49 protein-coding genes, 2 tRNA genes and 1 pseudogene (1 of these 52 only partly in view) are annotated in these 57,671 nt (G+C 70.7%); 29 read left to right on the forward strand and 23 right to left on the reverse strand.

What is annotated here, in order from left to right; translation table 11 throughout:
• Positions 1-105 precede the first annotated feature (105 nt).
• The 9 genes from AB0A95_RS08740 to rpmH form a co-directional block, all read right to left on the reverse strand.
• Positions 106-951 (reverse strand): hypothetical protein, encoded by an 846-nt coding sequence (locus AB0A95_RS08740; RefSeq protein ID WP_357555180.1) that lies wholly within the window; start codon positions 949-951, stop codon positions 106-108.
• A gap of 1,363 nt (positions 952-2,314) precedes the next feature.
• The gene (locus tag AB0A95_RS08745; protein WP_357555014.1) at positions 2,315-3,328 is read right to left on the reverse strand and encodes a ParB/RepB/Spo0J family partition protein; all 1,014 of its coding nucleotides are present in this window, start codon (positions 3,326-3,328) and stop codon (positions 2,315-2,317) included.
• A 27-nt stretch (positions 3,329-3,355) separates the two neighbouring features.
• Complete coding sequence (locus AB0A95_RS08750; protein ID WP_357555015.1) at positions 3,356-4,663, reverse strand: ParA family protein; 1,308 nt, start codon at positions 4,661-4,663, stop codon at positions 3,356-3,358.
• Positions 4,664-4,920: 257 nt separating this feature from the next.
• Positions 4,921-5,769 (reverse strand): 16S rRNA (guanine(527)-N(7))-methyltransferase RsmG, encoded by an 849-nt coding sequence (rsmG, locus tag AB0A95_RS08755; RefSeq protein WP_357555016.1) that lies wholly within the window; start codon positions 5,767-5,769, stop codon positions 4,921-4,923.
• A 4-nt stretch (positions 5,770-5,773) separates the two neighbouring features.
• The gene (locus AB0A95_RS08760) at positions 5,774-6,397 is read right to left on the reverse strand and encodes a R3H domain-containing nucleic acid-binding protein (RefSeq protein ID WP_357555017.1); all 624 of its coding nucleotides are present in this window, start codon (positions 6,395-6,397) and stop codon (positions 5,774-5,776) included.
• Positions 6,398-6,608: 211 nt separating this feature from the next.
• Complete coding sequence (yidC, locus tag AB0A95_RS08765) at positions 6,609-7,604, reverse strand: membrane protein insertase YidC (RefSeq protein WP_357555018.1); 996 nt, start codon at positions 7,602-7,604, stop codon at positions 6,609-6,611.
• A gap of 2 nt (positions 7,605-7,606) precedes the next feature.
• Positions 7,607-7,897: a membrane protein insertion efficiency factor YidD gene (gene yidD / locus AB0A95_RS08770; protein WP_357242993.1), complete on the reverse strand. Its 291-nt coding sequence runs from the start codon at positions 7,895-7,897 to the stop codon at positions 7,607-7,609.
• Positions 7,894-8,310, reverse strand: a complete 417-nt coding sequence (gene rnpA, locus AB0A95_RS08775) for a ribonuclease P protein component (protein WP_357555019.1) — start codon at positions 8,308-8,310, stop codon at positions 7,894-7,896. Before rnpA ends, yidD begins: the two co-directional genes overlap by 4 nt.
• A gap of 33 nt (positions 8,311-8,343) precedes the next feature.
• Entirely contained in the window at positions 8,344-8,481 is a 138-nt protein-coding gene (gene rpmH / locus AB0A95_RS08780) for a 50S ribosomal protein L34 (RefSeq protein WP_007453904.1), read from the reverse strand.
• A 626-nt stretch (positions 8,482-9,107) separates the two neighbouring features.
• Between rpmH and dnaA the strand changes: the two genes are divergently transcribed.
• The 5 genes from dnaA to AB0A95_RS08805 all read left to right on the forward strand — a co-directional run bounded on the left by dnaA (position 9,108) and on the right by AB0A95_RS08805 (position 15,507).
• A complete protein-coding gene (gene dnaA, locus AB0A95_RS08785) occupies positions 9,108-10,934 on the forward strand; it encodes a chromosomal replication initiator protein DnaA (RefSeq protein ID WP_357555020.1) in 1,827 nt (608 codons plus the stop codon).
• Positions 10,935-11,706: 772 nt separating this feature from the next.
• Entirely contained in the window at positions 11,707-12,840 is a 1,134-nt protein-coding gene (gene dnaN, locus AB0A95_RS08790) for a DNA polymerase III subunit beta (RefSeq protein ID WP_110564842.1), read from the forward strand.
• Positions 12,841-12,880: 40 nt separating this feature from the next.
• Entirely contained in the window at positions 12,881-13,756 is an 876-nt protein-coding gene (gnd, locus tag AB0A95_RS08795) for a phosphogluconate dehydrogenase (NAD(+)-dependent, decarboxylating) (protein WP_357555021.1), read from the forward strand.
• A gap of 16 nt (positions 13,757-13,772) precedes the next feature.
• Positions 13,773-14,906 (forward strand): DNA replication/repair protein RecF, encoded by a 1,134-nt coding sequence (recF, locus tag AB0A95_RS08800; RefSeq protein WP_357555022.1) that lies wholly within the window; start codon positions 13,773-13,775, stop codon positions 14,904-14,906.
• A complete protein-coding gene (locus AB0A95_RS08805) occupies positions 14,896-15,507 on the forward strand; it encodes a DciA family protein (RefSeq protein ID WP_357555023.1) in 612 nt (203 codons plus the stop codon). Before recF ends, AB0A95_RS08805 begins: the two co-directional genes overlap by 11 nt.
• Positions 15,508-15,516: 9 nt before the next feature.
• Here AB0A95_RS08805 and AB0A95_RS08810 read toward each other — a convergent pair whose 3' ends face one another.
• Positions 15,517-15,744: a hypothetical protein gene (locus tag AB0A95_RS08810; protein ID WP_357555024.1), complete on the reverse strand. Its 228-nt coding sequence runs from the start codon at positions 15,742-15,744 to the stop codon at positions 15,517-15,519.
• A 117-nt stretch (positions 15,745-15,861) separates the two neighbouring features.
• Here AB0A95_RS08810 and AB0A95_RS08815 point away from each other — a divergent pair, with 117 nt between their 5' ends.
• Complete coding sequence (locus tag AB0A95_RS08815) at positions 15,862-16,350, forward strand: MarR family transcriptional regulator (RefSeq protein WP_357555025.1); 489 nt, start codon at positions 15,862-15,864, stop codon at positions 16,348-16,350.
• A gap of 11 nt (positions 16,351-16,361) precedes the next feature.
• Here AB0A95_RS08815 and AB0A95_RS08820 read toward each other — a convergent pair whose 3' ends face one another.
• The gene (locus AB0A95_RS08820) at positions 16,362-16,916 is read right to left on the reverse strand and encodes a hypothetical protein (RefSeq protein ID WP_357066163.1); all 555 of its coding nucleotides are present in this window, start codon (positions 16,914-16,916) and stop codon (positions 16,362-16,364) included.
• A 521-nt stretch (positions 16,917-17,437) separates the two neighbouring features.
• On the opposite strand from AB0A95_RS08820, the gene gyrB reads away from it, so the two are divergent.
• From gyrB to AB0A95_RS08865, 9 genes are all read left to right on the forward strand, one after another.
• Entirely contained in the window at positions 17,438-19,384 is a 1,947-nt protein-coding gene (gene gyrB / locus AB0A95_RS08825; protein ID WP_357555026.1) for a DNA topoisomerase (ATP-hydrolyzing) subunit B, read from the forward strand.
• Positions 19,385-19,577: 193 nt separating this feature from the next.
• Complete coding sequence (gyrA, locus tag AB0A95_RS08830) at positions 19,578-23,294, forward strand: intein-containing DNA gyrase subunit A (protein ID WP_357555182.1); 3,717 nt, start codon at positions 19,578-19,580, stop codon at positions 23,292-23,294.
• A gap of 4 nt (positions 23,295-23,298) precedes the next feature.
• Positions 23,299-24,210 carry a DUF3566 domain-containing protein gene (locus AB0A95_RS08835; protein WP_357555027.1) on the forward strand — a complete coding sequence of 304 codons (912 nt, stop codon included), beginning with the start codon at positions 23,299-23,301 and terminating at the stop codon, positions 24,208-24,210.
• 150 nt (positions 24,211-24,360) lie between these two features.
• Positions 24,361-24,434 (forward strand) — tRNA-Ile (locus AB0A95_RS08840).
• Between the two features lie 44 nt (positions 24,435-24,478).
• Complete coding sequence (locus tag AB0A95_RS08845; RefSeq protein ID WP_209444550.1) at positions 24,479-24,607, forward strand: DLW-39 family protein; 129 nt, start codon at positions 24,479-24,481, stop codon at positions 24,605-24,607.
• A 42-nt stretch (positions 24,608-24,649) separates the two neighbouring features.
• Positions 24,650-24,725: transfer RNA gene (locus AB0A95_RS08850), tRNA-Ala, on the forward strand.
• Positions 24,726-25,347: 622 nt separating this feature from the next.
• Positions 25,348-26,043, forward strand: a complete 696-nt coding sequence (locus AB0A95_RS08855) for a hypothetical protein (RefSeq protein WP_357555028.1) — start codon at positions 25,348-25,350, stop codon at positions 26,041-26,043.
• A 220-nt stretch (positions 26,044-26,263) separates the two neighbouring features.
• Positions 26,264-28,549 (forward strand): hypothetical protein, encoded by a 2,286-nt coding sequence (locus AB0A95_RS08860; RefSeq protein ID WP_357555029.1) that lies wholly within the window; start codon positions 26,264-26,266, stop codon positions 28,547-28,549.
• A 103-nt stretch (positions 28,550-28,652) separates the two neighbouring features.
• Positions 28,653-29,252 (forward strand): hypothetical protein, encoded by a 600-nt coding sequence (locus AB0A95_RS08865; protein WP_357555030.1) that lies wholly within the window; start codon positions 28,653-28,655, stop codon positions 29,250-29,252.
• Positions 29,253-29,296: 44 nt separating this feature from the next.
• Here the strand turns inward: AB0A95_RS08865 and AB0A95_RS08870 are convergent, their stop codons facing one another.
• Positions 29,297-29,746, reverse strand: a complete 450-nt coding sequence (locus AB0A95_RS08870) for a DUF4259 domain-containing protein (protein WP_357555031.1) — start codon at positions 29,744-29,746, stop codon at positions 29,297-29,299.
• 114 nt (positions 29,747-29,860) lie between these two features.
• Here AB0A95_RS08870 and AB0A95_RS08875 point away from each other — a divergent pair, with 114 nt between their 5' ends.
• Positions 29,861-30,835 carry a DUF6461 domain-containing protein gene (locus AB0A95_RS08875; RefSeq protein ID WP_357555032.1) on the forward strand — a complete coding sequence of 325 codons (975 nt, stop codon included), beginning with the start codon at positions 29,861-29,863 and terminating at the stop codon, positions 30,833-30,835.
• 434 nt (positions 30,836-31,269) lie between these two features.
• Here AB0A95_RS08875 and AB0A95_RS08880 read toward each other — a convergent pair whose 3' ends face one another.
• Positions 31,270-35,712 carry an HAD-IC family P-type ATPase gene (locus AB0A95_RS08880; protein ID WP_357555033.1) on the reverse strand — a complete coding sequence of 1,481 codons (4,443 nt, stop codon included), beginning with the start codon at positions 35,710-35,712 and terminating at the stop codon, positions 31,270-31,272.
• A gap of 162 nt (positions 35,713-35,874) precedes the next feature.
• Here AB0A95_RS08880 and AB0A95_RS08885 point away from each other — a divergent pair.
• The 5 genes and pseudogenes from AB0A95_RS08885 to AB0A95_RS08905 all read left to right on the forward strand — a co-directional run bounded on the left by AB0A95_RS08885 (position 35,875) and on the right by AB0A95_RS08905 (position 39,256).
• Positions 35,875-36,191, forward strand: a pseudogene (locus AB0A95_RS08885) (hypothetical protein).
• A gap of 58 nt (positions 36,192-36,249) precedes the next feature.
• Positions 36,250-37,638: an MFS transporter gene (locus AB0A95_RS08890; protein WP_357555034.1), complete on the forward strand. Its 1,389-nt coding sequence runs from the start codon at positions 36,250-36,252 to the stop codon at positions 37,636-37,638.
• Positions 37,639-37,689: 51 nt separating this feature from the next.
• Positions 37,690-38,442, forward strand: coding sequence for a GAP family protein (locus AB0A95_RS08895; RefSeq protein WP_357555035.1), 753 nt, complete (start codon positions 37,690-37,692; stop codon positions 38,440-38,442).
• The gene (locus AB0A95_RS08900; protein ID WP_282263502.1) at positions 38,418-38,612 is read left to right on the forward strand and encodes a hypothetical protein; all 195 of its coding nucleotides are present in this window, start codon (positions 38,418-38,420) and stop codon (positions 38,610-38,612) included. The genes AB0A95_RS08895 and AB0A95_RS08900 overlap by 25 nt, the downstream gene beginning before the upstream one ends.
• Before the next feature lie 95 nt (positions 38,613-38,707).
• On the forward strand, positions 38,708-39,256 hold the full coding sequence (locus AB0A95_RS08905) for a YbaK/EbsC family protein (protein ID WP_357555183.1): 549 nt from the start codon (positions 38,708-38,710) through the stop codon (positions 39,254-39,256).
• A gap of 68 nt (positions 39,257-39,324) precedes the next feature.
• Here AB0A95_RS08905 and AB0A95_RS08910 read toward each other — a convergent pair whose 3' ends face one another.
• From AB0A95_RS08910 to AB0A95_RS08925, 4 genes are all read right to left on the reverse strand, one after another.
• On the reverse strand, positions 39,325-39,960 hold the full coding sequence (locus tag AB0A95_RS08910) for a DsbA family oxidoreductase (RefSeq protein ID WP_357555036.1): 636 nt from the start codon (positions 39,958-39,960) through the stop codon (positions 39,325-39,327).
• 20 nt (positions 39,961-39,980) lie between these two features.
• Entirely contained in the window at positions 39,981-40,409 is a 429-nt protein-coding gene (locus AB0A95_RS08915; RefSeq protein WP_357555037.1) for a SufE family protein, read from the reverse strand.
• A 72-nt stretch (positions 40,410-40,481) separates the two neighbouring features.
• Positions 40,482-40,907 (reverse strand): CBS domain-containing protein, encoded by a 426-nt coding sequence (locus AB0A95_RS08920; protein ID WP_357555038.1) that lies wholly within the window; start codon positions 40,905-40,907, stop codon positions 40,482-40,484.
• A gap of 57 nt (positions 40,908-40,964) precedes the next feature.
• Complete coding sequence (locus AB0A95_RS08925) at positions 40,965-42,734, reverse strand: proline--tRNA ligase (protein ID WP_357555039.1); 1,770 nt, start codon at positions 42,732-42,734, stop codon at positions 40,965-40,967.
• Between the two features lie 165 nt (positions 42,735-42,899).
• Between AB0A95_RS08925 and AB0A95_RS08930 the strand changes: the two genes are divergently transcribed.
• Both AB0A95_RS08930 and AB0A95_RS08935 read left to right on the forward strand, forming a co-directional pair.
• Positions 42,900-43,430 (forward strand): SigE family RNA polymerase sigma factor, encoded by a 531-nt coding sequence (locus AB0A95_RS08930; RefSeq protein WP_357555040.1) that lies wholly within the window; start codon positions 42,900-42,902, stop codon positions 43,428-43,430.
• Positions 43,427-44,599: a hypothetical protein gene (locus AB0A95_RS08935; protein ID WP_357555041.1), complete on the forward strand. Its 1,173-nt coding sequence runs from the start codon at positions 43,427-43,429 to the stop codon at positions 44,597-44,599. The genes AB0A95_RS08930 and AB0A95_RS08935 overlap by 4 nt, the downstream gene beginning before the upstream one ends.
• 55 nt (positions 44,600-44,654) lie before the next feature.
• Here the strand turns inward: AB0A95_RS08935 and AB0A95_RS08940 are convergent, their stop codons facing one another.
• Positions 44,655-45,824, reverse strand: coding sequence for a hypothetical protein (locus tag AB0A95_RS08940; RefSeq protein ID WP_357555186.1), 1,170 nt, complete (start codon positions 45,822-45,824; stop codon positions 44,655-44,657).
• Positions 45,710-46,849, reverse strand: a complete 1,140-nt coding sequence (locus AB0A95_RS08945; RefSeq protein ID WP_357555042.1) for a transporter substrate-binding domain-containing protein — start codon at positions 46,847-46,849, stop codon at positions 45,710-45,712. The genes AB0A95_RS08940 and AB0A95_RS08945 overlap by 115 nt, the downstream gene beginning before the upstream one ends.
• A gap of 235 nt (positions 46,850-47,084) precedes the next feature.
• On the opposite strand from AB0A95_RS08945, the gene AB0A95_RS08950 reads away from it, so the two are divergent.
• From AB0A95_RS08950 to AB0A95_RS08960, 3 genes are all read left to right on the forward strand, one after another.
• On the forward strand, positions 47,085-47,852 hold the full coding sequence (locus AB0A95_RS08950) for an SGNH/GDSL hydrolase family protein (protein ID WP_357555187.1): 768 nt from the start codon (positions 47,085-47,087) through the stop codon (positions 47,850-47,852).
• Between the two features lie 176 nt (positions 47,853-48,028).
• On the forward strand, positions 48,029-49,573 hold the full coding sequence (locus AB0A95_RS08955) for a hypothetical protein (protein WP_357555043.1): 1,545 nt from the start codon (positions 48,029-48,031) through the stop codon (positions 49,571-49,573).
• A 125-nt stretch (positions 49,574-49,698) separates the two neighbouring features.
• A complete protein-coding gene (locus AB0A95_RS08960; RefSeq protein ID WP_357555044.1) occupies positions 49,699-50,601 on the forward strand; it encodes a sulfurtransferase in 903 nt (300 codons plus the stop codon).
• Positions 50,602-50,712: 111 nt separating this feature from the next.
• Here the strand turns inward: AB0A95_RS08960 and AB0A95_RS08965 are convergent, their stop codons facing one another.
• The 3 genes from AB0A95_RS08965 to AB0A95_RS08975 all read right to left on the reverse strand — a co-directional run bounded on the left by AB0A95_RS08965 (position 50,713) and on the right by AB0A95_RS08975 (position 53,095).
• A complete protein-coding gene (locus AB0A95_RS08965) occupies positions 50,713-51,900 on the reverse strand; it encodes a hypothetical protein (protein ID WP_357555045.1) in 1,188 nt (395 codons plus the stop codon).
• Complete coding sequence (locus AB0A95_RS08970) at positions 51,897-52,445, reverse strand: SigE family RNA polymerase sigma factor (protein ID WP_357555046.1); 549 nt, start codon at positions 52,443-52,445, stop codon at positions 51,897-51,899. The genes AB0A95_RS08965 and AB0A95_RS08970 overlap by 4 nt, the downstream gene beginning before the upstream one ends.
• 68 nt (positions 52,446-52,513) lie before the next feature.
• The gene (locus tag AB0A95_RS08975) at positions 52,514-53,095 is read right to left on the reverse strand and encodes a TetR family transcriptional regulator (RefSeq protein WP_357555047.1); all 582 of its coding nucleotides are present in this window, start codon (positions 53,093-53,095) and stop codon (positions 52,514-52,516) included.
• 107 nt (positions 53,096-53,202) lie between these two features.
• Between AB0A95_RS08975 and AB0A95_RS08980 the strand changes: the two genes are divergently transcribed.
• Positions 53,203-54,360, forward strand: a complete 1,158-nt coding sequence (locus AB0A95_RS08980) for an FAD-dependent oxidoreductase (RefSeq protein WP_357555188.1) — start codon at positions 53,203-53,205, stop codon at positions 54,358-54,360.
• Here the strand turns inward: AB0A95_RS08980 and AB0A95_RS08985 are convergent.
• Positions 54,357-55,595 (reverse strand): MFS transporter, encoded by a 1,239-nt coding sequence (locus AB0A95_RS08985; protein WP_357555048.1) that lies wholly within the window; start codon positions 55,593-55,595, stop codon positions 54,357-54,359. The two genes, AB0A95_RS08980 and AB0A95_RS08985, sit on opposite strands and share 4 nt — an antisense overlap.
• Positions 55,596-55,713: 118 nt before the next feature.
• Between AB0A95_RS08985 and AB0A95_RS08990 the strand changes: the two genes are divergently transcribed.
• Positions 55,714-57,501, forward strand: a complete 1,788-nt coding sequence (locus tag AB0A95_RS08990) for an HSP90 family protein (RefSeq protein ID WP_357555049.1) — start codon at positions 55,714-55,716, stop codon at positions 57,499-57,501.
• 2 nt (positions 57,502-57,503) lie between these two features.
• Positions 57,504-57,671: the start of a hypothetical protein gene (locus tag AB0A95_RS08995; protein WP_357555050.1), read on the forward strand. 2,676 nt of this gene lie beyond the right edge of the window; the window shows 168 of its 2,844 coding nt (coding positions 1-168); it begins with the start codon at positions 57,504-57,506; its stop codon lies off the right edge, out of view.

The following is a 57,671-nucleotide window of genomic DNA, read 5'->3' on the forward strand; positions in this document are numbered from 1 at the left end:
GTACGCGGTGCCGGTCTACGCGGTGCCGGTCTACGCGGTGCCGGTCTACGCGGTGCCGGTCTACGCGGTGCCGGTCTACGCGGTGCCGGTCTACGCGGTGCCGGTCTACGCGGTGTTGTTGTCCGGGACGGCCTGCTTGGCGATAGACAAGGCCGTGTCGGGCGTGGCCTCGTCATCGGTGTCGGCTGCCGGGCCGGGCAACTCTGCGGCACCACCGAGAACCGCGGGTCCGCCGTGGAGGGGCTCCGCAGCGCCAGTGGCGGCGGTTGCTGGGGCGGCGGTTGTCGGCGCACCGGACGCCGATGCGATGGACGGTGCGGCGGCGGCCGCGTCAGTTGCCTCGTTGGTGGCGGTTACCGATCGGGTGGTCCCGCCGGTCGGCTCGGCGACATCGGCCGGAGAGCCGGCGTCCACGACGGGGGGATCCGCCGCGGGTGCTCCGTCGCCGTCGGACCGACCGGCGGTAACGACGGGGCCTGGCGCTGGTTCCACGGTCTCCTCTGCGGCCTCAATGACCGAGGCTGCCGCCGTTGAGGCTGCCTCGGCAGCGGCAGCGGCATCCGCGGCAGCCGACTGGGCCAGCAGGCTGGACGGCGCCTGCCACTGGATTCGGGGTGGCTCAGCGAGCGGACGACCGCCGAACTCGGCAAGCCAGGCGGCGACGAGGGCCAGATTTTCCCGCCACTGTGCCTCGGAGATCGGCGGCAGGATCGAATCCCACAGCGACAGGAAGGTGCCCCGCAACTGGAGGCGGCCGTACGGCCGGGCGAGGAACCACATGTGCAGGTGAGCCGAGCCGTCTCCCCACCGGTTGACATGCACCCGCGCCACACCGTCGAGTGACCGGATGGCCCGTTCCAGCCGTACGGTCATCACGCCCAACTCGGCGGCCAGCAGGTTCGGCAGGTCACCGAGGTCGAGGTGGGTCCGTGATTCCAGGATGAGCACCATGGGCAGGCCGGTGGGCCGGTCCATGGCGCGGACTCGCCACCGTTCGCCTACCCAGATGTAAGCCTCGTCGGGTGCGTTGCAGGCAGTGCATTCCCGGAGGCCCTCGCCCTTCCGGGGTGGCTCGACCGGGACCGGATCATCGAGTTGCTTCACGTGGAGGTCCCCCTCGAAGGGGAACGAGGGCCACTGCGTGAAGTCCGGGACTGAGGGAGGGGTGTCGTGCACGACGCTGACCCTAACCGAGTCTGGCACCGCTGTCCCTACCCGTTTGACCCCTCCCGACCGACCGGATCAGTGCTCTTCGTCGATCAGGTGTGCCACGTCACCACAGCGCGGCGAAGCGATATCCACAGGCTGCCGAGATCGCCAATACAGGCCGTCATCCACAGGCTCACACCCGCTCCCACGCGCTGTTTCACGTGAAACAGGGGGTGCCTGTGGACAACGGGTGTGGATAACTTTTCCACCGGTGGGTCGTTGTCGGAAGATCGCCGAACCGCGTGGTGTGACGGGCCGACGCCACCGGCCGGGCGGGGCCGACCTGTCCGGCTCGGTCGCGCAGGCCGCTGACCGGGAGGAGCAGCCGCGCGCCGACCGGCGGGCGAACAACGACGATGGAAACGCCCTTCAGGGACGCCTACGCGAGCCGCTGCCATCGAGGTGTGGCCCCGCGCCGACGCGATCGCTGAGACGAGACGAGGACGCCTCCGTGGCTCCGACGAGCGCTGGGGTTGCTGAGGGCCAGGGCTGGCTCGGCTGGCGGGATGTGGGCAGTGCCGATCGCTTGTCGGCGGTTCCGCGTCGGGTCCACCCCCGAACAGCGGGTGGGGATGACGAGAGCCGGCTGTCGAGCGTCAGGTGGCGACGGCGGCGGCGAGGAGGCTCCGGGCTGTGTACGTGTCGACAAGGTCGAAGAACCTCCGGATCGACCCGGAGGGTGCCCCCGTGGCACACGAAGCGGCAGCGGGCCACTCAGCGGCCGGGCTGATGCCTCATGGTCATCGCCGGGGGCGATCGAACGGTCCGACCCGATGCAGGATCCCCGTTTCACGTGAAACGGGGCCCGGGGCGTCGTGATCGACTCGGTTTTCTGAAAAGCGGTGCATCGCACCGGGCCGGACACCGCGACTTCATGAAAAGTGAGTCGATCATTGCGGGTGCCCCGTCGCGGCCACCGCAGCGCCCCGTCGCCAGGGCACGACGCGTTGCGGCGCCGGCCGGCTGAGCCGCTGCGGCTCGCGAGCGCGACAGTCCCCGGCACCGGTTACGGCGATCGACAGCTGTTTCACGTGAAACGGGGATTCCGGAAGCAGAACGGCCGCGCTACCCGGATGGGTGGCGCGGCCGTGGGCGGAGGGCGGGCTCAGTCCCCGCTCCCCTCCTGCTGCACTCCGATGATCCCGACGATCCGCTCAAGGTCGTCCACCGTGGCGAACTCGATGGTGATCTTCCCCTTGCTCCGGCCGATGTCGACCTTCACCCGAGTGTCGAACCGGTCGGACAGCCGGTCGGCGAGATCGGTCAGGGCCGGCGCGTGCGCCTTGGGCCGTCGCTTCGCGGCCTGCCCCTTCGCCGGCCCATCGTTCAGCGTCAGGGCGACGATTTCCTCGGTCGCCCGGACCGAGAGGCCCTCGGCCACGATCCGCAGCGCCAACTGCTCCTGCGCCTCGGTTTCGTCGAGACTCAGCAGGGCTCGGGCGTGGCCCGCGGACAGGACCCCCGCAGCCACTCGGCGCTGCACCTGGGCCGGCAGGTTCAGCAGCCGAATGGTGTTGGAGATCTGCGGGCGACTCCGGCCGATCCTGCGGGCCAACTCCTCGTGGGTGGCACCGAACTCCTCCAGCAGTTGCTGGTAGGCGGCGGCCTCTTCGAGAGGGTTCAGATTGGCTCGGTGGATGTTCTCCAGGAGGGCGTCGCGGAGCATCGCGTCGTCCCGGGTGTCCCGGATGATGGCGGGAATGCTGTCCCGCCCCACCGCTTGGGCGGCCCGCCACCGCCGCTCGCCCATCACCAGCTCGTACTTCTCGTCGTCGAGCTGCCGGACGACGATGGGCTGGAGGAAGCCGACCTCCTGGATCGAGGTCTTGAGCTCTTCCAGCGCCTCCTCGTCGAAGACCTGGCGGGGCTGCTTCGGGTTGGGCATGATCGCGTCGACCGGGATCTCGGCGAATCGTGCTCCGGGTACGGGGCTGAGCGCGGGCTCCGGCTCGTGGACCTGTGTCCTGGCGGTGACCGCCGGAGCGGCTGCGGTGTCGGCCTCGGCTGAGTGCTCGTTCTCCGGCTCCACAGTTGCGGTGTCGGCGGCACCCGGTGCCGGTCCGGTCGGGATCAGCGCCCCCAGGCCCCTACCCAGACCGCCCCGAGGACGGTTCTTCATGCCTCGCCTCCCAGCGACTCGTCCGCACTACGCATTCCGACCCACCGGCTCCTTGACGCCTCGCTCGGCGATCTCCTGGGCGGCCTCGAAGTAACTCGTGGCTCCCCGCGATCCGGGATCGTAGGTCATCACCGACTGGCCGTAGCTGGGAGCCTCGGAGACCCGGACGTTGCGGGGGATGACCGCCTGGAGAACCTTGTCGCCGAAGTGATTCCGGACGTCCTGCTCGACGGCGTCAGCCAACCGGGTACGCCTGTCGTACATCGTCAGGAGGATGGTGGAGACATCAAGCTTCGGGTTGAGGTGTTGGCGCACCAGGTTGATGTTGTTGATCAGCTGGTTGAGCCCTTCCAGGGCGTAGTACTCGCACTGGATCGGGATCAGCACCTCCTGCGCGGCAACGAGGGCGTTGACAGTGAGCAGACCGAGCGACGGCGGGCAGTCGATGAAGACGTAGTCGAACTCGCCCGGGTAGGCGGCGATGGCCCGGTCCAGGCGGGACTCCCGGGCCACGACCGACACGAGTTCGATCTCGGCGCCGGCCAGGTCGATGGTCGCGGGTACGCACCAGAGGTTGGGGATGCCCTCGACCGCCTGCGCCACCTCGGCCAGGGGCACGCTGTTGATCAGACAGTCGTAGACGTCCGGGATGCCGGTGTGGTGCGGGACGTTGAGCCCGGTCGAGGCATTGCCCTGCGGATCGAGGTCCACCACGAGCACCCGGTTGCCGTGCAGGGCGAGCGCCACTGCAAGGTTGACGGTAGTCGTGGTCTTGCCCACGCCGCCCTTCTGGTTGGCGACGCACATGACCCGGGTCCGGTCCGGCCGAGGCATTGTCACCTCGCCACTGGGATTCAGGATCTGCACGGCGCGCATCGCCTCCATAGCCAACGGTGGGTCATCCTCTTCGCGCGTCGGGGTTTCACGTGAAACGTACGTGGGGTCGGTTGCCACGGCAGCCAACGAGTCGGTCGAAGCGACCGGCGCGTCGGCGATCACCGGCGCGGCGTCCCGTACCGCCGCCGCGGCGGGTTGGTGCGGGACCGCCGGCTCGTAGCGAACCGCACGAGCGGTGTTGCGCCGGCCGGACGTCTGCCGCACCTCGACGACATTCGCCGGTCGGCTCAGCCCTTCGGGTGCTCGGCGAACACCCGCCGGGTCGCCCACTTCGGGCTCGGTCGGTGGGTCCGCTGGTTCTCCGCCGAACAACGACGGATCGCCGTCCGCAGGCCCGGTCGTTCCGGGCGACCAGCTCGGGTAGTCGGTTTCACGTGAAACGGGATCGCCTGTCGACCCGGTCACGCGTGGATCGTCGTACCTGCCGTCGTCATGCACCTGTCATCCCTGCCCGCTTCGGATGGTCGGTCCGCGCCCCGGTCAACTTGGCCACACCACGCTCGCAACCCGGAGCGTACGGCCCTCGGGAGCGGTCGGAGACCCCGCGACGTCCGTCGCCCGCTTCACACTATCGACGCGCGGTCAGCCTACGGCGGACGGGCGCGGCCGGTCCACGTCGGGTTCTCAATCCCCTCGTCCATCCGTACCGGTTCAACGAGGCAACCCACCGGCCGGAAGCCCGATGACACGAAGTGTCAGTGTCGGCGGGTCCGGCCATTGCGGGAGCGTTTGTTGGCCGCCGCGCGGGCCGGGCCGACCATCCGCTCACGCACGATCTCCACGACTGTGGTGGGTGGGTCGATCACCCCGGTCCCACAGAGGTGCAGGGTGGGCTCCCCGCCACCGAGTCGTGCCACCACCTCGGCGTGCTCCTCGATCTCCGTGGCCGCGGACGAACCCTTCAGCGCCAGCAGCCGGCCGCCACGGACCGCCAGGGGGAAACTCCAGCCGGCCAGGCGATCCAGTGGCGCGACGGCGCGGGCAGTGACCACGTCTCCGCTGATCGGGTCCCGAGCATTCGAACCGGTGGCCGCCTCGTCGGCCCGCCCACGAAACACCCGCACCGACTTGGCCAGGCCGAGCCGCTCGACGACCTCGATCAGGAACGACGTGCGTCGTGCCAGAGGCTCGATCAGGGTGACAGTGAGATCGGGGCGCGCGATGGCCAGGACGAGACCTGGCAGACCGGCTCCGGAGCCGACGTCGAGGACTGTCGCGCCGGACGGGATCCGCTCGGCGACCGCCGCGCAGTTGAGGAGGTGCCGATCCCAGATGCGAGGTGCCTCGCGGGGGCCGATCAGGCCGCGAACCACCCCGTCGGTGATCAACAACTCGGCGTACGCGGCGGCCAGGTCGAGACGGTCGCCGAAGAGGGTCAGCGCGGCCGGGGCCAGCTCGGGCGGCAGCGCCGCGTCCTCTGGTGACGGGGCGGTGCCGCGCTCGGCCGGTTCGGCGCCAGCCCCGGCGGGCTGGACAGCGGACGGCCCGAGCGGTGTGCCGCCCGGGCCGGTCACGGCGTCGGCCGTGCTGTCGTGGTGGGTCACCCGGTCAGTCCGCCGGCCGTACGACGATGCGCCGGGCCGGCTCCACGCCCTCGGACTCGCTCACCACACCGGACATGGCGTTGACCACGTCGTGCACACACTTACGCTCGAACGCGGACATCGCCTCCAGGCGGACCGGCTCGCCGTACTCCTTGACCTTCTCGACGGCGTTCTTGGCGACCGCGGCGAGTTCCTTGCGGCGGTTCGCCCGGTAGCCGCCGACGTCGAGCAGCAGGCGGCTCGGCGTGCCGGTCTGCCGGAACACGGCGAGGCGGGTCAGCTCCTGGAGCGCTTCCAGGGTGGCTCCGCGCTGACCGACCAGGTTTTGCAAGCGATCGCCGACCACCTCGACCATGGGTCGTCCGGCGGCGACCAACTCCTCGATGTCACCGTCGTAGTCGAGGATGTCGAGCAGCCCTTCGACGTAGTCGGCGGCGATCTCGCTCTGCTGGAAGAGGTCGCCCTCGCTCACGGCCTTCTTCGCTCGGCCGCCAGCTGCGACGGTATCGGTGCCCTCGTCGGTCGCGCTGTCCTCGTCGGTCTCGGCGTCGTCGCCGTCCACCGCGAGCGTCGCGGTCTCCTCCTCGTCCAGGGGCTGCTCGGTGCGGGGGATGCTGGTCTCGGTCACGGTCTCATCTCCGTACTCGCTCGGCCGGACCGTCGGGTCCGACTGGTTTCCCGGGGCCGGCGGGAGGTCGCCGGTGCCCGCGGGCACGTCTGTACGGGCAGTGTCGCCCGTGGCCGCCTGGTGCGCGGTCAGTTCCGCTCGGCGCCACCGGACGGCGGCTGCACGGTGCGGGACGGGCCGCCACCGGTCACCCGGCGACGGCCCGTGCGGGTCAGCCCTGCCGCTTGGCGGGACGGCTCTTCTTCGGGTTGTTCGCCGGCTTGGCCCCGGGCTTCGGCCCGGCCACCTTGGGCGCGGTCGCCTTGACCGGCGCCGGGGGGGCCGCCTTGCCGCGACCGAACAGGCCACCGGACTTGGCGGGCTGCACCGGGTTGCGGTTGGCGGCGGGGGCGACGGCCTTCTTGGCGGTCACCGGCGGCGGGAACTTCCGCAGCACCCACTGCTGCTGGCCGAGGGTGAAGAGGTTGTTGGTGACCCAGTAGATGATGACGCCGATCGGGAAGATCGCGCCGGAGATCAGCAGCGACGCCGGGATGCCGTAGAGCATCAGCCGCTGGATCATCCGCTGCTGCGGGTCCTCCGCCCAACCGGTCTTGAGGATCATCTGACGGCTGGTCAGGTAGGTGGTCGCGATCATGACCAGAACCAGGATGCCAGCAATGATCTTGACGGTGCTGCCGGTGGCGCCGAGGCGGGCCAGCTCGTCGGCCGTCGAGCCGAACTTGCCGGCGATCGGGGCGGTGAAGAGCTTCGCCTGCGAGGCGCTCTCGAACTGGTCGACGCTCCACCCGTACAGGGTCTTGCCCTGGTTTGCCGGGTCCAGCCGCTTCAACGTGTGGAAGAGCCCCAGGAAGACCGGGATCTGAAGGAACATCGGAAGGCAACCCATCAGCGGGTTGGCCTTCTCCTTCTTGTAGAGCTCCATCATTTCTTTCTGGAGCGTCTCCCGGTCACCCTTGTGCTTCTCCTGAAGCTCCTTGACCTTGGGCTGGAGCGCCTGCATCGCCCGCTGGGACTTGATCTGCTTGACGAAGACCGGGAACAGGATCACGCGGACGGTGACCACCAGGAAGATGATGGACAGGATCCAGGCGAAGTTGGTGCCGATCACCGCACCAACCGGCACCCCGATGGCGTCCCAGGCGGAGTGCCAGGTCAGCAGGATCCACGAGATCGCGTAGTAGATCCAGTCGAGGCTAAAGTCCACTCTCAGGCTCCAGTCACATCAGCACGACGGCGGCCGCCCGGCTCCGGCACCGGGTCATACCCACCAGGGTGGAAGGGGTGGCAGCGCAACAGCCGCCGGACCGCCAGCGCGGCTCCCCGGAGCGCGCCGTGCCGAGCGACCGCCTCCTGGGCGTACGCACTGCACGACGGGTAGAACCGACAGCGGGCCGGCAGCGCCGGACTTATCCACCGACGGTACGCGATGATGGGCGCGATCAGCACCTTGGCACCGGTTGTCGACGCACGTGGACTGGTCTTCTCGGCACCGGTCATCGGGACCGCCGCTCGCGGGGCGACCGGGCGACCGCGATGGCGGCATCCAGGTCGGTGGCGAGGCGCGGATATGACGCCTCCGCCGCTGCGGGCAGCGCCCGGACGACAAGCGTGCTGCCGGCGGGCAGGCCGGGCAACCGGTCCTGGACCAGTGCCCGCAGCCGACGCTTGACCCGGTTACGGATCACCGCGTTGCCGACAGCCTTGGAGACGACGAAGCCGGCGCGGGACGGCACGGGTGACTGCTCCGCACTGTCGTCCCGCACCGGCTCCGACGAGGTCGAAAGGTTGGGGTCGGCGCTCACCGGCACTGTCAGGTGGACCACGACGGCGCCACGTCCGACGCGTCGGCCACCGCGAACCGCCGCGGCGAAGTCAGTGCTGCGCCGCAGTCGTTGCGCGGCGGCCAGCACGACTGCCCACGTCCCCTGACCGGCCCGGTCGGCTCAGGCCGACAGGGTGGTGCGACCCTTGGCGCGACGGCTCGACAGGATGGCACGGCCGGCACGGGTGCGCATGCGCAGCCGGAAGCCGTGGGTCTTCGCGCGCCGGCGGTTGTTCGGCTGGTAGGTGCGCTTGCTCACGTCAGGCTCTCCGTTTTCGTACGCGCCCCGCGCGACGGGATCGCCGGGGTCGTGTGGTGGTCCAGGCCACCTCGACGGTGGCCCCCGATCGGTGCTGTCCGGTGGTGCGGGACCTCGACGACGCGGGGATGCGACCGCGGACAGCAAGCACCCATCACCCTAGCAGAGGGCGAGAAAGCAGCCGTTCCAGCCTACGCAGGGGGGCAATGGCCGTCAAACACCCCGAGGTGCGCGCAACAGGACGCGCCCGGGGCCGAAGGGTGGTTTTCGCTGATGCCGACAAGGCCGTCACCGCGTCGCCGGTTGATGGCGCAGGGACAACGCTGTTACCGTGCCCGATTGCGGTGAGCGTCGGAAGCTCCGGTCGTCGCGCAGGCAAGACCGGACAAGGTAGTGAATCGTTCGGCACGGTGAACCCGCTTCAACGCCCGGTCAGGCAGGGGCAGGTCCCACCCGCGTCCGGTGGCGGCCACAATCGGTCGGTACACAGGCTGTGGATAACTTGTGGATGACCACCGGTCGACCGTCCGGGTGGGGTGTTGTTCCACCCGCGAACGCGGCGGGCCCGGGATGGCCGGCTGGCAGACAGCGGCGGCCGGGAGCAGAGGCGAGGGGGTGGCACGACGGTGGCCGGTACGACCGACCTTGCCGCAGTGTGGTTAGCGGCGACCGACGAGCTAGCCGACGAGATCATCTCTGCCCAGCAGCGTGCCTATCTCCGACTGACCCGGCTGCGGGCGATCGTCGAGGACACCGCGCTGCTCTCCGTGCCGGACGCGTTCACCCGCGACGTCATCGAGTCACGGCTGCGCCCGGCGATCACCGAGGCGCTCACCCGCCGGCTCGGTCGTCCGATCCAGGTCGCGGTCACCGTGCGCGTGGCCGAGGACGCCACGGGCCGACCGGCCGGCACCGTCTACCGCAGCGCCCCGGAGATCGGGCCGCTCGACATCGAGGGTCCGGCCGCCGCACCCTTCGACGACCACGGCGCACGAGCGCACGGCGACACGATGATCCCCGAGCAGACCCACGCGCCGCGGACGTCCGAGCCGGTCGCGCCACCCGCACCGGCGGGTCCGCCGCTCGCGCCGAGCGTCGACACGCATCGCCCCGGGATGATCCCCGCCAGCCGAGACGGGCAGGAGGCGCTGTTCAGCGCCGCGTTCGCCGAACCGATGCGGCCGTCGCGCCCCGGGCCGGACCGTCGCGGCTACGACGAGCAGGCCGCCCGCCTCGACCCGCAGGGCCCGGACACCCGGCCCTACGAGCCGCGCTACCGGGAAGATTCGGGATCGCCGCGCGACCAACACGTGATCCGCGCGATGCCCCGCGACAGCGGAACGGACAGCGGCCCGGGTCGCAGCGGGGTCGACCACCGCGCTGGTGGCCGCGACGATCGCCGACTGCCCGGCGCCGACACCGGCGGCAACCGCCTCAACCCGAAGTACATGTTCGAGACGTTCGTCATCGGCTCGTCCAACCGGTTCGCCCACGCGGCGAGCGTGGCGGTGGCGGAGTCACCGGCGAAGGCGTACAACCCGCTGTTCATCTACGGGCACTCCGGGTTGGGCAAGACGCACCTGCTGCACGCCATCGGGCACTACGCCACGACACTCGGCAACGCCCGCTCGGTCCGGTACGTCTCGACCGAGGAGTTCACCAACGACTTCATCAACTCGCTCCGGGACGACAAGACAAGCGCGTTCCAGCGGCGCTACCGCGACGTCGACATCCTGCTGATCGACGACATCCAGTTCCTGGAGAACCGCGAGCGTACGCAGGAGGAGTTCTTCCACACCTTCAACACCCTGCACAACGCCAACAAGCAGATCGTGATCACCTCGGACCGGTCGCCGCGTCAGCTCGCCACCCTGGAGGACCGGATGCGTACCCGGTTCGAGTGGGGGCTGCTGGCCGACATCCAGCCACCGGATCTGGAGACCCGGATCGCGATCCTCCAGAAGAAGGCGGCGCAGGAGCGGATGTACGCCCCGCCGGACGTGTTGGAGTTCATCGCGTCCCGGGTGTCGAACTCGATCCGCGAGTTGGAGGGTGCGCTGATCCGGGTGACGGCGTTCGCCAGCCTGACCCGGTCGACAGTCGAGCTGTCGCTGGCCGAGGAGGTGCTTCGGGACTTCATGCCCGACGGCGCCGGGCCGGAGATCAACGCCGACCAGATCATGGCCTCGACCGCCGACTACTTCGGTGTGAGCCTGGAGGATCTGCGCGGTCAGTCCAGGTCCCGGGTGCTCGTCAACGCCCGGCAGGTGGCCATGTACCTGTGTCGGGAGCTGACCGAGCTGTCGCTGCCCCGGATCGGGCAGGCCTTCGGTGGCCGGGACCACACCACTGTGATGCACGCCGACCGGAAGATCCGGCAGCAGATGGCGGAACGCCGCTCGCTCTACAACCAGATCGCCGAGCTGACCAACCGGATCAAGCAGAACAGCTGAGGCGTACGCCGCCGTCGCGGCGGCACGCCGCCCAGGAAACGCCCGTCCGGATCTCCGGTCGGGCGTTTTTCGGCTCTCCGACTGGACTCTCGACATGGTGTAGGCCACAGCATGAAGGCCGTGACCGCCTCGACTCCCACTCGTTGTCCACAGCTCGTTGTCCACCGTCGGTGGATAACTACGGTCCGTCCTTCGCCGGTTACCCACAGGCTGTGGAGAAACCCTGTGTACGGAGCTGTGGACGCCTGGGGACAACCGTCACGTTATCCACCGACGACCGTCGCCCTGTGTACGAGCTGTTGAAGGTTCTGGGGATGACGGCAATGGTGATCTTCATCGTCGTCCACAGGCTTGGGGAGAAAGTCGGTGGATTACCGGTGGACAACCGGTGGACAACGGTGGACAACCGAGCGCCGAGACCGGGCTGTGGACAGGCGAGCCGGTTGTACCCCTGGTTCTCCACAGCTAAATCACCTGTAGATAACCTGTCTGACCAGGGAAAACTCGGGTTATCCACAGTTTGCACAGGTGCGATGAAGACGATGAGTTATCTCTTCTAAGAGAACAAAAACCAATCATCACCGTTGGGCTTTCTGTGGATCGTGCTGAACGCTGCCGGATCACCCGGTCAGCACCGACACAAACCATGGGGCCGGGCGCACAGCCGATACCCACGCGCCCTAAGGTGCGATGGGTACCCGCACGGTCGGGCGGGACGGTAGGCAGCGGTCGGCATGAGAGAGTTGTCGCTGACGTCGACGCGGAGGCATTGATGAAGTTCCGAGTGGAGCGCGACGCGCTCGCCGAGGCCGTGGCGTGGACCGCGAAGAGCCTGCCCAACCGGCCATCCGTCCCGGTGCTCGCCGGGGTGATGCTCCGGGTCACCGACGGCAACCTGCGGGTTTCCGGGTTCGACTACGAGGTCTCCAGCCAGGTGACAGTCGAGGTGCAGGGCGACGCCGACGGCGCCGCGCTCGTCTCCGGCCGCCTGCTCGCCGAGATCACCAAGGCGTTGCCGGCCAAGCCTGTCGACATCGCCGCGGTCGGCGCCCACCTCGAGTTGGTCTGCGGCAGCGCCCGGTTCACCCTGCCCACCATGCCGGTGGAGGACTATCCCGCGCTGCCCGAGATGCCGCAGAGCGCCGGCACTGTCGACGCCGCCGCGTTCGCCACAGCGGTCTCCCAGGTGGCCATCGCCGCCGGCCGGGACGAGACGCTGCCGATGATGACCGGCGTCCGCGTCGAGCTGTCCGGCAACACGCTGTCGATGCTCGCCACCGACCGATACCGGCTGGCGCTGCGCGAGATCCAGTGGCAGCCGGACGACCCCGAGGTCAGCATCAACGCCCTGGTGCCCGCCCGCACCCTGAACGACACCGCCAAGGCCCTCGGGCCGCTGGGCGGCGAGGTCACGCTCGCCCTCGCCCAGGGCGCTGCCGGTGAGGGCATGGTCGGCCTGGCCGGCGGCACCCGGCGCACCACCAGCCGCCTGCTCGACGGCGCCAACTACCCGCCGGTGCGTTCGCTCTTCCCGGCCACCCACAACGCCGCCGCCCGGGTGCCGGTCAGCACCCTGATCGAGGTGGTCAAGCGGGTCGCGTTGGTCGCCGAGCGGGCCACTCCGGTGCTGTTGAGCTTCAGCGCCGACGGCCTGGTGGTCGAGGCCGGCGGTTCCGAGGAGGCGCGGGCCAGCGAGGCCATGGAGGCCACCTTCACCGGCGACGCGCTGACCATCGGCTTCAACCCGCAGTACCTCATCGACGGCCTGGCCAACCTGGGGTCCCAGACCGCTGTGCTCTCGTTCGTCGACGCCTTCAAGCCCGCGGTGATCTCACCCGCCGGCGAGGATGGAGAGGTAATTCCGGGGTACCGGTACCTCATCATGCCGATCCGCGTCTCGCGCTGATCGCGCCCAGCAACACCCAGATCCACGGAGGTAGAAACACATGCAGCTCGGCCTTGTAGGACTCGGCCGGATGGGCGGCAACATGCGGGAGCGGTTGCGCGCCGCCGGTCACGACGTTGTCGGTTTCGACCACAACGCGCAGCTGAGCGACGTCCCGACCATCGCGGGCCTGGCAGAGAAGCTCGACTCGCCACGCGTGGTCTGGGTCATGGTGCCCGCCGGTGTCACCGACGCCACCATCGACTCCCTCGCCGAGGTGCTCGGCGAGGGCGACATCATCATCGACGGCGGCAACTCCCGCTTCAGCGACGACGCGCCCCGGGCCGAGCGGCTCAACGAGTTGGGCATCGGCTACCTCGACGTCGGCGTCTCCGGTGGCGTCTGGGGCCGGCAGAACGGCTACGGGCTGATGGTCGGCGGCTCCCAGGAGCACGTCGACCGGCTGATGCCGATCTTCAACGCGCTCAAGCCGGAGGGCGAGTTCGGCTTCGTGCACGCCGGGCCGGTAGGTGCCGGGCACTACTCGAAGATGGTGCACAACGGCATCGAGTACGGCCTCATGCACGCCTACGCCGAGGGCTACGAGCTGATGACGGCCTCCGAGTTGGTGACGAACGTGCCCGGGGTCATCAAGTCCTGGCGCGAGGGCACCGTCGTCCGTTCCTGGCTGCTCGACCTGCTCGACCGGGCGCTCGACGAGGACCCGGAGCTGGCTGACCTCAGCGCCTACACCGAGGACACCGGCGAGGGCCGCTGGACCGTCGACGAGGCGGTCCGGCTGGCGGTGCCGCTCAACGTCATCACCGCCTCGCTGTTCGCCCGGTTCAATTCGCGGCAGGACGACGACTCACCCGCCATGAAGGCCGTCTCCGCGCTGCGCCAGCAGTTCGGTGGCCACGCCGTCCACAAGCGCTGAGCGGTATCCCCACCCTGTGTACGTCCACCGACTGGAACTTGTCGACTTCCGCTCGTACGAGCGGGTGGCCGTCGACCTCCAGCCGGGGGCGAACGTCCTGACCGGCGCCAACGGCGTCGGCAAGACCAACCTCGTCGAGGCGTTGGGCTATGTGGCGACCCTGGACTCACACCGGGTCGCCACCGACGCGCCACTGGTGCGGATGGGCGCCACCGCAGCGGTGATCCGCTGCGCCGTGGTGCACGACGGCCGGGAACTCCTTGTCGAGCTGGAGATCGTGCCCGGCAAGGCCAACCGTGCCCGGCTGGGCCGCTCACCGGCGCGGCGGGCCCGGGACGTCCTCGGCGCCCTGCGACTCGTGCTCTTCGCCCCGGAGGACCTCGAACTGGTCCGGGGCGACCCGTCCGAACGCCGCCGCTACCTGGACGACCTGCTGGTCAACCGGCAGCCCCGGTTCGCGGGTGTGCGGGCCGACTACGAGCGGGTGGTCAAGCAACGCAACGCCCTGCTGCGCACCGCGTACCTGGCACGCAAGACCGGCGGATCGCGCGGCGGCGACCTCGGCACCCTCGCCGTCTGGGACACCCACCTGGCCCAGCACGGCGCGGAGCTGCTCGCCGGCCGCCTGGAACTGGTGGCCGCGCTCACCCCGCACGTCGCCAAGGCCTACGACGCGGTGGCCGCCGGTCGGGGCGCGGCGAGCATCGCCTACCGACCCTCGATCGAGCTGGCCGAGCCGACCACCGACCGGGCCACACTTGCCGAGGCACTGACGGCGGCCCTGGCGGCGTCCCGCTCCGCCGAGATCGAACGGGGCACCACCCTGGTCGGCCCGCACCGCGACGAACTGGCGCTGACCCTCGGGCCACTGCCCGCCAAGGGGTACGCCAGCCACGGCGAGTCGTGGTCGTTCGCGCTCGCGTTGCGGCTGGCCGGTTACGATCTGCTGCGCGCCGACGGCATCGAGCCGGTGCTGGTGCTCGACGACGTCTTCGCCGAGTTGGACACCGGCCGCCGGGAGCGCCTGGCGGAGCTGGTCGGCGGAGCGAGTCAACTGCTTGTCACCTGCGCGGTGGACGACGACGTGCCGGCGGCGCTGCGCGGCACCCGCTACCAGGTCGGCGAAGGGACGGTACGCCGTGTCGGATGAGCCACGCCCCAAACGACCCGAGACCGGCGGAGGTGACGCCGCTGCCGCGCGTACCCCCGGGTCGGAAGCGACCGGCGCTGAGTCGGCGCCCGCCGGACCGGAACTGGCGCGGGCGGTGCTCGACGCGGCGTTGTCCCGGCGGCAGGCGGCGGCCCGCGCCCGACGTGCCCCGGGTGGCGCCGGTGGCGACGCGGCCGGCGGATCGGGGCGGCGGCTGCGTGGCTACTCCGGTCCGGGCCCCGACCCGCGCGACCCGCAGCCGCTCAGTGCCGTGCTCAACCGGCTGGTGAAGGCGCGTGGCTGGCAGCAGCCGGCGGCCGAGGCGACAGTGTTCGGCGCCTGGGAGCGCGTCGTCGGCGTGGAGGTCGCGCAGAACAGCCGCCCGGTCAAGCTGGAGAACGGCGAGTTGACCGTGGAGGCACGTTCGACGGCCTGGGCGACCCAACTGCGCCTGCTCGCCGGCTCGCTGCTCAAGCAGATCGCCAGCGAGGTCGGCCACAACGTGGTGCGCAAGCTGCACATCCACGGCCCGGCCGCGCCGTCCTGGGGGAAGGGGCCACGCCGGGTACGCGGCCGGGGCCCGCGCGACACGTACGGCTGAGTCGGCCCCTCAGCGCCGCCGGTCGGCCTCGCGGGCCGCTCGCTTGCGTTCCCGCTGCTCCCGGGTGAAGCGCTTGCGCTCGGCCAGGTCGCGTTTCCACGCCTCGCGGGCCTCGGCCGAACCGCCCTGCACCGCACCCCTGACACCCTCAGCCGGGCCGGCGAGGTGCCGGAACGCCCAGCTCAGGAGTCGGCCGCCCTCGCCCGGGGCCCTGGTGGTCGCGCCGTCCGCACTCATCTGCCGCCCTCTTTCGCCGCGTGTCGTCCGCCCGCCGAACGAGCGAGCGATTGGGGCACCAATGGTTGGTGTACCAATGATCGGTAGAGTAGTCACCGTGCTTGGTAAGGGCAACCGATGACCGAACGACCGGATCGCGTCGACCCGTTGGCGTTGGAGCAGCAGGTCTGCTTCGCTCTCTCGGTGGCCGCGCGCAGCGTGGTGGCCGTCTACCGGCCACTCCTCGAACCCATGGGGCTGACCCATCCGCAGTACCTGGTGATGTTGGCGCTCTGGCAGCACGCGCCGCTGTCCGGCCGTGACCTCAGCCGCCTGTTGCAGCTCGACCCGGGGACGCTCTCACCCCTGCTCAAGCGACTCGAAGCCGCCGGCTACCTGCGCCGGGAACGCGACCCCGGCGACGAGCGCAGCCTCGCCGTCACCCTCACCGCCAGCGGCGCCGCGCTGCGTAGCCAGGCGGAGCTGATCCCGGCCGCGATCGTGCGGCGACTCGGGCTGCCCCTCGCCGACCTGCAACACCTGCACGCCGTGCTCACCCAGGTGATCGCCGCAGCCAACCGACCGGGCAGCGACCAGACCGCGGCGGAGACCGGCGCGGCGGGTTGAGCGTCGGCGGGTCAGGCGTCGGCGTAGACGGCGAAGCCGCGCTCGGCGCAGCGCCGGTAGAACGCCGCCAGCACGCCCAGCTCGGCGCAGGTGAAGTTCCACTGCGGCGGATCGCCACGCTCGTCGCGCAGCGCGTCGAGCCGGCTCTCCAGCCACCGCAGTTGCTGCTCGGCCAACCTGCCGTCGCCGAGCAACGAGCGCAGCACAGTGCTCACCGACTCGAAGGTCACCGCCTCGCCGTAGGCGCGGTGCCCGGCCACGAACCGCTCGATCCCACTGGCGATCCAGGAGCAGCCGTCCGGGTCGATCACCGGGTCCTCGTCCTCGGCCGCGGCATCTGTGGCGTACAACACACCTTCGAGGCCGAGGAGGAGATCCACCAACTCGGTGTACGCGGTCGCCCGGATGGTGCCGGTCTTCGCGATCAACTCGGCCAGCGCCGCCGTCGGCGCGGAGATGCGCGGCACGTCGACGATCTCGCCGAAGTCGACGAACTCGGCCGGCGCGACCGGATCGTAGAAGCGGCCGGTCCGCGGCCAGTGCACCGCGACGTTGTCCAGCCCCATCTGTCACCTCTTCAAGAGCACGTGTCGGGTCGATCGAGTCGATCGTCCCGGTTCCGGCCGGTAAAGATCAAGCCTGGTTCCGGAGCGCCGCAAACGTACGGCACAGAGGCTTCGGCCGCGACCCCCGACCCGCCCGAGCGCGGGTCAACCCGTCCGGGGGCGGCGCGTGCGATCGGACCCTGGCGTGTGGGGGGAGTCGCGGGCAACGGGGTTCTGCCGGCTACGGACTTCTCAGCCGCCTCTCTGAGGGTGCCGAGTGGTGGTTCTGTCCCCCGCGCACAGTAGGATTGACAGCGAGACGAAGACCCGGTGTGGGAGAGCGACGGGGCCGATGGCCCCGGATTCATTCTCCACGTCGGGTCGAGCCGATCGCGATCCGCGGGCAACCGCGGCGACCGGCGCGTTCGACCCGCTGTCCGGAGGTCTCCGGCACCGGTCCACGCGCCGACGTCGCGTCCTGTCCGCCGAACCCGCGCCCGACGCGCCCTACCGGCGTGGCTGACGCGAGAAAGTGGCCGAAGGTGGCAGCGCAGGACAAGCAGGAGTACGGCGCAGAGTCGATCACCGTTCTCGAGGGGCTGGAGGCGGTCCGCAAGCGGCCCGGTATGTACATCGGGTCCACCGGCGAGCGCGGTCTGCACCACCTCGTCTGGGAAGTTGTCGACAACGCTGTCGACGAGGCGCTCGCCGGATACTGCGACACCATCGACGTGGTGCTGCTCGCCGACGGCGGCGTCCGGGTCACCGACAACGGCCGAGGTTTCCCCGTCGACCTCCACCCGAAGCTCAAGAAGCCGGGCGTCGAGGTAGCGCTGACCATCCTGCACGCGGGTGGCAAGTTCGACGGCAAGGCGTACGCGGTCTCCGGCGGCCTGCACGGCGTCGGTGTCTCAGTGGTGAACGCGCTCTCCACCAAGATGTTCGTCGAGATCCACAAGTCCGGTTCCGTGTGGCGGCAGCACTACACCAACTCCAAGCCGAGCCCACTGGAGAAGGGCGAGGCCACCGACCGCACCGGCTCGGCGGTCTCCTTCTGGCCCGACCCCGACGTGTTCGAGACCGTCGACTTCGACTTCCAGACCATCTACCGACGCCTACAGGAGATGGCCTTCCTCAACCGCGCCCTGCGCATCCACCTGCTCGACGAGCGGGTGGCCGAGGAGGAGGACGGCCGGCAGCGCGAGGTCACCTTCTACTACGAGGGCGGCATCGCCGACTTCGTCCGACACCTCAACGCCTCGAAGAGCCCGATCCACAAGACCGTGGTCGAGTTCGGCGCCGAGGAGGAGGGCATGTCGCTCGAGATCGCCATGCAGTGGAACGAGTCGTACGGCGAGTCGGTCTACACCTTCGCCAACACGATCAACACCCACGAGGGCGGCACCCACGAGGAGGGCTTCCGGTCCGCGCTGACCAGCGTGGTCAACCGGTACGGCACCGACAAGAAGCTGCTCAAGGGCGACGAGAAGCTCTCCGGCGAGGACATTCGCGAAGGTCTCGCGGCGATCATCTCGGTCAAGCTGGCCAACCCGCAGTTCGAGGGCCAGACCAAGACCAAGCTCGGTAACACCCCGGTGAAGAGCTTCGTGCAGCGGGTCTGCAACGACCGGCTTGTCGACTGGTTCGACCGCAACCCGGCCGAGGCCAAGATGATCATCACGAAGGCCTCCCAGGCGGCCCGCGCCCGGATCGCCGCGCAGCAGGCGCGCAAGCTGGCCCGGCGCAAGTCGCTGCTGGAGTCCGGCTCGATGCCGGGCAAGCTGGCCGACTGCCAGTCCACCGACCCGCGCGAGTCCGAGGTGTTCATCGTCGAGGGCGACTCGGCCGGCGGCTCGGCCAAGCAGGGTCGCGACCCACGGACCCAGGCGATCCTGCCGATCCGCGGCAAGATCCTCAACGTGGAGAAGGCCCGGATCGACCGGGTCCTGAAGAACAACGAGGTCCAGGCGCTGATCACCGCGCTGGGCACCGGCATCCACGACGACTTCGACATGGAGAAGCTGCGCTACCACAAGGTGGTGCTGATGGCCGACGCCGACGTCGACGGCCAGCACATCCAGACGCTGCTGCTCACCCTGCTGTTCCGTTTCATGCGGCCGCTCGTCGAGATGGGCAACGTCTACCTGGCCGCCCCGCCGCTCTACAAGATCAAGTGGAACAAGAAGGGCGACGACGCCCAGTACGCCTACTCCGACCGCGAGCGGGACGGGCTGATCGCGCTGCGCCAGCAGAAGAAGCCGAACGCCAAGCCGGACGACATCCAGCGCTTCAAGGGCCTCGGCGAGATGAACTATCCCGAGCTGTGGGAAACCACGATGAACCCGGCGACGCGTACCCTGCGTCAGGTCACTCTCGACGACGCGGCAACCGCCGACGAGTTGTTCAGCGTGCTGATGGGTGAGGACGTCGAAGCCCGCCGGTCGTTCATCCAGCGCAACGCCAAGGACGTCCGGTTCCTGGACATCTGACAGACCGTGGCGGAGCGGCCGGGCAGCGCCCGGCCGCTTCACCGGTCCACAGAGTTATCCACAGCTTGGCCGGTATCCACAGCGGTTATCCACAGCACGAAAACGACTCTGAGTCTGATAAGGGTATACAGTGACCGATTCTCCCGAGTCCACACCTAACGAGCCCGAGGTCCCCGCCGAGGCCATCGCCGCCGTGGTCGCGCACGACCGGATCGAACCGGTCGGGCTCGAGGTGGAGATGCAGCGCTCCTACCTCGACTACGCGATGAGCGTCATCGTCGGGCGTGCGCTGCCGGACGTGCGGGACGGGCTCAAGCCGGTCCACCGCAAGATCCTCTACGCGATGTTCGACTCCGGCTACCGTCCGGACCGCGGCTACGTGAAGTGCTCCCGGGTCGTCGGCGACGTGATGGGCCAGTTCCACCCGCACGGCGACTCGGCCATCTACGACGCGCTGGTCCGGATGGCGCAGCCCTGGTCGCTGCGCTATCCGCTGGTTGACGGCAACGGCAACTTCGGGTCGCCGGGTAACGATCCGGCTGCGGCGATGCGCTACTGCGTCACGGCAGATGTCCGGATCCGTACCGCCGAGGGTAGCGTCCGGGTCGGCGACATCGTGCCGGGAGCGGCGCCGTCCAGCGAGACCGACATCGACCTCAAGGTCCGCGACCGCAACGGCGACCTGGTCCGCGCCTCGAAGTTCTTCCACTCCGGTGAGCACCCCACGCTGCGGCTGCGCACCCGCGAGGGGTACGAGCTGACCGGCACCCACAACCACCCGGTGCTCTGCCTGGTGAACGTGGCCGGCGTGCCGACCCTGCTGTGGAAGCTGCTGGCCGAGATCTCCCCGGGCGATCGGGTGCTGCTTCAGCGCTCGGTGCCGGACGAGATCGGCTACCCGATGCTGGAGCACGTCGAGGCGGCCGTCCTCGCGGGTGCTTACGTCAGTGAGGGGTGGACCTCCGCGGATCGGGTTGGGTTCGACAACTGTGACCGGGAGTTCTTCGTCCGGGTCCTGGCTGCCTACGACCTTGCCGTGGGCGGTCGACGCTGGGTCGGGACAGAGACAACCGTCACCGGTAAGACGCTGCACAAGCTGCGGGGCTGGACCTCCGACTTCGCCGGGTCTGTCCTCGGCGAGCTGGTGGGCGCGCGGAGCGCCGCGAAGTTCGTTCCCGAGTTCGTCTGGCAGGGGTCGGCCGCGATCAAGCGGGCCTTCCTCCAGGCGCTCTTCGAGGGCGACGGCTCGTCGTCGCTGCTGCCGCGCAACACCATCCAGATCTCGTACTCGACCCGCAGTGAGCGGTTGGCCCGCGAGGTCCAGCAGTTGCTGCTGGAGTTCGGTGTGATCAGCCGACAGACCCGCTACGACAACGGTGAGATCAAGGTCGTGGTGACCAACCGGCGTGACGCCCGGATCTTCGCCGCGCACGTCGGCTTCCTCGGCCGCAAACAGGCCAAGCTGGAGGCGGAGCTGGCCCAGGTGCCGGCGAGCAGCACCGCGCTCTCCAGCGACCACGTGCCGCTGGTCGGTGAGTTCATCCGTGCGCACGGCGCGCAGCGCTGGACCGAGCGGGACTGGCTGCGTCGGCACAACGTGGACCGGGTCGAGCGCTGGGAGCGTGACCGCGACGAGATCGCCGCCCGGATCACCAACACCGAGGTGCTCGACGTGGTCGAGCCGTTGGTCGACGGTCGGTTCTACTACGCCGAGGTGGCGCAGATCACCGACGCCGGCGTCCAGTCGGTCTACAGCGTCCGGGTCGACACCGATGACCACTCGTTCGTCTCGGACGGGTTCGTCAGCCACAACACCGAGTGCAAGCTCGACCCGCTGGCCATGGAGATGCTGCGGGACATCGACGAGGACACCGTCGACCTCCAGGACAACTACGACGGCCGGGCCAAGGAGCCCACGATCCTGCCGTCGCGGATCCCGAACCTGCTGGTGAACGGCTCCGAGGGCATCGCGGTCGGCATGGCCACCAAGATCCCGCCGCACAACCTGCGGGAGATCGGCGCGGCGGTGCAGTGGTGCCTGGAGCACCCGGAGGAGGACGAGGAGACCACCCTTGAGGCGCTGCTCGGCATCGTCAAGGGTCCGGACTTCCCGACCCACGGTCTGATCGTCGGCCAGACCGCGATTCAGGACGCGTACCGCACGGGTCGTGGCTCGATCCGGATGCGTGCCGTGGTGGAGGTCGAGGAGGACAAGCGGGGTCGGCCCTGCCTGGTCGTCAGCGAGCTGCCCTACCAGGTCAACCCGGACAACCTCGCCGAGCGGATCGCCGAGCTGATCAAGGAGGGCAAGCTCGCGGGCATCGCGGACATCCGCGACGAGTCCTCCGGGCGTACCGGCATGCGGATCGTGCTGGTGCTCAAGCGCGACGCTGTCGCGAAGGTCGTGCTGAACAACCTCTACAAGCACACCCAGCTCCAGGAGACCTTCGGCGCCAACATGTTGGCGCTGGTCGACGGGGTGCCGCGCACGCTCAACCTGGCGCAGTTCATCCGCTACTACGTCGAGCACCAGATCGACGTGATCCGTCGGCGGACCGCGTTCCGGCTGCGTAAGGCCGAGGAGCGGGCGCACATCCTGCGCGGTCTGGGCAAGGCGCTGGACGCGCTGGACGAGGTGATCGCGTTGATCCGGCGCTCGCCGACGGTGGACGACGCCCGGCAGGGCCTGATCCGGTTGCTGGATATCGACGAGATCCAGGCGACCGCGATCCTGGACATGCAGCTGCGCCGCCTCGCCGCCCTGGAGCGGCAGCGGATCGTGGACGACCTGGCCAAGCTCGAGATCGAGATCGCCGATCTGAAGGACATCCTGGCCAAGCCGGAGCGGCAGCGGAAGATCGTCTCGGAGGAGCTCGGCGAGATCGTCGCCAAGTGGGGCGACGACCGCCGGACGCAGATCATCCCGTTCGACGGCGAGGTCTCGATGGAGGACCTCATCGCCCGCGAGGACGTGGTCGTCACGATCACCCGGACCGGGTACGCCAAGCGGACCAAGGTCGACCTCTACCGCTCGCAGCGACGCGGGGGTAAGGGCGTCAGTGGCGCTACGCTGCGGCAGGACGACATCGTCAGCCACTTCTTCGTCTGCTCGACCCACGACTGGATCCTGTTCCTGACGAACAAGGGCCGTGTGTACCGGGCCAAGGCGTACGAGTTGCCGGAGGCCAGTAGGGTAGCCAAGGGCCAACACGTGGCCAACCTGCTCGCCTTCCTACCCGACGAGCAGATAGCGCAGATCATTGAGATCCCGAACTACCAGGTAGCCCCCTATCTGGTACTGGCCACGAAGAACGGCCTGGTGAAGAAGACGCGGCTCGAGGAGTTCGACTCCAACCGTTCCGGCGGCATCATCGCGATCAACCTGCGCGATGAGGACGAGCTGGTCGGTGCTGCTCTGGTTGCGCCGGAGAACGACCTGCTGCTGGTCTCGAAGAAGGCACAGGCGATCCGGTTCAACGCCTCGGACGAGGCGTTGCGGCCGATGGGTCGGGCCACCTCGGGTGTGATCGGCATGCGCTTCACGGACGACGACGTCCTGCTCGCCATGGAGGTCGTGCGGGAGGGGCTGGACGTTCTGGTGGCCACGAACGGGGGATACGCGAAGCGGACCCCGATCGAGGAATACCCGGTGCAGGGCCGGGGAGGTAAAGGCGTGTTGACTGCGAAGATCACCGAACGGCGCGGTGGTCTGGTTGGCGCGGTGGTGATCGATCCGGACGACGAGTTGTTCGCGATCACCAGCAACGGTGGTGTCATTCGGACTCCGGTGAAGCCTGTACGCCGTACGCGTGACCGGAACACAATGGGGGTCAAGCTGATGGACCTCCCGGACGGCGTGACTATCGTGGCGATTGCTCGCAATGCCGACGAGCCTGACGAACAGGACTAGTTGAATGACGGAGACACAGGCGAAGTCGGGGAACACGGGGACCTCGGCCAACCCGGTCGACGAGGAGGCCGCCAAGGGCGGCACACCAGCGACTGGCCGCGCGGCCGTAGGCCGGGCAACGGTCCCTGCCGACGCGCCTGCCCCGAAGTTCACGAGGGCCCCGGGCATGACACCCCCACCGGAGCCGGGCAGTGATGACGCTGGGTCGGGTGACAAGACGGAGGCGTCCGGTGCCGAGGCGCCGACGTCCGCCGTCGCCGCACCTTCGGGTTCGGCGGCGGCGCCCTCGGCCCGCCCGGCGACCACCCAGCCGATCAACGTCCGGCCGGGCCAGGCGGCGTCGAGCGGGACCACCGGCACTCAGCCGCGGATCATGCCCGGCATGACGCAGCCGTCGTCGGATGCGACGCGTACCTCCGCTGCCGGTCGCCCGGCCAGCGGGGGCGGCCTGCCGCCGGGGATCGGCAACCCGTCTGCCGTCGGGGCTGCCCGTGTCGGTGACGCGGTGCGTGCGGCGCGTACGTCGGTCAGCTCGGCGGCGTCCCGCGGGCCGCGTCGGGCGCGGCTGAACCTGAAGCGGATCGACCCGTGGTCGGTGATGAAGTTCGCGTTCGCCGTCTCGGTGGTGCTCTTCATCGTCGTGGTGGTCGCCACGTCGGTGCTCTACCTGGCGCTGGACGCGATGGGCGTGTTCAAGAGCGTCAACGACAGCCTGGGCGACCTGGTCAACGCCGGTGGTGGGCAGAGCACCAGTAGCTTCCAGATCACCGCCAAGGGCGTGATCCTCAGCTCGGCGCTGATCGGTCTGGTCAACGTGGTGCTGTTCACCGCGCTGGCCACGCTGGGGGCGTTCGTCTACAACGTCTGCGCCGACCTGGTCGGTGGGATCGAGCTGACGCTCGCCGAGCGGGACTGAACGACCGGGACGCCGGGGCACCGCGGAAAGCGGTCGCTCCGGCGTCCCGTACTCAGGTAGTTTTTGCAGGCGTCGACGGCCCGGCTCGTCGGTCCGGACCCCGATTTGGGGCGGGCCTAGCGGATGGGTTAATCTTGCTCGTCGCAACGCGGGGCTATAGCTCAGTCGGTTAGAGCGCAGAGCTGATAACTCTGAGGTCGATGGTTCGATTCCATCTAGCCCCACCGCACGGTCGTCCGACGTTAGTCGAGCACGAGGGGTCGCCCCAATGTTCAAGAAGCTGCTGATTCTGGCTGGCGTCGTCGGCGTGGCCGCCGTCGTGTTCAACAAGATCAAGGCCTCGAACGACGAGCGTGCCCTCTGGCACGAGGCGACCACCGCGCCCGACCTGCGCTGAGGTCCGGCCCGACGCCGAGTGATCGGCCCGACGGCCGTCCACGGGGCCCTAGCTCAACTGGCAGAGCACTGCCTTTGCAAGGCAGGGGTTAGGGGTTCGAGTCCCCTGGGCTCCACCAGCACTTCCCTTGGTTGATCTCAGTCCCGGCTGTCGCGCGGAGCTGCGCGAAGAGCCGGTCGGCGGTTCTGCGGCTCCCTCCATCGCGGTGCCGGCGGCCACACTTCGGGGGAGCAGGCACTCCAGAGGTCATGCCTTCGGGCGCACAGCAGTTGATCAGGGGAGATGGCCAGTCGGTCATCTCCCCTGATTCTGTTTGAGCCACGTGTCGGTCACGTCTGTGCCGCACGCTGGGACTCCGGACGTTCGACCTGGAGAGCGTCAACCCCCGCTCACCCTGCGCGTACCCCGCTGACCGAGTTGGGCGCTGTCCCGTACGGGACAGTCCCGGTCTGTCCCAGGGGTGCTGGGCAGCGCGTACGGGACTGGTCCCGAACCTGGTCGGGATTGTCCCGAGCGGCTGTTCACCTTGTTGGGAAAACGGCGACCGCGTTGGCTTCTTCTCAAGGTTGCTCGCTGCGAAATGGGCGAATTTCGCCGTCGCGAGCTGCGAACGAGGAGGATCCGTGACCCGACGACGTAAATCACCAGCCAGGCGCCCGGCCGCGTCGCCACCGGCGAACGCGCCGGCCAGGTGGCGGTGGCAACCACGGACCTGGGGTTGGGCCGGACTCATCCTGGCGGTGGCACTCGTGAGCGGTGCCGTCGCCTGGGTCGGCACGAATGACCGAGCGGGTTCCGCGACCGCCACCGCGGGATCTCCCGCTGCCGTCGCGGTCGACATTCCGGTCACCAGGGCGCCGATCGCCGAGCAGCCGTCCACCACCGCACCTGTCCGGCAGGATCCGTCGCGCCAGCCCGTCGACAGTGCCGCCGATACCAAGAGCGCCACCGACAACGGCACGCCCGCCATCACTGTGGACCAGAAGAAGCGCCGTTTCGCGCCGGTGGGCCAGAACAAGCGCCGCGCCGAATCGGTGGACCGGAACAAGCGTCGTGCCGAATCGGTGGACCGGACCAAGGGGTGGGTGCCGAGCCGTCTCGCGTCCGGCCGTAGCTCGGGACACGCCTGCAAGGCGGTCGACCAGGGACGAACCGCTTGGGCCATCTGCCGGGTCACCGAAGCTCAGGCCGGAAGGAACTACCACTCCCGGCTCAAGTCGGACCAGGTCGTGCACGTCCGCCCGCCGCACCTGAAGGAACGGAGCATGAAGGACCGCGCCCGGATCCAGCGGTGCCACGACCGCGTGCGGCCCGCGTACCCCCGCTCAACGTGGCAGGCACGACCCGGCTGGCCCGGGGTGCGCCCTGACCACGACGGGTCCCGATTGGTCCGGGCCGGCGGCCCGGGTGCTGGTGACGGAGCTTTCGGTGGGTGAGACGACGAGGACCAGCCGACTGACCATGTCCGTGCTGCTCTCCGCCGCCCTGGCCGCCGGACTTGTCGGCGGGGCGGTCCGGTCGCAGCCGCGAGCCGGACAGCCCGACGGCCTGCGGTACGTGGCCAGCAGCGAGCCCGAACCTGATCGGTGGGGAGCGAGGGTCGTCTACAACCCGGCGACCGGGAAGTGGGAAGGCCTCCCGTTCGACCGACCGGAGGTGGACGCCCGCGAAGGTCAGGTGGACCGGTACCGGCCGAGGCCGCCGGCGCACCACTGGGAGGATCAGCTCGATCCGCCGAGGTACTACGAGGACAACTCGGTCGATCGGCGGACTCCCGCCCAGCGGGAGGAAGACGAGCGGAAAGCCCGTCGTGGAAAGCAGAATCAGGTCATCCCGAAGGACGGCGTACGCGCCGGAAACGACCTGAGCAAGGCCGCCGACAATCTCGGTAAGGCTGCCAGTCAACTGCACAAGGCCGGGACCGCCGTCCCCAAGCCCGGGCCGGCCGTACAGGGGGGACAGTCCAGCGCGGTACCGGTCCGGAGCGGGGTGCTGGCCGTGACGCTGGCGATCACCGCCGCCCGGCACGCCGAGCGGCTCCGCCAGGCTCGGGCCGACGAGCGTCGTCGCCTTGGTCGGGTGGATGCGTCGACAGTGCGGGCGGCCAAGAAGGCCCAGCAGGACGCGGCACGGGCGACGACAGCGATCCAGGACGCCGCCCGGGCCCGGGCAACGGCTGAGCAGGCTGCGGCCCGGGCTGTCAGGGCCGAGGAACAGGCACGCCGATCAACGGAGCAGGCTCGGACGGCGGGATCCTCCGAGGCCCGCCAGCAGAGCAGGACGGACGTTCGGGACGCCAAGGCCGCGCGGAAGGAGGCGACCCGGTCCGCGGCAAGGGCTCAGCAGGCCGATCGGGTGGCGCAGCGGTACAACCAGGCGTACGTCGCCGCGGCTGGATTGGGGGTCAAGGAGAAGGCTCACAACGGTAGGAAGGCGGCCACCACGGCGAGCCGCGCCGTCGACGGCGCACAGCGGGTCGCCGACCGGGCCGACCGGGCGGTACGCCAGGCCGAGCAGCGCCTGGTGGCGGCTCGGGCCAAGGATGACCCGCGGGCGGTGGCGAGGGAAGAGCGGCGCGTCGAGAAGGCACGCAAACAGTCGGAGCAGGTGCGGGGGCCGCTCAAGAAGGCCACGACCGAGGCCACCATCGCCGCGCGGAAGGCTGCTGAGCTTGAGGCGAAGGTACGCAAGGCGGAGCAGCGCGCGCGCGACGATATCGCCCGAACTCGGGACAAGGCTCACGCCACGCACAACGCACCGGTAAGTCCCGTCCAGGGCAAGAAGGGCAATGGCGACCCGCCGGACGACCCGCCGGCCAAGACCCGACCCAGGACCGACGGCCCGAAGGGGTCGGGCGGCAATGGTGCGCAGCGCACTCCTGACAATGCGGGCACCCCTGCGACCACCGCCGCCAAACCTGGCGGGGCCGCCGCCCTGGCGAAGCGCCTTGGCGGCCTGCGCGGCGGGTCCGGCGCGACCGGGATGGGACTGGAAGTCATTGCTTTGCAATGGTTGGAGCAGCAGGATCCGGAGGCCTTCGCCGCGCTTCAGGGGGTGCAGGACCAACGGGAGCGGGAAAGCCTCAAGCACCTCCAGGAATCCTTGAAGGACCCGAGCACGCGGGCCGAACAGATCGAAAGGTACCAGTTCTACCAGGGCGGCGACCCGTCGTACGAGGATGGCTCAGTCCCCCTCATCTCACCCGAGTTCGGCAAGGCGAGACGTCAACTGTTCGAGCAGGCGATCAACGAGGACAAGGCCGCCCAGCGCCGCAAGGACGAGGCTGCCCGGTGGGACTCGTACGCGAAGGCCAAGTCGGCGCAGTGGGAGACGCAGCAGGCGGCAGCAAGGGCGGTCGACGCGGCGCGGGCCAAGGACGCGCGCGAGTTCGCCGCCGACAAGGAGCTTCGCGCGCAGCAGAAGGTGAAGGCGAAGGCGGAGAGCAAGAAGGCTGACAAGGTTCTCAAGGCGTCCAAGGCCAAGGACGATCGTGAGTTCCGGGCGGCTGAGCAGAAGCGCGCGGCGGAGAAACGTGAGGCCGAGCAGCGCCGTAGGGACGAGGCGGCTCGTTGGGACGCGTACGCCAAGGCGCAGGGAAAGGCCTACCAGGACCAGCAGAAGGCGAAGGCGGAGAGCAAGAAGGCTGACAAGGTTCTCAAGGCGTCCAAGGCCAAGGATGACCGTGAGTTCCGGGCGGCTGAGCAGAAGCGCGCGGCGGAGAAACGTGAGGCCGAGCAGCGCCGTAGGGACGAGGCGGCTCGTTGGGACGCGTACGCCAAGGCGCAGGCGAAGGCCTACCAGGACCAGCAGAAGGCGAAGGGGAAGACGACCACCGCCAAGCCGACGGCCACGGGCTCCACCACGTCGACGAAGGGCACCAAGAGCACCAAGAGCACCAAGACCGGTGGCAGCGGTGGGGCTGCCGGGAAGAAGAAGTCGTAGCGTCGCGTACCAGTGACGTGAGGCGCAGGATCGGCCCGCCGTACCGCGCGGCGGGCCGGTCCGCAGCGTGGGGAGGTGGCCAGAGCCTGGCATCATCGCCCGGGTGCGAACGAGCGAGCTGCTGCGCCGACAGGACGAGCTGCAAGGCGAGGCGTTGGAGGTGCGTGCGGACCTCGGTCTGGACGCCCACCTCTCCGCTCATGGCGAGGTTGTCTGCGTCGGCAGCGCCGCGCTCGGCCTGATGGTGTGGCGCGACCTTGACCTCACCGTGATCTCTCCCCGGCTCGACGCTGAGGCTGTGGCGGTGACTGGCGCGCGGATCGCGACACATCAGCGAGTACGTGAGGTTGTTTTCCGCAACGACACCGGTCGCTGGAACATCGACCCTGCCTATCCCGACGGCCTGTATTTGAGAGTGCGGTGCGCCAGCCAGCTCGGCGAGATGTGGTCGGTCGATATCTGGTTCGTCGACGAGCCGGACCGCCAGCCCGACCTGGAGCATCTGCGGACGCTGCCGCAACGGCTGACCGCTTCGAGTCGCGAGGCGATCCTGACGATCAAAGACGCGTGGGCTGGTCGAGCGGAGTACGGGCAACAGGTGCGGAGTTGGGACATCTACGAGGCTGTGCTCGACCACGGAGCGCGCACCGTCGACGACTTCGACAAGTGGGTGCAAGCGGCCAGGCCGGATCGTCGCGGTTGAGCGGAGGTGGGGAGGCACTGGACCTGGTGCGCCAACCCCAGCCGCTAGAACTGGCCGGGCGGTTCCAGCGGACCGGTCAGCACTGCGCGGAGTTTGTTGATCTGCGGGAACTCACTGTCTTCCGCTTCGCCCCACAGGCTCCGCCACTCCGAGTTGTCGCCGACGACCCGGTCGAGTGCCTCGACTGCCAACTGTGCCAGGTCGTCCAGGTCGAGGGATTCGCCAGCGAGCAGGAAGTCCGGCGCGTACGACGAGGTTATCGGGTCGCCGCCGGGAAGCTGGGACGCCACGATCGCTGCCGCGGCGATGGCCGAGGCGGCATCGTCGTGGTCGAGGTAATCGGTGTTGAGCGCCGCGGTTGTCAGGGCAGCGCGGACCATTGCCGCCCGCGCAGGCGGATCGGCATCGTGGAGTTCACCGCACCAGTCGGCGGCGCTGTCGTTGTCGAACGGGCCGTCACCCCAGGCACCCATGTGTTCCTCCTCGACGTCCAAGTGATCGGATCATGAAGGCAAGCAGGGGCGGACGCAAGAGGCTGGACAGGCCTGAAACCGACGCGGCCCTCGGGCGGGGCCGCCGATAGACCGTGATCGTCGTACGGTGTTCGGATGGTGTCGGACGCCGTGCGTTACTACGACGATTTCCTGGCTGATCGGGACTGGCTCGCCGAGGGGCTGAGCTGGGCGGTGGTTCAGCCGGCGAGTGCCGAGGCCACTGTCGACGGGGTGATCGAACGCCTGCGGGCCAGGCGCGTCGAGCCGGGTGACGACCATTCGGGCGAGATCGCCGACCTGGCTCAGATCGGCTCAGCTGTGGTGGTGTTTCAGGACAATGGCTGCGCGCTGAGCCGGCCTGAGGTTCTGCGCTGGCTCAGCGACGGCGTGCGGGTGCACACGATCGAGTGGACCATCAACGGCAACGGCGGCGTCACCTACGCGGTGTACGGCAGGGTGCTCGCCTGGATGGACATGAACGATCCGGATCGGCGGCACGGTGCTGACCCGTCCGCGTTCGCCGACGACCTTGACGATCTTCGCGCCGCGCAGGGCAGCGAGTATGTGCGGTCCGCGGCGATGGCGTTCGTCGAGCGGCGTACCGGCGTGCGGCTGCCGGCGGAGTGGATGAGCGACGAGGGGGCGGATCCGCAGGCTGGGCCGTGGGTGACGGTGCGGCTTGGCGTGATGCCGCCGGACCCGCGGCCGCCGTCGAACTTTGGTCACGACGAGCCCGATCTCGACGCGCGACTGCGGGCCGCGTCGGAGTTGGTGCGGCGGGCGGCGTTGGCGCTTGCCGTGCGGGCGGTGACGGCGCGGTTCACCTTCGGCGATGACGATCTGGCGAGGCAGGCGGTGGAGGCCGTCGAGCGGGGCCTGACCCTGGACGAGGAGACCCGCTCGAGGATCGGCCACCTGAGGGCGCATGGCGCCGACGTGCGGACCTGCTCCAGCGCCGTCCACGCCCTGTACGCGGCGACGGGCAGGGGGGTTGCCGCCGTCGAGGCGTTGAACGCCGTCCGGTACGCGGTCGCCGACGACTGGCCGGTGTTGCGCCGGGAGTTGTATCGCCTGGCGCGGGAGAGCTGAACTCCGCACCAGCCGGACGTCGAATCCAAGATGAGAACAGGCGAGGGTGGTTGCGTCGCCGTCGACCTCGGGCCGGTGGGGTGAGGGCAGCGGTCTCGCCGCGGCCGATGGTGCGCACCTGCTTCACCCAGCCACGGCGGCGGGCCTCGTCGACGAAGTGCGCCAGCGGGGAGCGGAACACCGGATAGTCGTCGTAGTGGATCGGCACTGTCAGCTTCGGGTGGACCAGCTCCACCAGGTCGGCACCCTGGCGAGCATCCATGGTGAGCAGGACCCCGGCGACTTTCGTGCCGCCGAGGTGGATCAGCATCGCGTCGATGTCCGGGTAGCGCTCGGGGATGGCGGTGAGCAACGGCCGGTTGAGGGTGTCAGCTGTGACGTACAGCCGGAACTCGCGACTGCCGGCGCGTTCCACGTCGATCATCGTGCCCGGTTCAGCTGTCGGTGGGCGCGGTGTCCGGTCGGGCCTGGGGTACGTGCTCCATCAGCTTGGTGAGCGCGCCGTTGGCGAAGGTCGCGCCGAGCGCCGAGCCGGCTCCGATGGTCCAGCCCACCGGCCCGAGTGGGGTGCAGCCGAAGAACTGGCTCACCCCCGGTGTCTGTACCACCACGACGAGCACCCCCAGCGACGCCGCCGTGGACGCCAGCACGGCCGGGCTGGTGCCGCCGGCCAGGATGGTCTGGCCGAGTTGGGTGCCGACCAGGGAGACCAGGGCGACGGTGCCGGCGCGTTGGCGGCGTCCGGTGTAGCGGGCCAACGTCCAGCCCGCTGTCGCGCCCAGCGTGGTCGCTGCCGCCCGCAGCCCGATCTCCCTGGTGAGGCTCTCGCCGAGCGCCGCGTCGGGGCCCTCCCGCAGGAGCGTGTCGGTGCGGTCCGACGCGGGTGGGCGGACCGCGATGGCAAGTGCCGGCGCCAGGTCGGTGAGGAGGTTGACAAGCAGCAGTTGTCGGCCGGTGAGTGCGGAACGGCCGGTCGCCGCGGCGGTCAGCACACTGAACGCGATCTCGCCGAGGTTGCCGCCGACCAGGATGCTGAGCGCGTGCCGCACCGAGGACCACATCGCCCGACCCTCGACCAGGGTGGCGATGATGGTCTCCAGTCGGTCGTCGGTCACCACCAGGTCGGCTGCGGCCCGTGCCGCCGGGGTGCCCCGTTGGCCGAGGGCGATGCCGACGTCGGCCAGCCGGATCGCCGGGGCGTCGTTGGCGCCATCACCGGTCATCGCGACGGTTCGCCCGCACTTCTGCAACGCCTGGATGATCCGCACCTTGTGCGCGGGGGTGCAGCGGGCCACCACGTCGGTGTGGGCCAACCGTTCGGCGAGCGCGTCGTCGTCGAGTTTGTCGAGGTCACCGGCGGTGACCACCCGTTGTTCGTCGTGCTCGCTGATGGTGGCCGCGATCGCCTCGGCGGTGGCGGGATGGTCACCGGTGATCATGATGGTGTGCACGCCGGCCTGCCGGATCCGTCGTACCGCCGGGGCGGCGCTCTCCCGCACCCCGTCCGCGAGGGCCAGGAAACCGACGAAGGTCAGCCCTCGGACGTCGGCGTCGGTCACCTTCGGGTCGTCGACCTGGCACTCGGCGACGGCCAGGATGCGGTTTCCCGCCCCGGCCCGGTCGGCGAGCATCCGCTCCAGCGCCGCGCGGCCGGCGTCGTCGAGTGGTTCCTGGCTGCCGTCGGTGCGCCGGGCCGAACAGCGCGGCAGCACCGTTTCCGGAGCACCCTTGACACTCAGCAACAGGCGACCGTTGGTTTCTCCGATGCTCGCGTGATAGCCGCGGGACGGTTCGAACGGCAGACCACCGGCAGCCCGCCAGCCGGGGGCACCGGTCTGCTCCACCACCCCGGCCACTCCGGCGCCCCGCCGCACCGCCCGGTCGGTCTGCAACGCCAACTCCTCCGGGGTGGCCGCGGCGGGGGTGGCGCGCAGCGCCGCGGCAAGCGTCAACTGGAGTCGGTCGTCCAGCCGGTCCACCGGGGCGTACCGGTCGCCGACGCCGTCGCCGACCCCGGCGAGCAGCAGTTTGCCCTCGGTGAGGGTGCCGGTCTTGTCGAAGCAGAGCACGTCCACCCGACCCAGCGCCTCGATCGTGCGTGGGTTGCGCACCAACGCGCCGTGCTCGGCCAGCCGTCGGGCGGCGGCCAGCTGCGCCGCGGAGACCAGGAACGGCAGCCCCTCCGGCACCGACGCGACGGCGAGGTTCGCGGCGGTCGCCGCCGTTTCGGCAAGGGGTACGCCCCGAAGCAGGCCCGCGCCGGCCACCGCCACCGCCGAACCGGCGGCCAACGGGATGGCGGCGCTTGTCAACGAGCCGAGCCGGGCCTCCACCCCACTTGTCGGCGGGGCCTGTCGCACAAGCGCCAAGCTACGGCCGGCTTCGGTGTCCGATCCCGTCGCCACCACCACTGCGGTGCCGTGTCCGGCGGCGACGGTGGTGCCCTCGTAGAGCATGGAGTGGCGGTCGGCGATGGCGGCGGCCACCACCGGTCGGTTGGACTTGGCGACCGGCAGTGACTCACCGGTCAGCGACGACTCGTCCGCCTCCAGGCCCACCGCCTCCAGTACGCGGCAGTCGGCGGGCACCGAGTCGCCCGGCTCCAGGGCGATGACGTCACCGAGGACCAGGTCCTCGGCGGCGAGAACGCGCTCGGCGCCGTCCCGGCGGACCCGTGCGGTCACCGCCGAGCGGGACAGCAGCTCCGCCAGTGACCGTTCCGTGTTGCGCTCGTGCACCGCGCCGATCAGGGCGGACCCACCGACCACGCTGCCCACCAGTGCGGCGTCGACAAGCGAGCCGAACGATGCGGAGAGCACCGCCCCGGCGGCCAGCACGGGGGTCAGCGGGTTGGACAGCTCGTCCACGAAGGCGCGCAGCAGACCGCCACGTCCGGGTGCGGCCTGGCCGTCGTGACCCGAGCCGTCCTGCCGCCGTTTCGCTTCCGCGCTGGCCAACCCGTCCGGTGTGGTGCGCAGGTGGTCGAGCACGGTGCTGGCCGGCATGAGGTGCCAGGGGGTCGCCACGGGTGCCGGTGTGTCCGATGTGTCGGGTAACCGGCCGGCCTGCCAGACCCCGTTCGCGAAGGCCAACCCGGCGGCCCCGTTGACCGCGACGAGCGCCTTGTTCGGCAGTTGGGTGGGCGGGGCGGTGAACGCCCCCAGCGCTCCGAGACCGGTGCCGGCCATCGCCAGTCGGATGTTCTGCTGAGCCGTCCGTCGGGCCACCCCGGTCGCCTCGACCACCAGGGCCACCACCCGCAGGTCGACGCCCACCAGCAGGTGGGCACCCCACGGCGGCAGCGCCTCCGGTGCGGCGAGCCCCAGCCCGCAGTCGGACGCGCCGAGCGCTCTGCGGTCCGCCGAGACCAGCATCACCACCGCGCCGTCGCGCTGCAACGCGCGTACCGACTCGGTCAACTGGTCTCCGCCGGGCAGCATCGCATCGGCGAAGCCGTACCGCTGCTCGTCGCCGCCGGCCACCACCAGCCGCAGGCCAGCGTGCCGGGCGGCGGCCGGGAGGCCGTCGACGCCGGGCGCGGGTTCCGGCTCGACCCGCAGCAGGGCGGCGAGTCGGTCGCCGTGGGCGAGGCCGAGTAGCTGGCCGCCGGCGGATCGCAGCCGGTCGCCGTCCGGGATGGCTTCCGGGTCGCTGCTGGGCAGCTGCTCCAGCGGTCCGAGCCGCCAGCCGTCCGCCGTGCGGGAAGCGGCCGGGTCGTCCGGGTCGAACAGCGCGAAGGCCCGCTCCGCCACCTGGTCGACGTCGGCGCCGGGCGCCGGTGCCAGATCGGCGAGTACGCCCCGGTCCGAGCCGAGCACGGCGGCGTCCAGCACGAGCGTGTCGATCCGGTCCAGCTCCCGCAGCACGCTGCGGTCCATGGCGATCACTCCGCGCCGGGCCAGCATCCGGCCGAGCTGGGCGGCGTACCCCTCGCGTCCGCTGCCGGGAGCCTTCGGCAGGGTGGACAGGCCCAGCGCGGTGGCCCGTTTCGGCCCGGCGAACGGCATCGCCGCCACACCCGTGGCCGCTCCCGCGGCGAGCATCCGGTTGACGTACCGCTCGACCGGGCCGTCCGGCTTCGGTCGGGGACGCTCGACGACCGGCCAGCGGGCGGTGGCTCGTTCCGGGTCGCCGGTCAGTCGTGGCTCGGCCCGCTCCCAGGCCGCGAGCTGGGCCCGCGCCTCGCCCCACTGCACCAACCGTTGGGCGCCGTCCAGGGCGATCCCGGTCCAGCGGCCGGTCAGGCCCTGCACCACCGCTTCGGCAAGCGGAAAGAGGAGGTCGGCGCGGGGATCGGAGCGCAGCCGTTTGCCGATGAACTGGTGCAGCTTCGGCTGGAGGTCAACAGCGGAGAGCAGGCCGGCCACCTCGCCGGGCAGCGGCGCGAACGGCAGGATGCGGGTGGCCGCCGAGATGGTCAGTCCCAGCGCGTCCGAGGCGAGTGCGCCGAGGGTCCGGGGGGTTCGCGGCCCCTCCTCGGGTGGGTGCGGCGGCGGGATCTCCGGGTCGGGTTCGTGGTCGCAGGTCCGCTCGATCCGGGTGATCGTGGCGATCAGGTCGCGCAGCGCCGGCTCGGGGGCCTGGACGGCAATCACCACCCGCCCGGAGGGGGCGTTGACCCGAGCCCACGCGACCCCGGGCAGACGCTCCAGCGCGCCCTCGACCTGACGTGCCAGTTTGTTGCCGCCGTCCTGGCAGACGCCGTGCACCTCGATGTGGTGTCGGCCCGGTCGGGACCAGACCCGACGCCGAGTCAGCCCGGCCGTGCGGGCCAGCCGGGTCGCGGCCGAACCAACGGTCCGCGACGCCTCGCCGACCAGGTGCGGCATGCCGAAGGACGGCAGGATGCGGCTGGCTGCGCGACCCGCCGCCGTCATCGAGGCGTACGGCTGGACGGACGCCGGCCCGACTCCCCGTTGCTGATGGTCCTGACCTTGCCCATGTCGTCCTCCCACCGCGCTCACGTCCGGCGGCCTGGCTTCCCGACCTGCCGTCCGTTATGCCCCTGCGGTGGTGGAATTTTCCGCCGCCGCCGGCGCATGGACGGGATGGGCCGTGGAATCCGACGACCATCACCGGACATGGGGAGGCCGGCATGAGCACGCTGACGCGACATCTCAACGGTTCGCACGAGAACGTTCGGATGTACACCCGGCGGGTGGCGTTACCGATGCTGGGCGAGGTGGCGGTGCCGCCACCGGACAAGGTCGCCTACTACGCGGGGCTCGGTGTGCTCGCCGCACTCCAGGTAATCGAGTGGCCGATCGCTCTGGTGATCACCGCCGGTCACCTGCTGGCGGACCAACACCTGTCGGGACTGGTGCGCGGGGTCGGGCAGGCGCTACAGGACGCCTGACGAGAGCCGGGTCACCGGCGATTGACCTGAATCCAGGTTCAAGTCGCATGCTCGGTTGATGCCGAGCACAGTCGCCACCACCGCACCGACCGCACCGGGGCTGTTCGCACCTCGGTTGCGGGCGATGACGGTGGGCAGCGTCGCGTTGATCTCGTTACTGGCGTTCGAGGCGCTGGCGGTCGGTACGGCGATGCCGACGGTGGCCCACCACCTGGACGGGCTCGCGCTGTACGGGATCGCATTCGGTGGCCCGTTCGCCACCGGCGTGCTGGCCATGGTGGTGTCCGGCATCTGGTGTGACGCACGGGGACCCAGAGGGCCGATGTGGCACGGGGTCGCCTGGTTCGTGGTGGGGTTGCTGATCGCCGGGACCGCCCCCGTGATGAGTGTGCTCGTCGTCGGGCGGGTGGTGCAGGGGTTCGGCTCCGGGCTGCTGTCGGTGGCGCTCTACGTGATCGTCGGGCAGGCGTACCCGCAGGAGCTGCACCGGCGGATCTTCGCCGCGTTCGCGGCGGCGTGGGTCGTACCGTCGCTTGTGGGTCCGGCGGTGGCCGGTCTGATCGTGGAGCACCTGGGGTGGCGGTGGGTCTTCCTCGCGGTGCCGGCGGTGGCGGTGCCGGCGGTGTTGCTGATCCACCCCGGCCTGCGGTCGCTGGGTCGCAGCGCGGCGGCCCGGCCGCCAGCCGGCGCGGCGGCCCGGATCGGTTGGGCGTGCGGGGCGGCGGTGAGCGCCGCTCTGCTGCACATCGGGGGACAGCAGCGCGGTGCCACCGCCCTGACGCTCATCACGCTCGCCGTCGTCGGCCTGCTGGTCTGTGCCCCGCGCCTGCTGCCGGCCGGGTTCCTGCGGGCGGCCCGGGGGCTGCCCACAGTGGTGGGGCTGCGCGGGCTGGCGTCGGCGGCCTTCGTCGGTGCCGAGGTGGTCATCCCGTTGCTGCTCTCCCGGGAGCGGGGTCTCTCGCCGACCGCCGCCGGGCTTGTCCTCACTGTCGGCGCGCTGGCGTGGTCGGCAGGCTCCTGGTTGCAGGGCCGGATCCCGGTGCCGGCGTCCCGGGCCACCCTGCCGCGTGCCGGGTTGAGCTTCATCACTGTCGGCACCGCCACTGTGGCGCTGGCCGTCCGGCCGGAGCTTCCGGTGGCCGTCGCGGTGGTCGGTTGGGCGGCGGCCGGCCTCGGCATGGGGTTGCTCTACCCGTCGCTGTCGGTGCTCACCCTGGAGTTGTCGGCTCCCGGTGAGCAGGGCCGCAACAGCTCCTCGTTGCAACTTGGCGACTCGCTCTTCGCGGCGACGGTGCTCGCGCTGACCGGTGCCGTGCTGGCCGCGGGGAGCGCACCGGGCCCGGCCAGTTACACGGCGACTCTGGCGGTGACGTCGGGTCTGGCGCTGCTCGGCGCGCTGTTGGCCGGCCGCGTCGTGGTGGGTGGGAGTGTGCGACCGGGCGGGTGATCCGAGGATTCGGCCGCGTCCGGCCCGATGGTGCCGGGAGGATGGCGGACGATGAACTTCCTGACCGTCCTGCCACTCGCCGTGGTGATGGTCGCCGGGACCCAACTGGTCGTGGCGGTCTTCCTCGCCTCGTCGGACCGGCCCCGGGCGGCGTCGCTGGGCTTCCTCGCCGGAGCTGGGCTGCTGGTCACGGCGGGGGTGACGGTGAGTTGGCTGTTGACCCGTTGGGTGGGCGGGCTGGCCGCCGACGCGAGTGCCGTCGCCGGCAGTGTCGATCGCGGTCCCGCCATCGACCTGGTGGTTCTCGCCCTGCTGGTCGGCCTGGCCGTGCTGGTCTGGGTACGGCGGGACCGCTCCGGGCCGCCGAGATGGCTGGGCGGCATCGAGCACGCCGACCCGCGTACGGCACTGCGACTTGGCGCGTTGCTCTTCGTGCTGACGCCGACCGACGACCTGACAATGGCCGCAGTCGGGGCGAGCGTGGCCCGGCACAACCTGCCGTGGTGGCACCTGGTGCCGTTCGTGCTGCTCACCGTGCTTCTTCGCCCTGCCGCTGCTGGCGTTGCTGTTGCTCGGGGACCGGGCGGCGCGGACCCTGACCCGGATGCGGGAGTGGGCCGAGGGGCACGCCTGGATCGTCAACGAGATCGTGCTCGCGTTCTTCGCGCTGCTGACCGTGTTGGACCTGATCCGCTCGGGGTGAGCCCGGGCAGACACGTACGGGGGAACGGGGCGGAGATGAGAGCAACAGCGGTTCACGTTCGTCTTACGGTGACGCCATGTTCGTTGTCGTCACCACGGTGATCCTCTACGTCTTCGGTTTCGTCTTCCTCTACGGCGTGATCCGGCTGGGTGTCCGGCATGCCATGGAGGACCTGGAGCTGCAACGAGCCAGGGCCCGGCGCGAGGAGGAGTTGGCGGCGGCCCGCGACCGCTCCTTCATGCGCGACAACGCCTTCCTCGCCGGCAGTTGAGCACCGGATCGGTCCGGCCCCGGCCGGCGGTGTCGCGGGACGACCCGGGAGCCGCCGGGCGGTTGGGCAATCCGGATGCGAGGATCGCACCCGTGATGGGAACGCTGAAGACCGAACCCGCCCGTGCCCGCCTCGACCTGCTCGCCGCGCCGGTGGCGGAGGCCATCGCGCAGTGGCCCGCCGACGCGCCGGTGGACGTCAACGACGTGCTTGTCGCGCCGATCGACGCGGAGCTGGCCGACACCGCCGCGTTCTGTGCGGCGTACGAGGTGGGGCTGGACGTGTCGGCCAACTGTGTCGTGGTGGCGGGCAAGCGTGAGGGTGTGGTCCGCTACGCGGCCTGCATCGTCCTGGCCACCACCAGAGCGGACGTGAACGGGGTGGCCCGCCGGGCGCTCGACGTCCGCAAGGCGAGCTTCGCCCCGATGACCGACGCCGTCGAGTTGACCGGGATGGAGTACGGCGGCATCACCCCGATCGGGCTGCCCGCGCAGTGGCCGATCCTGGTGGACGCCCGGGTCATCGCCACGCCGCACGTCATCATCGGCTCCGGCGTACGGCACAGCAAGATTGCGCTGCCGGGGCCGGCGTTGGGCGCACTGCCCGGCGCGCAGGTGGTGGAAGGGCTGGCCAGGCCAGCCTGAACAGTGACCGGCGTCGATGTTGTTGCACGTGAAACATTGTGATCATCGATGCCGGGCACTCCGGTGGCTCAGTGGGCCACTGCCTCGCGTTGCTCGACCTCGCTGAGCGCGGCGAGCAGCGTCTGCACCTCCTGTGCGCCGGAGACGGCGTACTTTCCGGCCAGGACGAAGGTCGGCACGCTGGTGATGCCCAGGCTCCGCGCGGCGGCCAGCTCGTCGGCGACGTCGGTGACCCGCTCGTCGGAGTCGAGGAACCGGCGTGCGTCGGCCGCGTCCAGGCCGATCTCGCCGGCCAGGGTGGCCAGCGCCGCCCGCGACCCGACGTCGACCCCGTGGTGGAAGTGCGCCTGGTAGAGCGCCTCCACCATCTCGGCCGCCCTACCCTGGTCGGTGGCCCAGGAGACCAGCCGGTGCGCGTCGAAGGTGTTGGCGGTCACCGCGCGGTCGTAATCCAGGTGAAGACCGTCACCCGCCGCGACCTGGGTCACGTGGGCGAATACCTGCCTGGCGCGTTCCGGGCCGCCGAACTTGCCGGCCAGCGCCTGCACCACCGGGAGGGGCTCGGGCACCGGCGACGGGTCGAGCTGGAACGGCCGGTAGTGGACCGTCACCTCGCCCGGATAGCTGGCGAGGGCCTCATCCAGGCGGCGCTTGCCGATGTAGCACCACGGGCAGACGACGTCCGCGTAGATTTCGATCTCCATGATCGGTGGCAACCTCGCGGTCAGGCCAGTTGTTCCCGCACCTGACGCTTGAGTCGACCCAGGATCGCCGTGCCGCCGCGGATCCGCAGCGGGCTGATCGCCTGCGCCAGCCCCATCCGCTGGTAGAGGTCGTCCGGCACGGCCAGCACCTCCTCCGGGCTCGCCAGGGCCAACCCCTCGGCGAGGATCCCGGCGAACGCCCGGGTGGTCGGCGCCTCCGGCGGGCAGTCGAAGATCGTGGCCACTGTGCCCTCCGGGGTCACCGTGGCGCGCAGGAAGAACGACGTCTGACACTCGGGCACCTGCTCCATGCCCTCGCGTTCGACGGTGCCCTCCGGCAGCACCGGGATGACGTCCGCGTACTCCAGGAGCATCTCCAGCACCAGGTCGCGCGGGGCGGCAGCGAACTCGTCGACGATCTCGGCCAGTCGGGCCGGCATGTCAGCCATGCGTCGAGGCTACCGCCGGCCACCTGTGGCCCGGCCGGCGGCGGCATAGCGCCGCCCGGCCCGGCCCGCTCGTCACGACGTCGGCGACTGCTCGCTGATCTCGCTGAGAGCGCTTGTGGGGTCGAGCTGCATGGCCAGGTCGCCGAGCGAGACGATGCCGACCAACTTGCGGTCGGTGTCACAGACCAGCACGCGGCGGATGCCCCGATCCCGCATCAGCGCCGCCGCCTCGCCAGCCGTGCAGTGCTGCTCGATCATGACCACCTCGCGGGTGACGATCGAGCCGATGGTGGTGGCCGCCGGGGAGCTGTTCTCCGCCACGGCCCGCACCACGATGTCCCGGTCGGTGAGCATGCCGGCGAGGCTGGCGCCGTCGGTGACCACCACGTCGCCGATGTCCGCCTCCTTCATCACCCTGGCCGCCTCGTCCAGGGTGGTCTCGGCCGGCAGGTACACGACCTGCTTGGTCATCACGTCACTGACCCGGTAACCGGTCATGAGAGCCTCCGAAGACGTTTCCACTCGATCCAACTGCACTACCCCGTGACGCGGCGGCTACACCAGGTTCCCACGTGCCTGGCGTACCTCGCGGACGAGCAGGTCCACCAACCCGTCCAGCGGCACCTCCGTGCGACCGTCGCCGGCCCGCTCGCGCAGCTCGACGTACCCCTCGGTGAGCCGGCGGCCGACCACGACGGCCCGGGGGATGCCGATCAGCTCGGCGTCGGTGAACTTGACCCCGGCTGAGACGTGCGTCCGGTCGTCGACGAGCACCCGCAGGCCGGCGGCGTCGAGGCGCCCGCCGAGCTCCAGCGCCGCGTCGAGCTGCGGGCCCTTGCCCGCGACCACCAGGTGTACGTCGCACGGCGCGATCGCCGCCGGCCAGACCAGCCCGCGATCGTCGTGGTGCTGTTCGGCGACCGCCGCGACCGCCCGGGACACCCCGATGCCGTAGCAGCCCATTGTCGGCCGGACCGGCTTGCCGGCCGGCCCGAGCACGTCGACCGAGAACGCGTCGGTGTACCGGCGACCGAGTTGGAAGATGTGGCCGATCTCGATGCCCCGCCGGATCGTCAGCTCGCCGTCACCGCAGTCGGGGCAGCTGTCACCGGCGCGCACCTCGGCCGCCTCGATCGTGCCGTCGGGTGTGAAGTCGCGCCCGCAGACCACGTCTGTCGCGTGCCGACCCGGCTCGTTCGCCCCGGTCAGCCAGGCGGAGCCGGACACCACCCGGGGATCGACAAGGTAGCGGATGCCCAGCTTGTCGAGCACCTGCGGACCGAGGTACCCGCGCACCAGCTCCGGATGCTCGGCCCACTCGTCGAAGACGGCCACCTGGGCCGGCGCCAGCGCGGCGGTGACCCGTTTCAGGTCGACCTCCCGGTCCCCGGGCAGCCCGACCACCAGGGGCTCGGCCCGGTCGGCACCCGGCTGCCGGACGGACAGCACCACGTTCTTCAGGGTGTCGGCGGCGGTCCAGCCGTCCCGACCGCCCAACCGGCGGGCGTTCGCCAACTCGACAAGGCTGGCGATCGTCGGGGTCTCCGGAGTGTCGTGCGCCTCGGCGGCCGGCTGCGCGCTCGGGTCACCGGCGGCCGGCGCCCGGGTGAGCACCGCCTCGGTGTTGGCCGCGTAGGCGCAGGCGGTGCAGCCCACGAAGGTGTCCTCGCCGACAGGCGTCGCCGCCAGGAACTCCTCCGACGCGGAGCCGCCCATCGCCCCGGACATCGCGTGCACCACCGCGTAGTCCAGGCCCAACCGGTCGAAGATCCGCTGGTACGCGGCGCGGTGCCGGGCGTACGCGTCGCGCAGCCCCGCGTCGTCCAGGTCGAAGGAGTACGCGTCCTTCATCAGGAACTCCCGGCCGCGCAGCAGCCCGGCCCGGGGCCGCGCCTCGTCGCGGAACTTCGTCTGCACCTGGAACAGGGTCACCGGGAAGTCCCGGTACGAGGTGAACACGTCCTTGACCAGCAGCGCCGCCATCTCCTCGTGGGTGGGCGCCAACAGGTGCTCGGCGCCACGCCGGTCGGTGAGGGTGAAGATGTCGTCGCCGTACTCCGTCCACCGGCCGCTGGTCCGGTAGGGATCGGCCGGCAGCAGCGCCGGGAAGTGCACCTCCTGGTCGCCGATCGCGAACAGCTCGCCGCGCACCACGTCGGTGATCCGGTCCAGCACCAGCTTGCCCAGCGGCAGCCAGGTGTAGCCGCCCGGCGCGGCGCGGCGGATGTAACCGGCGCGCAGCAGGAGCCGGTGGCTCGGCACCTCCGCGTCGGCCGGGTCCTCGCGCAGGGTTCGCAGCAACAGGGTCGACATGCGCAGCAGCATGCGCGCAGCGTAGAGCCGCGCCGACCGGCCGAGCGAACCAATTCGTCAGTGGCGTCGCCGGGCGTCTTGAATGCGGGGGCGCGAGCCGGCAACCACTGTGGCCCAGGGCGACGTCTGGAGAGGCAGCACATCCGTCACGCACCACGACCCGAAGGATCGGCCCGTGTGGACCCTCTGCTGAGTGAGTTCGACTCGTTCGTCCGTACCCGCACGCCGGCGCTGTTGCGCTCGGCCTACCTGCTCACCGGTGACCAGCACCTGGCCGAGGATCTCGTCCAGTCGGCGCTGGCCCGGACGCACCGGTCCTGGAACCGGCTGCACCACAGCGGCAACGCCGAGGCGTACACCCGCAAGATCATGTATCACCTGCAGGTGTCCTGGTGGCGGCGCCGCCGGGTACCCGAGTCGATGCCGGGCGACCTGCCCGAGCCACGCGGAGGCGGCTCGGCCCCGGACCACGCGCAACAGACCAGCCTGCGGCTGACCCTCCGGTCGGCGCTGACGAAGCTCTCCCCGAAGCAACGGGCGGTGCTGGTGCTGCGGTTCTTCGAGGACCGCACCGAGGCCGAGACCGCCGACCTGCTCGGCGTCACCGTCGGCACGGTGAAGAGCCAGACCGCCAAGTCACTGGCCAAGCTGCGCGCCGTCGCCCCCGAACTCGCCGAGCTGTACGTCCTGGAAGGGAGTACCCGATGAACGACAAGCGTCTGCGGTTCGACCTGACCGACCTGGCCGAAGAGGTCACAGTGGTCGACCTGCGGGACCGGACGCTGCGGACGTCCCGCCGGCTCGGGATCCAGCGCACCGTGGCCACGTCGGCTGCCGCGCTGGTGTTGATCGCGGCTGCGGCCGGCACCGCTCTCGCCATGCGCCCGGACCAGTCTCCGGCCCCGCTCCCCGCCGACACCCCGTCGGTGACCGCGACACCGAACCCCACACCCACCCCGTCGCCGTCCACCAGCCCCGGCACCCCGCCCAGCGGTGGGTCCAGCGCGAACGCGCCGACGGTGACCCTCGGCAGGCTCTTCTACGGACCCGCCGAGGTGACCGGTACGGGGACCGGAAACCTGCGGTCCTGGCGCCCCGGTGACACCCCGGTACGCCTGCTGGCGCTGCCCGATCTCGCGTTGAAGGGCAACGTGAGCGTCTCGTCGGACGGCCGCCGGGTGGCCTGGGCGGACAGCGACGGCAGCAGCAACAACCTGTTCGTCGCGAACGCCGACGGCTCCGACCGGCGGAAGGTGTACTCGGATGTCGACCCGTACTGCGTCACCGCGGTCTGGTCGCCGGACGGGCGGCAACTGCTGTTCCGCGAGACGAAGCCGAACGCGGCGGGTGGACCCGGCCGGTACGGGGTGCTGGAGGTGCGCTCGACGGGGAAGGACGTGCGCTGGTGGACCACCGAACCTGCGGCATGTCACGCCCTCTGGTCGGCGGACGGTCAGACCATCGCCCTGAACACCGACGCCGGCGTCACGCTCCATGGCACGGACGGCACGAAGAAGCGGGTCGTCCCCGGCTTCACGCCGGACGGTTGGCGCAGCAACGACATCGTCAGCCTCTCCCCGGACGGCTCCCGCATCGCCCTGCTGCGGAAGAAGGCGGCTGGGGACGCCGGCGACGTCGCTCGCGACCTGCGGGTCAACGTGGTGCTGGACACCCGGACCGGCAATGAGATCCGGCTGCCACTCGGCGGACGCGAGCTGCGGCAGGTGCACTTCCAGACCGACGCTTCGATGGTCGTGCGGGTGCGGGATGGCGGCGGGCACACCGTGCTGCTCGTCGACGAGGACGGGCGGAAGATCTCCGAGACCGCCGAGCCGGCGAGCCTGAGCGACATGCAGATCCTGGCCGTCGCGGACTGATCCGACCGCCGGACCGTCCGCGGTCCCGGCTCGGCCCGCTTCGGGCCGGGCCGGGTCACGGCGTGCCGGGAAGTCGGCCCTCGCAGCGCACGTCCGGATCGGCCACCGGCCGCCGGGGCATCATCCAGTCCAGTGCGGTCTCCTCGACCGGCCAACCCCGCACCGACACGAGGCTGTACGGCACCGCCGCCGGCTGTGGGCAGAGGACCTGCGACTCGACCCACCCGTTCGGCACGAACCGCACGGTGGCGGCCCGGTCCAGCATGATCGTCGACGTGTCGGTGACCGCGATCAGCGCCCCGAGCACCACCTCCCGGCCGGCGACGGCCACCGTTGGCGGGACCGTCCCGCCGGCCGGGGGCACCGTTTCGCCGCCAGTCGGGGTCGTCGCGGCCGGTGCCCGCGGGGTCGCCGCGCCGGATTCCCTCGGCACCACCTCGACCGCGGCGGTGGGCAGCAGCGGCACCCGGAGGAAGACCGCTCCCATCACCACCGGAAGCACAGCGGCGACAGTGAACGCCAGGCCGTGGGTCAGCGCCGGGGCGATCCAACCCGGGATCGGGCCGGTCAGCAGCAGGGTCGCGACGGGCGGCACCGCCAGCAGCGCGGCAGTGGCCAACTCGCGATCCTGGTACGCCGTCCAGATCGCCGGGCCCAGCACGCTGTACGCCAGGACCGCCGCCGCCAACGGCAGGGCCACGCTGACCAGCAGGACCCGGGTCGGCTGGTCCGGGTGCAGATAGCGCGTCCGCAGCGCGAGCAGCCAGAGGGCGAGCATCAGCAGCGACGGCAGGAAGCGGAGCTGCCAGGTGAGCGCCCCCAGCGCGACCGCCGCGGTGATCACCCAACCGGGGGTACGTGCCGTTCCGGAGGCCAGTAGGGACCGTTCCAGGTCGAACCGGTCAGGGGCACTGAGCCGGAGCAGTCGACCGAGCACCCCGAAGGTGAGCACGACGACGGGGAACGCCCACACCAGCGCGATCAACAGGGCGCTGAGCAGGCCGAGCGGGCTGACGTACTGGACCAGCAGCAGCATCGTCGACATGTCCTGTTGGCTGAGCTGCCACAGCCGCAGCACCAGCAGGAGGACGGGAAAAGCGGGCAGGAGGGTCAGCAGCCACTGCTGCGCCTGCCGCGCCCCCGCCATCCGGCGCGGGCGGCCGGTCTCGCCGAAGCTGGTGACGATCCGGGGTGCGCCGGGGGCGGCAGCGCGGTCCTCTCCCACGGCCACTGTCGCACCTCCACCTTCCTCGCCTCGGGTTGCTGCTGCTCCGCGACCGGCTGCGGGAGGTTGTATCTCTGCTGCCACCGGAGGTTGGCGTTGTACGCGTTCTCCCATGTCGAGTTCTCCTCGTCGGTGGCCGAGGCGTAGAGCGCGAGGTCGACCAGGTCGAGCAGGGCCTGGTTGGGGCCGACGTTGACACCCCACTTCTCCTGCGGTGACGAGCCGATGTCCCAGTGCTGCAACGGTTTGACGTTCTTGAGGGTCACCGGGAAGCGCTGACCGTCGTCGCCCGGCTGGTCGCCGGTGACGAATCCGGCGAGGATCGCCGCATCGGTGGTGACGGCCTGCACCTTGCCGTCGTAGAGCTCCTGGATGCATTCACTGATCCGGTTCCGGCCCACCGGCCTGGCGCCGGCCTCATCGAGGCGTTGGATGGACGTCGACGTGGTCAGCGAGCAGACAGTCAGGCCACGGAGATCCTCCAGGCTGCTCACCTGCTCCTTGAAGCTCTTCAACGTCACCACCGACTGCTCGGTGTGCAGGTACGCGGCGGAGAAGACGGCGCCCTCCTCGCGGCGCTTGTCGTTGATGCTGTACGAGGCGATGACCATGTCGACGATGACGAACCCGTCGTTGTCCCGGGCCTGTCGACGGGCCCGGTCCTCGCTCTCGATCGGCACGAAGCGCACCTGGGAGTGGTCGAAGCCGAGGTAGCCCGCGATCAGGTAGGCGATGTCGACGTCGAAGCCCTTCCAGACGTTGTTCGAGAGGCGCTGTGAAATGCCCGGCTGGTCGTCCTTCACTCCGATGACGAGTTGCTGCTTGCCCTTGAGGCCGGCCTGCTCCAGCAACTCGTCGCGGGTCGGTGGGCCGGTCGCGAGGACGATCGGGACCAGGGCGGCGGCCAGCACGGCCAGCGCGACGACGAGCCCGACGAGGCGGAGCTGGCGGGTCCGTGCGGTGCGTGGCGATGTGGTCGACGCCGGGACCGGCCCCGGGGGGTTCGGCTCACTGTCCTGGCTCAACTAGGCCCTCCCCGTTGCTCGGACCGGTGATCGGCCCCCCATTGTGGGGCTTGGACGCGAGCCACGACAGTCCGCCACCAGCCGGATAGCCGACTGCCCGTCGCGGGTGGAAGTCCAGTGGAGCGGCCCGGTTCGTCCCATGACCTCCGCCACGTCGCCCGATCGGGGCACTGCCCACCGCGCCTCCGGTGACAGACTGGTCGCCGCAGGCAACGAGTGGTGTGAGGGGGCGCGGGTGCGCTGGCGCAGTTTTGTCGCGGTCGGGGACAGTTTCACCGAGGGCATGGATGACGCGTACCCGGACGGCACCTTCCGGGGCTGGGCGGACCTGGTGGCGACCCGGCTCGCCGCCGAGACGGGCCCCGACTTCCGGTACGCGAACCTGGCCATCCGGGGCCGGCTCTTTCCCAGCGTCGTTGCCGAGCAGGTGCCGTCGGCGGTGGCGATGAAGCCCGACCTGATCAGCTTCGCGGCCGGCGGCAACGACGTGCTGCGCCGCACCTTCGATCCGGACGCGCTGGTGGCCCGCTTCGACGAGGTGGTCCGGCAACTGCGTTCGGGCGGTGCGGACGTGCTGCTCTTCCGGTTCGCCGACGTGATGGCCCGACTGCCCGGTCAGCGCCTCGTCGCCCCCCGGGTGCAGTTGCTCAACCAGGCCGTCGGCGAGACCGCCGAGCGGCACGGCGCCATCATGGTCGACCTGTACGCCGACGACACCTTCCTCAACCCGATGCTCTGGAGCACCGACCGGTTGCACCTCTCCCCGGCCGGGCACCGGCGGGTCGCGGGGCAGGTGCTGAACGCCCTCGGGGTCGGTTGCGACGAGGAGTGGCTGATGGTCCCGCCGCACCCGGCGCCGTCGCCCTGGTTGGCCGCCCGTGCCGCCGACGTGCGGTGGGCCGGTCGGCACCTCGCACCCTGGGTGAAGCGGCGGCTGACCGGACGGTCGTCAGGTGACACCGTCACGGCGAAGCGCCCGCTGCTCGGGCCGATCGTCGACTGAGCCTCCGAACAGGGCGTTCGGCCTGCCACGTAGGCCGGTTATCGGATCGCCCGACGTCGTTCCGACCCGATAGTCTCCGATGCCCCCGTCGATCGAGCACGGGGACAACAGGGAAAGGCGGATGAGGGATGACCCTCATACCTGGCACGACGTCGTCCAGATCAACCGGGCGATCCTTGCTGGCTGTCGCACTGTCCACGCTGGTCGCCGGCGGGCTGCTGGTCGTCTCGACCGCCTCGCCGGCCGCCGCGGACGACGTGCGCTTCGAGAAGAACACCTCCTGGGCCTGGACCGACTCCGAGCACCCAAAGAAGATCAACATTGATCAGGTCGGCGACGTGTCCGTCGGCACCTGGGTCGACAGCAAGCGACGCCGGCACACCTCACGGGCGTACTTCACCTTCGACATCACCTCCTATCGCGGCGCGGTCATCGAACTCGCGACGTTCAACGCCAAGGAGACCGGGGCTGGCGACTGCGCCAAGCGTCCCGAGGTGGAGTTGTGGCGCACCGAGGCGTACACCTCGCGCTCCAGCTGGGCGAAGCCCCCTGCCGACCTCGCGCGGATCGACACCACCGCGCTGCCTGCCGAGTCCGGGTGCCCGGCTTCCTACGTCGGTTTCGACGCCACGCAAGGGCTGCGTCAGGCCCTCGCCGAGGGCAAGTCGACGCTCACTCTCTCGCTCCGGCTCCCGGTCAAGGTCGAGAAGGACCCGAAGCTGGCCCGGAAGTACGCGAGCCAGGTGGGCCTCTCGATCGAGCACAACTACCCGCCGGGCGTACCGACCGACCTGCAAACGGCGAACGGCACGAACTGCACAGTCGCCGAGCCGTACCAGGTGCTGCCGTTCCGAACCCTGGACCTGTCGGCGGTCGTGCACGACAAGGACCGCACCGACACCGGCGGGACGGACGAGATCACCGCGACGTTCGCACTCTGGCCGGTCGACGAGCCGGACGCCCGGGTGGAGCGGATCGACTTCTCCCGCGACGGTCAGCGGGCGCTGGGCCGGTTCCGGGATTTCCCCTCCCTGTTCGAGCACGACCGGGTCTACGCCTGGCAGGTGCGGGCGGCGGACAGCCGGGCCACCAGTGAGTGGAGTGCGGTCTGCTACTTCCGTACTGATTTCGAGGGGCCGACCACGGCACCGGCGGTGTCCTCCACCGACTTCCCGGCCGACGGGACGCCGCCACCGGCGTTGTCGGGGAGGTTCACCTTCGACGCCGAGGGCGCGACGGACGTTGTCGGATTCGTCTACCAGCTCAACTCCGGCGCTCCCGGCCGGGTGACCGCCAACCAGCCCGGCGGCTCGGCCACGGTGACCCTCAACCCCCGCAGCGGCCCGAACTCACTCGACGTGTGGAGCGTGGATGCCCTCGGCAACCAGTCGCCGGTAACCAACTACCGCTTCTCGGGCGCCCCCACCACGCCGACCATCTCCGCGACCGTCTACCAGGAGTTCACCGAGAGCGGCGGACCAGGCGTACCCGGGGTGTTCACCTTCACCCCGGTAGTGCCCGGCACTGTCAGCTACCGCTACTCCTTCAACGAGCAGACCGGCACCGTGCCGGCCAACGCCGATGGCAGCGCGTCGGTGACCTGGGTGCCGACAGAGGCCGGCTGGACGATGCTCGAGGTCGTCGGCGTCAACCAGGACGGCGTCGAGACCACCGCGGCCATCTGGTTCTTCGGGGTTGCCGAGCAGCCCGCAGGCAGTTAGAGCCGGTGTGCGGTCCGGCCCATCATCCTCCCGGGTGGTGGGCCGGACGCGTTTCCGGCCACATGTGTCGTTCCCGATCCCCGATGCCGGGCCGTTCGGTCGTGTCGCGGCGTAGTTTGGGGACCATGTCTGTGCCGAACGATCCTGATCCCCGCCTTCAGTCGTACGCGGATCCGCAACGGCTGGTCACCACCGAGTGGCTGGCCGAGCACCTGGGCGACGAGGGCCTCGTGGTTGTCGAGTCCGACGAGGACGTGCTGCTCTACGAATCGGGTCACATCCCCGGTGCGGTGAAGGTCGACTGGCACCTGGAGCTGAACGACCAGGTGACCCGCGACTATCTGGATGCCGAGAGCTTCGCCGAGCTGTGCGCCGCGAAGGGCATCGGCCGGGGCGACACCGTCGTCTTCTACGGCGACAACTTCAACTGGTGGGCCGCGTACGCGCTCTGGGTGTTCTCGCTCTTCGGCCACGCCGACGTGCGGCTGCTCGACGGCGGCCGGCAGAAGTGGATCGCCGAGGGGCGCGAGGTGACCCGCGACAAGACGGCCCGCCCCCGCGCCGACTACCCGGTGCCACTGCGGGACGACGCACCGCTGCGGGCCTACCGTGAGCAGGTCATGGCGCACATCGCCGCCGGCCGCCCGCTTGTCGACGTCCGGTCGCCGGGTGAGTACACCGGCGAGACGCTGCACATGCCGGACTACCCGCAGGAGGGCGCGCTGCGGGGCGGCCACATCCCGGGGGCGGTCAGCAAGCCGTGGAAGTCCGCCGCCAACGATGACGGCACGTTCAAGTCCGCCGACGAGCTGAAGGCGATCTACGCCGACCAACTCGGGCTGAGCCCCGACGACGACGTGATCGCGTACTGCCGGATCGGCGAGCGGTCCAGCCACACCTGGTTCGTGCTGCGGCACCTGCTGGGCTACCCGCAGGTGCGTAACTACGACGGTTCGTGGACCGAGTGGGGCAACCTGGTCCGGGCACCCGTGGTCAAGGGCGACCAGCCCGGCGGCCTCACCGCCTGAGCGGCGCTGCTGGCTCGGCCGCCTGAGCGGCGCTGCTGGCTCGGCCGCCTGAGCGGCGCTGCTGGCTTGGACCGTCCCCGCGCGATGCCCTGTCGCGCGGGGACGGTCGTTTCAGCCGGCGACCGCGAGCACGCCACGCAGGTCGCGGATGATCCCGGTGATCTCGCCGGTCTCCGGGTTCCAGCGCGCCAGGGCCGCCGGTTCCAGCCGGAGAAGCACCGAACCCTTGTTGTCCCAGCCCAGCACCTCGCAGCAGCCCTTGCTGCGCTCCCGACCCAGGTCGAGAACGTGCACCACCGCACCGGTACGGGCGTCCAGCACGGCCGCCCCCTCGGCACCGTCGATCTCGTCGTTGGTGATCCACGCCGCGCTGGCCAGTCGCCCGCCATGCAGCCAGCCCCGGCCGTAGAACTCGTTGACCTGGTAGGGCGACGGCAGCGCATCGCCGGTGATCCGTTCCTCGGAACGGATCGTGGCCTCCCGGGCGGTTCGGGTCCGCAGTTTCAGGCTGCTTCGCTCGCCGATCAGCTCCACCAGCGGTGCCTCGCGGCCGGCTGCCGGGTCGGGTGCGACAACGGCCCAGGTCGACACGTCGATAGTGCTCGCCGTCCCGGTGGCCAGGTCCACCGCGTACGTGCGGTCCTCGCTGCCGACCAGCACCCGGTCGTTCGCCCAGACCACCAGCTCCAGATAGCCGTCGAGCGGAATTCGGCGTACCTCCGCGGTGGTGAGGTCGACAATGACCAGTTCCTTGGTCTGCGCGAACGCCGCCGACTTGCCGTCCGGCGACAGCACGCCCGGCTTCACGGCGGGTGCCTCGTTGTAGCTCGCATCCCGGGTGGGCGCCAGCGTCACCACGTCGAGACTGCGCACCACGCCGTCGTTGCCGAGCACCCGAACCGGGCCGTCCGCGCGATTTTCCTCGTCCGTCGGCTGGAACAGCGCCAGCGCCCGCTGGACCGGTCGCTCGGAGAGCGGCACGGTCGCCGGGCCGCTGAGTCGGGCCAGCGGATCGGGCGGGAAGGTCAGCTCGGCGGGTGGGTGCTGCACGGGGCCCGGATGCGTCGGGACGACTGTCGGGGTCGGTGCCACCGAGTGGTTCGGCGGCGGGTCGGCGGGCGGTCGCAGGGCCGCCACCGTGCCACCGCCGACCAGTGCCACGGCCAGGACGACCCCGCCGGCCGCCCGACGGGCACGCCGCTTACGCCGAGCCCGGTCCCACCCCGCCGACGCCGGCTGGCTGGGTAGGACGTCCTCGACGCTGGCGGTCAGGAGTTGGCGCAGATCCTGTTCGTTCACGGATTCACCTCCACGCCGGTGGCCAGATCGGCCGCGCCCTGCCCCCGTCGGGCGTTCTGGGCGAGATCCGGGGCGGCCTCGCGGAGGCGGCGAAGTGCTGCGTGACATTGGCTCTTCACGGTGCCGACGGTCACCCCGAGCGCCTCGGCGGTGGCGACCTCGGTCAGGTCCTCGTAGTAGCGCAACACCAGGACGGCCCGCTGCCGGGGCGGCAGCAGTCCCAGTGCGTCGTGCAGCGTCAGCCGTAGCGCGCCGTCGCGGTCGTGGGTCGCCCGGTCCGGCGGTGTGGCGCTCAGCCATTCCCGCCGTCGGCGACGCCACCACGACACCGCATCCCGGTAGAGGATGGCCCGCACGTACGCGGCGGGGTCGCCGTCGCGAACCGACGCCCAGCGCAGCGCCAGCTTGAGCAGGGCGTCCTGGAGGAGATCCTCGGCCTGGTGGCGGTTGCCACAGATCAGGTAGGCCGCGCGGAGTAGCCGGTGCTGGTGGCTCTCCACGAAGGCGAGGTAGCCGTCGCGTCCGTCGTGTCTCGTCGGTACCATCCGCCCTCCCTTCCGGCGTCGCGTCACGCGTCACCTGCCAGACGCACGGGGAGGGGTAAAAGGTTGGGTCAGTTTTCCGGCACCTCGGTCAGATAGCGCTGAAGGGTCGGTGCGATCCAGGAGACCAGCTCCTCGGCTGGCGCGTCCACAATGGGTGGCAGGCGGACGACGTACCGGGTGAACGCGAGGCCGAGGATCTGACTGGCCACCAGACCGGCACGTCGGGCGGTCAGCGCCGGGTCGCTGCCGAACGTGGCCACGGCGGCGGTGAGCTGGTCGGCGAAGATGCCCCGCATGCGCTCGGCGGCGCCCGGGTTGGTGCTTGCGGCCCGCAGCAGCGCCACGAGTGTCTCGTCGCCCTCCCATCGGGCGAGGAAGTGCCGGATCAGCACCTCGCCGAGGCGAGCGGGCGGCACGGGGGCCAGATCGGGCAGGCGCAGGTCGAACTCGGCCGCCGCCGCGAAGAGCCCCTCCTTGCTGCCGTAGTAGCGCATCACCATCGACGGGTCGATCTGGGCGTCGGCGGCGATGGCCCGGATCGTGGCGCGCTCGTATCCGTCCGCCGCGAAGCGTTCCCGGGCCGCCCGCAGGATCGCCGCCCGGGTGGCGTCGGAGCGGCGGGGGTGGGTCGGTTGGGTGGACGCTGTCATGTCCACGACCGTATGCCAACAACTGTTGACACACAATCGGCAGCGTCCTAACGTCGCCAACAAGCGTTTGCCAACAATCGTTGGCAACAGTCTCTCCGGAGGTGGCAATGCTGCCCGCGAGCACCGATGTCCTGGTGGTGGGCGCTGGCCCCACCGGTCTCGCCACCGCACTGACGCTGGCCCGACGCGGGATCGAGGTGACAGTGCTCGACCAACTGGCCGCGCCGCCCACGACCTCCCGTGCGGCAGTCGTGCACGCGTACACCCTGGAGGTGCTGGACCGGATCGGCGCGGCGGCGCCGCTGATCGCTCAGGGGGTGCGGTCGCCGCGCTTCACCGTCCGCGACCGGGACCGGGTGTTGCTGGCGGTGCCGTTCCACGAGTTGCCATCCCGCTTCCCCTACGCGCTGCTGGTCTCGCAGTCGGTCACCGAGACGGTCCTCACCGGCCGGTTGGCCGCCCACGGCGTCCAGGTCCGGCGGCCGTCGCGGTTGACCGGCCTGACCCCGGTCGGCGACGGGGTGCTCGCGCAGGTCGACGGGGAGACGCTGCGCGCCCGGTACGTGGTCGGTGCCGACGGCCTGCGCAGCACCGTCCGGCAGGCCGCCGGCATCGGCTTCACCGGCCCCGTCGGCGAGGAGTCCTTCGTGCTCGCCGACGTACGGGTGGACAGCGCCCTGCCCGACGACGAGGTGGCGCTCTTCCTCGCCCGTACCGGTCCGCTGATCTGGGCGCCCCTCCCGGACGGAGTGGTCCGACTGGTGGCCGCGGTGGCGACGGCTCCGACGGATCCGGATGCGGCATACCTGCAAAGGCTGCTCGACGAGCGTGGCCCGGCGCGACGACCCGATCTGGTGACCGAGGTGCTCTGGGGCTCCCGGTTCCGGGTGCACCACCGGATCGCCGACACCTTCCGGGCCGGGCCGGTGCTGCTGGCCGGCGACGCCGGGCACGTGCACAGCCCGGCCGGCGGCCAGGGCATGAACCTCGGCATCTGCGACGCGGTCGCCCTCGGCACCGCGGTGGCGGACGTCCTCGACGGAGGCCCCGAATCGTTGCTCGACGACTACAGCGCCCGGCAGCGGCCGATGGCCGAGGACGTGCTGAGCTTCGCCGCCGGGCTGACCCGGCTGGCCACCGTCTCCCCGACCCGCCGACCGGCCCGTGACGTGCTGCTCCGGGTGCTCGGCGCACTGCCGCCAGCGCGCCGGAAGGTCGCGCTGCGCCTGTCCGGGCTGTCGCACCGGGCACCAGCGCCGGGTTAGCCAACACCGGGTCCGCCGACGCCGGCGGTGTTGGGCACGCCGGCCGCGGCCGGCCGCAGTGTCCGCCACGCGGCCACTGTGACGAGCGCGAACGTGCCGGCCGCCGCGCCCGCCACCGGCACCGTGCCGTACGCCGCGGCAGCCAGACCGGCGAGCGCCGCCCCGACCGGTGCGGTGAGCAGACCGACCATCCGCTGGGCCGCACCCACCCGGCCGAGCAGCCCGGTCGGCACGTGCCGCTGCCCGTACGACGCCGACAGGCTGTTCCACACCACCGTCCCGGCGGCGAAGACCGCCAACGCGAGGCCACCCGGCACCGGATGTCGAGCCAGCGCGAACCCGGTCAGCGCCACGGTCTGCGCGGCGAGCACCGCACGCAGCGTCGACACCGTGCCGAACCGCGCGGCGAGCCGCCCCGCCCCGAGAGCCCCCGACACACCGCCGACGATGGCGGCGGCGGCGAACAGCCCGTACCCGGCGGGCGGCACCCGCAGCACGTCCAGCGCGTAGAGCACCAGCACCGCCATGATCCCGCTGATCGCCAGGTTGCTCGCGGCGGCCAACACTGTGACCCGCCACAGTGTCCGGTGCCCGCGCAGCCACCGCATCCCCTCGACGATCTCGCCGCGCACCGAACCGCGCCGCGCTGGCCCGCCCGCGACCGGCACCGGTGCCAGGGCCAGCACGAGCAGGGCGGCGGCGGCGAAGGTGACGGCGTCGATGGCGAACGGCAGGGCCGGGGCGGCGGCGAACAGGACACCTGCCGCGGGTGCGCCGACGAAGCCGCCGGCCACCGCGGACCCCGCCTGAAGTCGACCGTTCGCCCGGGGCAGCGCGTCCGGAGGCACCAGCGCGGGAAGCAGGGCGAACGACGCGGAGTCGAAGAGGGTGCCCAGCGCGGCGAGGAGGAACGCCGCCAGCAGCAGCACCGCCACACCGACCCGGTCGAGGGCGACCGCCACGGCCAGCGCCGCCACCACGACGGCGCGTACCCCGTCGACCAGGGCCATCGTCCGACGACGGTCCCAGCGGTCCGCGTACACGCCGCCGAGCAGGCCGAAGAGCAGCGGCGGCAGCTGACCGGCCACGGTGACCGCCGCGATGATCCGGGGGTCGCGGGTCACCGCGGCGGCCAGCAGGGCCAACGCCGGCGTACGCAGCGCGTCCCCGAGCCGCGACGCGACGGCGGCGGACCAGAGCAGCCGGAAGTCCCGGCCGAGAGCTGAGGAGGTCATCCGGCGACCGTGCCGGTTCGACCGGGTCGAGGGTCAAGCCGTCGAGACGAAAGAGGGACGCGCCTGTCGGTGATCATCGGTACGGTGGGCGCCGGCACCGGACCGGGGAGAAACAGGCGTGGACCACACTTTCCAGGTCGACCTGCGTGGCGTGGTCGACCTGCTCAGTCATCACCTCTACGGCAGCCCGCGGGTCTACGTCCGCGAGCTGCTCCAGAACGCGGTGGACGCGATCACCGCGCGACGTGCGGCCGAGCCGGACGCGCCGGCACTGGTCCGCATCGAGACCCCGGACCGCACCGGGGACGGCACCCTGCGGGTGCACGACACCGGCATCGGCCTGACCGAGGCGCAGGTGCACGAGTTGTTGGCCACCATCGGCCGCAGCTCGAAGCGCGACGAGCTGGGCTTCTCCCGACACGAGTTCCTCGGCCAGTTCGGCATCGGCCTGCTCTCCTGCTTCCTGGTGGCCGACGAGATCCAGGTGCTCACCCGGCACGGCGACAGTCCGACGGTTCGCTGGACCGGGTACGCCGACGGCCGGTACGCGGTGAGGCTTGCCCCGCCGGAGGCCGCCCGCGCCGAGCCGGGCACCACAGTCACACTGGTGCCCCGCCGCGACGCCGACCAGTGGTTCACCACCGCTACCGTCACCGACCTGGCCCGACTCTTCGGGGCGCTGCTGCCGGTCACCGTCCGCGTCGGCGACGTCGTCACCACCACCGGGGCACCGCCGTGGCCGACCACACCGGGTGCACCGCTGGACCGCGCGGCACTGATCCGCTACGCGCGGGAGACGCTGGGTGTCGACCCGTTCGACGTGCTGCCGCTGGCCGTGCCGGAGGCCGGGCTGACCGGCGTCGCCGTCATCCTGCCCACCCCGGTGAACCCGGCGGCCCGAGCCGGGCACCGCGTCTACCTCAAGCGGATGCTGCTCACCGAGAACGCCGACGGGCTGCTCCCCGAGTGGGCGTTCTTCGCGCACTGCGTGGTGGACGCGACCGAGTTGCGCCCGACCGCCAGCCGGGAGGCCCTCTACGAGGACACGCTGCTGACGGCGACCCGGGAGGCGCTCGGCGACCAGGTGCGCGGTTGGCTGGTCCGGCTGGCGCGGCACGACCCGCACCGGCTGGCGCAGTTCCTCCAGGTGCACCACCTCGGCGTGAAGGCCCTGGCGTTGCACGACGACGAGATGCTCCGGCTGGTCGACAGGTGGTGGCCCATGGACAGCAACGTCGGCACGCTCACCCTCGCCGAGTTCCGCGAGCGCTACGGCGTGGTCCGCTACGCGGCGAGCCTCGACGAGTTCCGTCAGCTCGCCGCCGTGGCCGCCGCGCAGGACCTGGCGGTGGTCAACGCCGGCTACACGTACGACACCGAACTGATCGAGCGGCTGCCGGTGGTGGACCGCTCGGTGTTGATCGAGCGGCTGGAGCCGAGCGACCTCACCACCCGCTTCGACGCACTCGACCCGTCTGTGGAGTTGGCGCTGCGACAGTTCCTCACCGCGGCGCAACGGGCCGTCGAACGGTCCGGCTGCGAGGTGGTCATCCGGGCGTACGAGCCGGTCTCGCTGCCCGCGCTCTACCTGGTGAGCCGGTCGGCCGCGTTCAACGACCAGCTCGCGGCCAGTCGGGACCGGGCCGACGAGCTGTGGGGCGGCGTCCTCGACGCGCTCGCCGCCACCGCCCCGCCGGACCGCCCGCAGTTGGTGCTCAACCACCGCAACCCGCTGGTACGACGGGTGGCCACGCTGAGCGACCCGGAGCTTGTCGGTCTCGCCATCGAGGCCCTGTACGGGCAGGCGCTGCTGCTCGGCCACCATCCGATCCGCGCTGCTGACGCCGCGCTACTGAATGATTCCTTCCTCGGCCTGCTCGGCCGGGCTGTTCCGGGACGGGAGTGAGCATGAGCGACGATGATCTGTGGCGGGTGCTGCGCGGGATCGCCGACATGCCGTACGGGGCGGGGCAGATCGCCGCGCTGGAGCAACTGCTGCGCCGGGTGGACGCCTCCGACGATCGGCAACTCGCGTTCGTCACCAGGATGCAGGCCACCACCGGTTACATCTACGGC

The organism is Micromonospora sp. NPDC049230 (assembly GCF_040647875.1).
GTDB lineage: Bacteria > Actinomycetota > Actinomycetes > Mycobacteriales > Micromonosporaceae > Micromonospora.

Excerpts from the sequence above, each read along its gene's own strand:
- AB0A95_RS08745 (WP_357555014.1), bottom strand. The coding sequence starts at position 3,328 with ATGAAGAACCGTCCTCGGGGCGGTCTGGGTAGGGGCCTGGGGGCGCTG.
- AB0A95_RS08985 (WP_357555048.1), bottom strand. The coding sequence starts at position 55,595 with ATGACCTCCTCAGCTCTCGGCCGGGACTTCCGGCTGCTCTGGTCCGCC.
- AB0A95_RS08935 (WP_357555041.1), top strand. The coding sequence starts at position 43,427 with ATGAACGACAAGCGTCTGCGGTTCGACCTGACCGACCTGGCCGAAGAG.
- AB0A95_RS08845 (WP_209444550.1), top strand. The coding sequence starts at position 24,479 with ATGTTCAAGAAGCTGCTGATTCTGGCTGGCGTCGTCGGCGTGGCCGCC.
- AB0A95_RS08815 (WP_357555025.1), top strand. The coding sequence starts at position 15,862 with ATGACCGAACGACCGGATCGCGTCGACCCGTTGGCGTTGGAGCAGCAG.
- AB0A95_RS08810 (WP_357555024.1), bottom strand. The coding sequence starts at position 15,744 with ATGAGTGCGGACGGCGCGACCACCAGGGCCCCGGGCGAGGGCGGCCGA.
- AB0A95_RS08910 (WP_357555036.1), bottom strand. The coding sequence starts at position 39,960 with ATGGAGATCGAAATCTACGCGGACGTCGTCTGCCCGTGGTGCTACATC.
- AB0A95_RS08890 (WP_357555034.1), top strand. The coding sequence starts at position 36,250 with ATGCCGAGCACAGTCGCCACCACCGCACCGACCGCACCGGGGCTGTTC.
- AB0A95_RS08835 (WP_357555027.1), top strand. The coding sequence starts at position 23,299 with ATGACGGAGACACAGGCGAAGTCGGGGAACACGGGGACCTCGGCCAAC.
- gnd (WP_357555021.1), top strand. The coding sequence starts at position 12,881 with ATGCAGCTCGGCCTTGTAGGACTCGGCCGGATGGGCGGCAACATGCGG.
- AB0A95_RS08875 (WP_357555032.1), top strand. The coding sequence starts at position 29,861 with ATGGTGTCGGACGCCGTGCGTTACTACGACGATTTCCTGGCTGATCGG.
- AB0A95_RS08975 (WP_357555047.1), bottom strand. The coding sequence starts at position 53,095 with ATGACAGCGTCCACCCAACCGACCCACCCCCGCCGCTCCGACGCCACC.
- AB0A95_RS08900 (WP_282263502.1), top strand. The coding sequence starts at position 38,418 with ATGTTCGTTGTCGTCACCACGGTGATCCTCTACGTCTTCGGTTTCGTC.
- AB0A95_RS08895 (WP_357555035.1), top strand. The coding sequence starts at position 37,690 with ATGAACTTCCTGACCGTCCTGCCACTCGCCGTGGTGATGGTCGCCGGG.
- AB0A95_RS08820 (WP_357066163.1), bottom strand. The coding sequence starts at position 16,916 with ATGGGGCTGGACAACGTCGCGGTGCACTGGCCGCGGACCGGCCGCTTC.
- yidD (WP_357242993.1), bottom strand. The coding sequence starts at position 7,897 with ATGACCGGTGCCGAGAAGACCAGTCCACGTGCGTCGACAACCGGTGCC.
- dnaN (WP_110564842.1), top strand. The coding sequence starts at position 11,707 with ATGAAGTTCCGAGTGGAGCGCGACGCGCTCGCCGAGGCCGTGGCGTGG.
- AB0A95_RS08980 (WP_357555188.1), top strand. The coding sequence starts at position 53,203 with ATGCTGCCCGCGAGCACCGATGTCCTGGTGGTGGGCGCTGGCCCCACC.
- AB0A95_RS08925 (WP_357555039.1), bottom strand. The coding sequence starts at position 42,734 with ATGCTGCTGCGCATGTCGACCCTGTTGCTGCGAACCCTGCGCGAGGAC.
- AB0A95_RS08920 (WP_357555038.1), bottom strand. The coding sequence starts at position 40,907 with ATGACCGGTTACCGGGTCAGTGACGTGATGACCAAGCAGGTCGTGTAC.
- AB0A95_RS08740 (WP_357555180.1), bottom strand. The coding sequence starts at position 951 with ATGGTGCTCATCCTGGAATCACGGACCCACCTCGACCTCGGTGACCTG.
- AB0A95_RS08960 (WP_357555044.1), top strand. The coding sequence starts at position 49,699 with ATGTCTGTGCCGAACGATCCTGATCCCCGCCTTCAGTCGTACGCGGAT.
- AB0A95_RS08915 (WP_357555037.1), bottom strand. The coding sequence starts at position 40,409 with ATGGCTGACATGCCGGCCCGACTGGCCGAGATCGTCGACGAGTTCGCT.
- AB0A95_RS08880 (WP_357555033.1), bottom strand. The coding sequence starts at position 35,712 with ATGACGGCGGCGGGTCGCGCAGCCAGCCGCATCCTGCCGTCCTTCGGC.
- AB0A95_RS08905 (WP_357555183.1), top strand. The coding sequence starts at position 38,708 with ATGGGAACGCTGAAGACCGAACCCGCCCGTGCCCGCCTCGACCTGCTC.
- AB0A95_RS08970 (WP_357555046.1), bottom strand. The coding sequence starts at position 52,445 with ATGGTACCGACGAGACACGACGGACGCGACGGCTACCTCGCCTTCGTG.